This window comes from Micromonospora sp. NPDC085948, assembly GCF_040686315.1.
GTDB lineage: Bacteria > Actinomycetota > Actinomycetes > Mycobacteriales > Micromonosporaceae > Micromonospora.
On the sequence record NZ_JBFBJW010000004.1, the window covers coordinates 428,498 to 484,994 of the forward strand.

General features: G+C 71.0%; 52 protein-coding genes, 3 tRNA genes and 1 pseudogene (1 of these 56 only partly in view). 26 read left to right on the top strand and 30 right to left on the bottom strand.

Features of this window, described 5'->3' with window-relative positions; translation table 11 throughout:
- Positions 1-1,792 (bottom strand): hypothetical protein (locus tag AB0O48_RS14460; protein WP_365065712.1); only part of this gene is annotated, 1,792 nt, incomplete at its 3' end.
- A gap of 161 nt (positions 1,793-1,953) precedes the next feature.
- Between AB0O48_RS14460 and AB0O48_RS14465 the strand changes: the two genes are divergently transcribed.
- The 5 genes from AB0O48_RS14465 to amcA all read left to right on the top strand — a co-directional run bounded on the left by AB0O48_RS14465 (position 1,954) and on the right by amcA (position 6,652).
- Positions 1,954-2,307, top strand: coding sequence for a sterol carrier family protein (locus AB0O48_RS14465; RefSeq protein ID WP_357243539.1), 354 nt, complete (start codon positions 1,954-1,956; stop codon positions 2,305-2,307).
- A gap of 166 nt (positions 2,308-2,473) precedes the next feature.
- On the top strand, positions 2,474-4,012 hold the full coding sequence (gene purF, locus AB0O48_RS14470; RefSeq protein ID WP_357243542.1) for an amidophosphoribosyltransferase: 1,539 nt from the start codon (positions 2,474-2,476) through the stop codon (positions 4,010-4,012).
- 59 nt (positions 4,013-4,071) lie between these two features.
- A complete protein-coding gene (gene purM / locus AB0O48_RS14475; RefSeq protein WP_357243545.1) occupies positions 4,072-5,226 on the top strand; it encodes a phosphoribosylformylglycinamidine cyclo-ligase in 1,155 nt (384 codons plus the stop codon).
- A 126-nt stretch (positions 5,227-5,352) separates the two neighbouring features.
- Positions 5,353-6,456, top strand: a complete 1,104-nt coding sequence (gene amcB / locus AB0O48_RS14480; RefSeq protein WP_357571750.1) for a cyclophane-forming radical SAM peptide maturase AmcB — start codon at positions 5,353-5,355, stop codon at positions 6,454-6,456.
- Entirely contained in the window at positions 6,425-6,652 is a 228-nt protein-coding gene (gene amcA / locus AB0O48_RS14485; RefSeq protein WP_357243548.1) for a multiple cyclophane-containing RiPP AmcA, read from the top strand. Before amcB ends, amcA begins: the two co-directional genes overlap by 32 nt.
- A 136-nt stretch (positions 6,653-6,788) precedes the next feature.
- Here amcA and AB0O48_RS14490 read toward each other — a convergent pair whose 3' ends face one another.
- Positions 6,789-7,004 carry a DUF3073 domain-containing protein gene (locus AB0O48_RS14490; RefSeq protein ID WP_357243551.1) on the bottom strand — a complete coding sequence of 72 codons (216 nt, stop codon included), beginning with the start codon at positions 7,002-7,004 and terminating at the stop codon, positions 6,789-6,791.
- Between the two features lie 301 nt (positions 7,005-7,305).
- Positions 7,306-8,388: a Glu/Leu/Phe/Val dehydrogenase gene (locus tag AB0O48_RS14495; protein WP_357243554.1), complete on the bottom strand. Its 1,083-nt coding sequence runs from the start codon at positions 8,386-8,388 to the stop codon at positions 7,306-7,308.
- 192 nt (positions 8,389-8,580) lie between these two features.
- On the opposite strand from AB0O48_RS14495, the gene AB0O48_RS14500 reads away from it, so the two are divergent.
- Both AB0O48_RS14500 and AB0O48_RS14505 read left to right on the top strand, forming a co-directional pair.
- Positions 8,581-9,420, top strand: coding sequence for a hypothetical protein (locus AB0O48_RS14500; RefSeq protein WP_357243557.1), 840 nt, complete (start codon positions 8,581-8,583; stop codon positions 9,418-9,420).
- Between the two features lie 250 nt (positions 9,421-9,670).
- Complete coding sequence (locus AB0O48_RS14505; RefSeq protein ID WP_007073996.1) at positions 9,671-9,880, top strand: BldC family transcriptional regulator; 210 nt, start codon at positions 9,671-9,673, stop codon at positions 9,878-9,880.
- Between the two features lie 103 nt (positions 9,881-9,983).
- Here AB0O48_RS14505 and AB0O48_RS14510 read toward each other — a convergent pair whose 3' ends face one another.
- Positions 9,984-10,379, bottom strand: coding sequence for a PPOX class F420-dependent oxidoreductase (locus tag AB0O48_RS14510; RefSeq protein WP_357243560.1), 396 nt, complete (start codon positions 10,377-10,379; stop codon positions 9,984-9,986).
- Between the two features lie 54 nt (positions 10,380-10,433).
- On the opposite strand from AB0O48_RS14510, the gene AB0O48_RS14515 reads away from it, so the two are divergent.
- Positions 10,434-11,213, top strand: coding sequence for a class I SAM-dependent methyltransferase (locus AB0O48_RS14515; protein WP_357571680.1), 780 nt, complete (start codon positions 10,434-10,436; stop codon positions 11,211-11,213).
- 43 nt (positions 11,214-11,256) lie between these two features.
- Here the strand turns inward: AB0O48_RS14515 and AB0O48_RS14520 are convergent, their stop codons facing one another.
- Complete coding sequence (locus tag AB0O48_RS14520) at positions 11,257-11,544, bottom strand: hypothetical protein (protein WP_357243566.1); 288 nt, start codon at positions 11,542-11,544, stop codon at positions 11,257-11,259.
- Positions 11,545-11,720: 176 nt separating this feature from the next.
- Between AB0O48_RS14520 and AB0O48_RS14525 the strand changes: the two genes are divergently transcribed.
- Positions 11,721-12,578, top strand: coding sequence for a 3-hydroxyacyl-CoA dehydrogenase family protein (locus tag AB0O48_RS14525; protein WP_357243569.1), 858 nt, complete (start codon positions 11,721-11,723; stop codon positions 12,576-12,578).
- Positions 12,575-13,327 (top strand): enoyl-CoA hydratase/isomerase family protein, encoded by a 753-nt coding sequence (locus AB0O48_RS14530; protein ID WP_357243573.1) that lies wholly within the window; start codon positions 12,575-12,577, stop codon positions 13,325-13,327. Before AB0O48_RS14525 ends, AB0O48_RS14530 begins: the two co-directional genes overlap by 4 nt.
- A gap of 65 nt (positions 13,328-13,392) precedes the next feature.
- Here AB0O48_RS14530 and AB0O48_RS14535 read toward each other — a convergent pair whose 3' ends face one another.
- Positions 13,393-14,736: an ABC transporter substrate-binding protein gene (locus tag AB0O48_RS14535; RefSeq protein WP_357243576.1), complete on the bottom strand. Its 1,344-nt coding sequence runs from the start codon at positions 14,734-14,736 to the stop codon at positions 13,393-13,395.
- 156 nt (positions 14,737-14,892) lie between these two features.
- Here AB0O48_RS14535 and AB0O48_RS14540 point away from each other — a divergent pair, with 156 nt between their 5' ends.
- Complete coding sequence (locus AB0O48_RS14540) at positions 14,893-15,282, top strand: hypothetical protein (protein WP_357243579.1); 390 nt, start codon at positions 14,893-14,895, stop codon at positions 15,280-15,282.
- Between the two features lie 53 nt (positions 15,283-15,335).
- On the opposite strand, the gene AB0O48_RS14545 is transcribed toward AB0O48_RS14540, so the two are convergent.
- A complete protein-coding gene (locus AB0O48_RS14545; RefSeq protein WP_357571681.1) occupies positions 15,336-15,776 on the bottom strand; it encodes a hypothetical protein in 441 nt (146 codons plus the stop codon).
- Positions 15,777-15,902: 126 nt separating this feature from the next.
- Between AB0O48_RS14545 and AB0O48_RS14550 the strand changes: the two genes are divergently transcribed.
- The gene (locus AB0O48_RS14550) at positions 15,903-16,610 is read left to right on the top strand and encodes a DUF2786 domain-containing protein (RefSeq protein ID WP_365065725.1); all 708 of its coding nucleotides are present in this window, start codon (positions 15,903-15,905) and stop codon (positions 16,608-16,610) included.
- 61 nt (positions 16,611-16,671) lie between these two features.
- Here AB0O48_RS14550 and AB0O48_RS14555 read toward each other — a convergent pair whose 3' ends face one another.
- Positions 16,672-17,199 (bottom strand): SRPBCC family protein, encoded by a 528-nt coding sequence (locus AB0O48_RS14555; RefSeq protein WP_357571682.1) that lies wholly within the window; start codon positions 17,197-17,199, stop codon positions 16,672-16,674.
- 166 nt (positions 17,200-17,365) lie between these two features.
- Here AB0O48_RS14555 and AB0O48_RS14560 point away from each other — a divergent pair, with 166 nt between their 5' ends.
- Positions 17,366-18,415, top strand: a complete 1,050-nt coding sequence (locus AB0O48_RS14560; RefSeq protein ID WP_365065729.1) for a hypothetical protein — start codon at positions 17,366-17,368, stop codon at positions 18,413-18,415.
- 198 nt (positions 18,416-18,613) lie between these two features.
- Here AB0O48_RS14560 and AB0O48_RS14565 read toward each other — a convergent pair.
- The 8 genes from AB0O48_RS14565 to AB0O48_RS14600 form a co-directional block, all read right to left on the bottom strand.
- A tRNA-Phe gene (locus AB0O48_RS14565) sits at positions 18,614-18,687 on the bottom strand.
- 99 nt (positions 18,688-18,786) lie between these two features.
- Positions 18,787-18,860: transfer RNA gene (locus AB0O48_RS14570), tRNA-Asp, on the bottom strand.
- Positions 18,861-18,891: 31 nt separating this feature from the next.
- Positions 18,892-18,964, bottom strand: a tRNA-Glu gene (locus AB0O48_RS14575).
- A gap of 154 nt (positions 18,965-19,118) precedes the next feature.
- The gene (locus AB0O48_RS14580) at positions 19,119-19,898 is read right to left on the bottom strand and encodes a polysaccharide deacetylase family protein (RefSeq protein WP_357571684.1); all 780 of its coding nucleotides are present in this window, start codon (positions 19,896-19,898) and stop codon (positions 19,119-19,121) included.
- 73 nt (positions 19,899-19,971) lie between these two features.
- Positions 19,972-20,916 (bottom strand): MerR family transcriptional regulator, encoded by a 945-nt coding sequence (locus AB0O48_RS14585; RefSeq protein ID WP_357571751.1) that lies wholly within the window; start codon positions 20,914-20,916, stop codon positions 19,972-19,974.
- The gene (gene idi, locus AB0O48_RS14590) at positions 20,906-21,514 is read right to left on the bottom strand and encodes an isopentenyl-diphosphate Delta-isomerase (RefSeq protein WP_357243597.1); all 609 of its coding nucleotides are present in this window, start codon (positions 21,512-21,514) and stop codon (positions 20,906-20,908) included. The genes AB0O48_RS14585 and idi overlap by 11 nt, the downstream gene beginning before the upstream one ends.
- Entirely contained in the window at positions 21,511-22,992 is a 1,482-nt protein-coding gene (gene crtI, locus AB0O48_RS14595) for a phytoene desaturase family protein (protein ID WP_357571685.1), read from the bottom strand. Before crtI ends, idi begins: the two co-directional genes overlap by 4 nt.
- A 28-nt stretch (positions 22,993-23,020) precedes the next feature.
- Positions 23,021-24,163, bottom strand: coding sequence for a polyprenyl synthetase family protein (locus AB0O48_RS14600; protein WP_357243603.1), 1,143 nt, complete (start codon positions 24,161-24,163; stop codon positions 23,021-23,023).
- A gap of 65 nt (positions 24,164-24,228) precedes the next feature.
- Between AB0O48_RS14600 and AB0O48_RS14605 the strand changes: the two genes are divergently transcribed.
- Both AB0O48_RS14605 and AB0O48_RS14610 read left to right on the top strand, forming a co-directional pair.
- Positions 24,229-25,152, top strand: coding sequence for a phytoene/squalene synthase family protein (locus AB0O48_RS14605; RefSeq protein WP_357571686.1), 924 nt, complete (start codon positions 24,229-24,231; stop codon positions 25,150-25,152).
- Positions 25,149-26,474 (top strand): deoxyribodipyrimidine photo-lyase, encoded by a 1,326-nt coding sequence (locus AB0O48_RS14610; protein ID WP_357571687.1) that lies wholly within the window; start codon positions 25,149-25,151, stop codon positions 26,472-26,474. The genes AB0O48_RS14605 and AB0O48_RS14610 overlap by 4 nt, the downstream gene beginning before the upstream one ends.
- Here the strand turns inward: AB0O48_RS14610 and AB0O48_RS14615 are convergent, their stop codons facing one another.
- Complete coding sequence (locus tag AB0O48_RS14615) at positions 26,475-27,551, bottom strand: serine hydrolase domain-containing protein (RefSeq protein ID WP_357571688.1); 1,077 nt, start codon at positions 27,549-27,551, stop codon at positions 26,475-26,477.
- 91 nt (positions 27,552-27,642) lie between these two features.
- Between AB0O48_RS14615 and AB0O48_RS14620 the strand changes: the two genes are divergently transcribed.
- The 9 genes from AB0O48_RS14620 to AB0O48_RS14660 all read left to right on the top strand — a co-directional run bounded on the left by AB0O48_RS14620 (position 27,643) and on the right by AB0O48_RS14660 (position 43,816).
- Positions 27,643-29,118, top strand: a complete 1,476-nt coding sequence (locus AB0O48_RS14620; protein WP_357571689.1) for an FAD-dependent oxidoreductase — start codon at positions 27,643-27,645, stop codon at positions 29,116-29,118.
- Between the two features lie 496 nt (positions 29,119-29,614).
- Positions 29,615-29,980: a hypothetical protein gene (locus AB0O48_RS14625; RefSeq protein WP_357571690.1), complete on the top strand. Its 366-nt coding sequence runs from the start codon at positions 29,615-29,617 to the stop codon at positions 29,978-29,980.
- A 490-nt stretch (positions 29,981-30,470) separates the two neighbouring features.
- The gene (locus AB0O48_RS14630) at positions 30,471-31,475 is read left to right on the top strand and encodes a LacI family DNA-binding transcriptional regulator (RefSeq protein ID WP_357243619.1); all 1,005 of its coding nucleotides are present in this window, start codon (positions 30,471-30,473) and stop codon (positions 31,473-31,475) included.
- 333 nt (positions 31,476-31,808) lie between these two features.
- Positions 31,809-33,188 carry an extracellular solute-binding protein gene (locus tag AB0O48_RS14635; RefSeq protein WP_357571691.1) on the top strand — a complete coding sequence of 460 codons (1,380 nt, stop codon included), beginning with the start codon at positions 31,809-31,811 and terminating at the stop codon, positions 33,186-33,188.
- 87 nt (positions 33,189-33,275) lie between these two features.
- Entirely contained in the window at positions 33,276-34,232 is a 957-nt protein-coding gene (locus AB0O48_RS14640) for a sugar ABC transporter permease (protein WP_357243626.1), read from the top strand.
- 11 nt (positions 34,233-34,243) lie between these two features.
- Positions 34,244-35,131, top strand: a complete 888-nt coding sequence (locus tag AB0O48_RS14645) for a carbohydrate ABC transporter permease (protein ID WP_357243629.1) — start codon at positions 34,244-34,246, stop codon at positions 35,129-35,131.
- 140 nt (positions 35,132-35,271) lie between these two features.
- Positions 35,272-36,894, top strand: a complete 1,623-nt coding sequence (locus AB0O48_RS14650) for a glycoside hydrolase family 13 protein (protein ID WP_357243632.1) — start codon at positions 35,272-35,274, stop codon at positions 36,892-36,894.
- Positions 36,895-37,035: 141 nt separating this feature from the next.
- The gene (locus AB0O48_RS14655) at positions 37,036-39,939 is read left to right on the top strand and encodes a discoidin domain-containing protein (protein ID WP_365065744.1); all 2,904 of its coding nucleotides are present in this window, start codon (positions 37,036-37,038) and stop codon (positions 39,937-39,939) included.
- A 187-nt stretch (positions 39,940-40,126) separates the two neighbouring features.
- A complete protein-coding gene (locus tag AB0O48_RS14660) occupies positions 40,127-43,816 on the top strand; it encodes a discoidin domain-containing protein (protein WP_365065747.1) in 3,690 nt (1,229 codons plus the stop codon).
- Here the strand turns inward: AB0O48_RS14660 and AB0O48_RS14665 are convergent.
- A complete protein-coding gene (locus AB0O48_RS14665; protein ID WP_365065750.1) occupies positions 43,803-44,618 on the bottom strand; it encodes a crotonase/enoyl-CoA hydratase family protein in 816 nt (271 codons plus the stop codon). The two genes, AB0O48_RS14660 and AB0O48_RS14665, sit on opposite strands and share 14 nt — an antisense overlap.
- Before the next feature lie 185 nt (positions 44,619-44,803).
- Here AB0O48_RS14665 and AB0O48_RS14670 point away from each other — a divergent pair, with 185 nt between their 5' ends.
- Positions 44,804-45,658: a DUF2231 domain-containing protein gene (locus tag AB0O48_RS14670; protein WP_357243644.1), complete on the top strand. Its 855-nt coding sequence runs from the start codon at positions 44,804-44,806 to the stop codon at positions 45,656-45,658.
- A gap of 443 nt (positions 45,659-46,101) precedes the next feature.
- Here the strand turns inward: AB0O48_RS14670 and AB0O48_RS14675 are convergent.
- From AB0O48_RS14675 to AB0O48_RS14730, 12 genes and pseudogenes are all read right to left on the bottom strand, one after another.
- A pseudogene (locus AB0O48_RS14675) lies at positions 46,102-47,121 on the bottom strand (LysM domain-containing protein); the annotation flags it as partial.
- A gap of 14 nt (positions 47,122-47,135) precedes the next feature.
- The gene (locus AB0O48_RS14680; RefSeq protein ID WP_357243647.1) at positions 47,136-47,582 is read right to left on the bottom strand and encodes a pilus assembly protein TadG-related protein; all 447 of its coding nucleotides are present in this window, start codon (positions 47,580-47,582) and stop codon (positions 47,136-47,138) included.
- Positions 47,579-48,046: a TadE/TadG family type IV pilus assembly protein gene (locus AB0O48_RS14685; protein WP_365065754.1), complete on the bottom strand. Its 468-nt coding sequence runs from the start codon at positions 48,044-48,046 to the stop codon at positions 47,579-47,581. The genes AB0O48_RS14680 and AB0O48_RS14685 overlap by 4 nt, the downstream gene beginning before the upstream one ends.
- The gene (locus tag AB0O48_RS14690) at positions 48,043-48,489 is read right to left on the bottom strand and encodes a TadE/TadG family type IV pilus assembly protein (RefSeq protein ID WP_365065757.1); all 447 of its coding nucleotides are present in this window, start codon (positions 48,487-48,489) and stop codon (positions 48,043-48,045) included. Before AB0O48_RS14690 ends, AB0O48_RS14685 begins: the two co-directional genes overlap by 4 nt.
- Positions 48,490-48,494: 5 nt before the next feature.
- Positions 48,495-48,725 (bottom strand): hypothetical protein, encoded by a 231-nt coding sequence (locus tag AB0O48_RS14695; protein WP_365065760.1) that lies wholly within the window; start codon positions 48,723-48,725, stop codon positions 48,495-48,497.
- Positions 48,726-48,751: 26 nt separating this feature from the next.
- Positions 48,752-49,621, bottom strand: a complete 870-nt coding sequence (locus AB0O48_RS14700) for a type II secretion system F family protein (protein WP_357244098.1) — start codon at positions 49,619-49,621, stop codon at positions 48,752-48,754.
- Positions 49,621-50,523 (bottom strand): type II secretion system F family protein, encoded by a 903-nt coding sequence (locus AB0O48_RS14705; RefSeq protein WP_357243659.1) that lies wholly within the window; start codon positions 50,521-50,523, stop codon positions 49,621-49,623. The genes AB0O48_RS14700 and AB0O48_RS14705 overlap by 1 nt, the downstream gene beginning before the upstream one ends.
- Positions 50,524-50,527: 4 nt before the next feature.
- On the bottom strand, positions 50,528-52,069 hold the full coding sequence (locus tag AB0O48_RS14710; RefSeq protein WP_365065765.1) for an ATPase, T2SS/T4P/T4SS family: 1,542 nt from the start codon (positions 52,067-52,069) through the stop codon (positions 50,528-50,530).
- A complete protein-coding gene (locus AB0O48_RS14715; protein WP_357243665.1) occupies positions 52,059-52,859 on the bottom strand; it encodes a ParA family protein in 801 nt (266 codons plus the stop codon). Before AB0O48_RS14715 ends, AB0O48_RS14710 begins: the two co-directional genes overlap by 11 nt.
- A gap of 2 nt (positions 52,860-52,861) precedes the next feature.
- Entirely contained in the window at positions 52,862-53,521 is a 660-nt protein-coding gene (locus tag AB0O48_RS14720) for an SAF domain-containing protein (protein WP_365065768.1), read from the bottom strand.
- Positions 53,518-54,486: a hypothetical protein gene (locus AB0O48_RS14725; RefSeq protein ID WP_365065771.1), complete on the bottom strand. Its 969-nt coding sequence runs from the start codon at positions 54,484-54,486 to the stop codon at positions 53,518-53,520. Before AB0O48_RS14725 ends, AB0O48_RS14720 begins: the two co-directional genes overlap by 4 nt.
- A complete protein-coding gene (locus AB0O48_RS14730) occupies positions 54,480-55,046 on the bottom strand; it encodes a hypothetical protein (protein WP_357243674.1) in 567 nt (188 codons plus the stop codon). Before AB0O48_RS14730 ends, AB0O48_RS14725 begins: the two co-directional genes overlap by 7 nt.
- A gap of 850 nt (positions 55,047-55,896) precedes the next feature.
- Between AB0O48_RS14730 and AB0O48_RS14735 the strand changes: the two genes are divergently transcribed.
- A protein-coding gene (locus tag AB0O48_RS14735) for an A24 family peptidase (protein ID WP_357244101.1) crosses the window boundary here: on the top strand, positions 55,897-56,497 show its 5' portion. The gene runs 80 nt beyond the window's last position; the window shows 601 of its 681 coding nt (coding positions 1-601); its start codon is at positions 55,897-55,899; the stop codon falls past the right edge of the window.

Consider the following 56,497-nt stretch of genomic DNA (forward strand, 5'->3'; position numbering starts at 1 on the left):
CGCCGGCCGGTTGGCCGTAGCCGCCCGGCTCGTACCCGCCGGCCTGCTGGCCGCCGTACCTTCCGGTCGGCTCGGCGGCCCGACCGCCGCCGTACGGAGCCGGATCGGGCTGGCCGTACCCCTGCCCCTGCTCCGGCTGGTAGACGCCCGTGGCATACGGGTCGGCCGGTGCCGGGTACTGGGTGCTGTCGCCGGTGTACCGGCCGGTCGGCTCGTCGTACCGCTCGCCGTAGGCCGCTCCGCCTGCGGGAGCGGGCGGGTAGGCGGCGGTCCCCCCGGGCTGGGCCGGGTAGTCGCGACTGCCGTAGCCACCGCCGGAAGCCGGCGCGTTGCCGTAGCCGCCACCGGACGCGGGAGCATTGCCGTAGCCGCCACCGGAGGCGGGTGCGTTGCCGTAGCCGCCACCGGAGGCGGGTGCGTTGCCGTAACCAGCACCAGAACCCGGTGCCGCACCGTAGCCGTCAGCGGCACCATAGCCGCCCTCGGCACCTGCCGGGGAGCCGTAGCCGCCACCGGACGCGGGTGCGTTGCCGTAGCCGCCGGCCCCGTACCCGCCGGGCGCGGCCTCGTCGCCGTATCCGGCGCCGCCCCACCCCTGCTGCCCCGCGCCGCCGTACGCCTGCGCCGGAGCGCCGTACGGGTCCGGTGGAACGTCGTCGACCACCGGGCGGTGCATCATCGTCGGTGCCTCGCTCAGCGCCGCACCGCCGACCATGGTCGGGTCCGCGCCGCCGACGGGCCGGCCGCCGGCCATCCGGGCCTGGTCGTCGGGGCCGGGGTAACCGCCCCGTGCCGGCGGCACCACAGCGCCGCCACCAGCCGCAGCCGGGGCGTCGTCGTCGCCGCCGTTCTCCTTGCGCTTCATCCAGAGCAGGACGATCGTTCCCACGCCGGCGGCCACCAACAGACCACCGAGCAGAATGATCAGGTACGAGCCCGCGCCGTTGCCGCCTTCCTCGGTCTTCGAGGCGTTCGCCGGCGGGCCCGCGCTGGCGTCGTCGGCGGCCTGGTCGCCCGCGCCCTCATCGGCCGGCTCCTCGGAGGGAGTGACCTCGGCGGTGGTGGACGGCGTGGGGGTGGGTGTCCCCTCGACCTTGATGGCGAGGCTGATCCGTTGCCCGGTGATGGCCTGTCCGGCAGAGGCGGTCAGTGTCTTGCGGGCCTGCACGTTGTCGAAGGTGGCACCCAGGTCGATCCGACCCGGCGCGATCGGCTTCTCCGTGGTGCCGGTGAAGCGGAAGTTGCCGCTACCGTCGCTCGTGGTGTCGAAGCGCTTGCCGGTGCTGTCCAGCAGCATGACCACCGCGTTCGGCACTGCCTTGCTGTCGGCCTGGACGACCACCTTGCCGGAGACCGACTGCACGGTCGGCGTCTGCGGCGGCGGCGGCGCGGCGGCCGCCTTGACGGTGACCCGGAGCGTGCGGGAACCACCGTCTCCCGACACCGTGATCTTCGCCGAGGCGCCGTTGGCCGCAGGCGCGTCGCCCGCTGCCGTCAGGGTCAGCGTCACTGGTTTCGGGTCGGCCGAGTCGAAGTTGATCGGCCCGCAGCCCCCGCAGGTGACGCCATCGGGCAGGTCGGTGATGTCGATGTCCGCGGACTTCTCGTCCGGGTCCGGTCGGACGAGCACGTTGACGGTGCTGCTCTTGCCCGCGTCGATCGTGGCCGAGTTGTCAGCTGTGCTGATCTTGGCGGCCATTGCTGGTGTGGCGGGGACGGCGAGCAGAGCGCCGGCAACCAGCGCTACGACCACACCGGCCCGCTGCTTCCAGGCACGTCGGTGTGTTGACACGTCCACCGCCTTCCGGGCTGACTTCCCTCTGACCGGCGGGGCGCCGGGCCGGGGATCATCACGGTTCGAATACGCCGTCGGCAACTATGCCTTGTCCAACTGGATTGGCGCGACCCAGGGCCAACGTCAGGTGGCTGGCCTTCGGGTCGTATCGTCCCTTCGTGTCCTCTCCGCACAGTAAGTCCGCTGCCGTTGCGGCCGCGTTGTCGGCGCTCGATGAGGGGCGTACACCCGAACGGCCGGTGTTCCGGGAGGCGGTCCGGTCGTTGTTGGCCATCCTCGCGGAGCGCGCCCCCGGCCGATCGGTGGAGGTGCGCGTACCACCATACGGTGCGATCCAGTGCGTACCCGGCCCTCGACACACCAGGGGAAACCCGTCAAACGTGGTCGAGATGGCTGCGGACACGTGGTTGGAGTTGGCCACCGGGCGGATCGGATGGGCGGAGGCGGTCACCGAGGGTCGCGTCCAGATGAGCGGCGTCCGGGCGGACCTCTCGGCCTATCTTCCCCTCTGATCGTCTGATGTCCTACTCACCGTGACGCTCAGCATGGGAAACGTGACTATCTGTGCCGATGGCGATTCGCGTACACTGTCAGGCGATGAGAGTGGTCCCGGCAGACGAGTGTGGATCCGCCCGTGATCCCGCCCAGCCGGTCCAGACCAGCATGAGGGAGCGGTAGGTGCCCCGAGGCGACGGCCGGCTGAGCCACGACCTTGACCCCCAACGACCTGGCCCCCAAGACGCCTGTGGTGTCTTCGGCGTCTGGGCGCCCGGCGAAGAGGTCGCCAACCTGACCTATTTCGGCCTCTACGCCCTGCAACACCGCGGCCAGGAGGCGGCGGGCATCGCGGTGAGCGATGGCTCCGGCGTGGTGGTCTACAAGGACCTCGGCCTGGTGGCCCAGGTCTTCGACGAGCCCACCCTGGCGAGCCTGCGCGGCCACCTGGCCATCGGGCACGCCCGATACTCCACGACCGGCGCGTCCAACTGGGAGAACGCCCAGCCGACGATCCGGTCCACCACCTCCGGTACGACCATCGCGCTGGCCCACAACGGCAACCTGGTCAACACCGCCGAGTTGGAGAAGGAGGTCGCCGAGCGCGGCCTCGTCGCGGACGGTTCGACGAACGACACCTCCCTGGTGACGATGCTGCTCGCCGGCCGACCGGATCTGTCGGTCGAGGCGGCCGCCCTGGAGGTGCTGCCGCAGCTGCGCGGCGCGTTCAGCTTCGTCTTCATGGACGAGTCGACCCTCTACGCGGCCCGCGATCCGCACGGCGTCCGCCCGCTGGTGCTCGGCCGCCTGGAGCGCGGGTGGGTGGTGGCCAGCGAGACGGCCGCCCTGGACATCGTCGGTGCGAGTGTGGTCCGTGAGGTCGAGCCGGGCGAGCTGATCGCGATCGACGAGAACGGGCTGCGCTCCACCCGGTTCGCCGCGCCCGAGCCGAAGGGCTGCCTCTTCGAGTACGTCTACATCGCCCGTCCGGACGCCACGATCGCCGGGCGCAACGTCCACGCGGCCCGCGTGCAGATCGGTCGACAGTTGGCCAAGGAGCACCCGGTCGAGGCCGACCTGGTGATCCCGGTGCCGGAGTCCGGCACCCCGGCCGCGATCGGCTACGCGGAGGCGTCCGGCATCACCTACGGCGCCGGCCTCATGAAGAACCCGTACGTGGGTCGCACCTTCATCCAGCCGTCGCAGACCCTGCGTCAGCTCGGCATCCGCCTCAAGCTCAACCCGCTGCGGGAGAACGTCCGGGGCAAGCGCTTGGTGGTCGTGGACGACTCGATCGTCCGGGGTAACACCCAGCGCGCCATCGTCCGGATGCTGCGTGAGGCGGGGGCGCTGGAGGTGCACGTCCGGATCTCCTCCCCGCCCGTCAGTTGGCCGTGCTTCTACGGCATCGACTTCGCCACCCGGGCGGAGCTGCTGGCCAACGGGTTGGACAACGACGGCATCCGGCGCTCCATCGGCGCCGACACGCTGGGTTACGTTTCCCTTCCCGGCCTGATCGCCGCAACCGAGCAGCCGAAGACCCGGCTGTGTCGGGCATGTTTCGATGGGGAGTACCCGATCGAGTTGCCGGCCGGCAACCTGATCGGCAAGCACGTGCTCGAAGGGGTGGGTCGACGGGTCACGAACTCGGCGCCGGAAGCCCCGCACACAAACGGCTCGTCCGTCGCCACTCCGGGTGGCGTTACCGCAAACCGCCCGTAGCACCAACCGGCGCGGCCCGGCCACCGTCGGCGCGGCACCGAGAACCAAAGGGGAGAACCGTGACGCACGTGTCCGAGCGCAACGGCGCAGGAAGCAGCCCGACCGGCGCCGGCGGCGACCGACAGCCCTGGACTGCCGGCACCAGCCGGCAGGCCCGCAAACGCTCGGTTTCGTACGCCGACGCCGGAGTTTCCATCGACGCGGGCGACCGCGCGGTGGAACTGCTCAAGTCGAAGGTGCGCCAGACCCGCCGCCCTGAGGTGATGGGTGACCTCGGTGGGTTCGCCGGCCTGTTCCGGCTGGACACGAAGAAGTACAAGAGCCCGATCCTGGCGTCCTCCACCGACGGGGTGGGCACCAAGCTGGTTATCGCCCAGCAGATGGACATCCACGACACCGTCGGCATCGACCTGGTCGCGATGGTCGTCGACGACCTGGTGGCCTGTGGTGCCGAGCCGCTGTTCCTGCTCGACTACATCGCCACCGGCGAGGTCGTGCCGGACAAGGTCGCCGAGATCGGCGCGGGCATCGCCGACGGTTGCCGCTACGCCGGCTGCGCGCTGCTGGGCGGGGAGACCGCCGAGCACCCCGGCGTGCTCCGCCCGGACGAGTACGACATCTCCGCGACCGGTGTCGGCGTGGTCGAGGAAGCCGACATCCTCAGCCCGGAGCGGGTCGAGGTGGGCGACGCGGTGATCGCCATGCGCTCCTCCGGCCTGCACTCCAACGGCTACTCGCTGGTCCGGCACGTGCTGCTCGGTGCGGCCCGGATGCGACTCGACATCGTGATCGACGACTTCGGTCGGCAGCGGACCCTCGGCGAGGAGCTGCTCACCCCGACCAAGATCTACGCCAAGGACTGCCTCAAGCTGATCGCCGAGGCGGAGGTGCGGGCGCTGTCCCACATCACCGGCGGCGGCATCCCCGGCAACCTGGTCCGGGTGCTGCCGGAGCACGTCGACGCGGTGGTCAACCGGTCCACGTGGAAGCCGCAGCCGATCTTCGACCTGATCCAGTCGAAGGGTCGCATCGACGACCACGACATGGAGTCGACCTTCAACATGGGTGTCGGCATGTTCGCGATCGTGTCGGCGGAGGATGCTGACCGCGCGTTGGCCACGCTCACCGGCCGTGGGGTCGAGGCGTGGCAGGCCGGCGAGATCATCGAGGGCACCGGCAACGTGCAGATGGTCGGTCAGCACACCCGCGGCTGATCACGCGCTGGTGATCGTACGGGCACCTGATCAGGGCTTCACCCGAGTGGCCAATGCCGCCTAGCCTGAAGGGCTCAGGCTTGGCGGAGGAGGGCGATGGCTGCTCGGGGACAGTCGTTCAGCGGGATGCGCGGTCTGGCGGCCGTCCCGTCGTACGTCGTCATGCAGCCGACCACCCTCTGCAACCTCGACTGCACGTACTGCTACCTGCCGTTTCGGGCCGCCGACCGGCGGATGCCGGTGACGGTGGCCGCAGCGGTCGCGGCGGCGGTCAACCCCTGGGCGGCGGCGGGCCGGTTCTCGGTGGTCTGGCACGGCGGTGAGCCGCTGGCGGCCGGCCGGGAGCACCTGGCCGACCTGATGGCACCGTTCGGGCCCGACGTCGAACATCACGTGCAGACCAACGCCACCCTGATCGACGACGACTGGTGTGACTTCTTCACCAGGCACGAGATGCGGGTGAGCGTGAGCGTCGACGGTCCCCGGTCGCGCAACGGTGACCGGGTCAACCGGGGCGGCCAGCCGGCGTACGACCGGATCCTGCGGGGCGTCGACGCGCTGCGTCGGCACGGCCTGCCGTTCTCCGCGCTGGCGGTGGTGTCCCGGCCGGAGCCGGGGCTCGCCACCGAGCTGTACGACTACTTCCTCGACCTGGGTTGCGACGTGTTGGGCGTCAACATCGAGGAGACCGAGGGGGTCAACACCCGCGACAACAGCCACGACCCGGCTGCGGTGACCGGCTTCTGGGCCGAGTTGGTCGCGGCCTGGCGTCGGGATCCCCGGATCCACCTGCGCGAGATCGAGTGGTCGCTGCGCTACGCCGCGGCCGTGCTCGACAACTCGGCGGACGGGGTGCTGCCCCGCCACCTGGACCCGATCCCGACGATCGGTCACGACGGCTCGGTGATCGTGCTGTCCCCGGAGTTGGCCGGCTTCAGCGACCCTCGCTACGGCGACTTCAGCAGCGGCAACGTGCTGCGGACCCCGCTGGCGGAGATCATCGCCGGTGCCGCGGCGACGCCGTGGGTCGGCGAGTTCCTGGCCGGGGTGGAGGCCTGCCGGGTGTCCTGCCCGTACTTCGGTTTCTGCGGGGGTGGCCACGCCGCCAACCGTTACTTCGAGCTGGGGCGTTTTGACGGTACGGAGACCGAGCACTGCCGCAACAGCAAGATCCGCCTATTGGAGGGAGTGTTGGAGCATGCCCGAGACCACCAGTCACCGGCGCCCTGAGCGCGAAGCGGACGACGGCGTCACCGAACGGGTGCGGGAGGCGGGTCCCGCGCTCGTCGCGCTGTTGCAGGAGGCCGAAGACGCGCGGAGGCTGCGCTCGGAGGTTTCGGGAAGCGACGGCGCCAGCGCGGTCTGCGCCTGGAACCACTTCGAGAACATCCCGACGTTCTACAACTGGAACAATCGCCCACGCTGAGGTGAGCCACGATCGGGGGCCTGTCGGGCGACCGGAGTCACTCCGGTCGGGTCAGGCCCCTGATCGTCGGCTACTACACCTGCACGGAACGTGCGTGAGCACGCGGACTTACCGCGTGCTCAGTTGCGTCGAGAGGTCAGCGGGTCGGACGGACCCAGGGATCCGGGTCGTCGTCCGCGTGATCCTCATCATCGTCGTCGACGGACTCTTTCGAGTTGTCGTCGAAGTGGTGCTCAGACTTACCAGCACCCGCCAGTTCGCGCTGCAAGGCGGTGAGGTCGGTGTTCGGGGAGTGGTACTTCAACTCCCGGGCCACCTTCGTCTGCTTGGCCTTAGCACGGCCGCGCCCCATGGCTCGACCCCCTCGCACAGAATGCGGGGCAGCCCGAAGGCGGGCCCCGATGACGTCAGGCATCTCTCGTGGCTCTTACGGTACATGGGGATGCCACCGTTCGGCACCTCGGGTTACCGTCAGCCGGCTCTGCGCGTCGCGTCGATCCGGCCGTCACCCAGTGTACCGGGTAAGGAGCGGATCGGTTAGCACCCGTGACACCGGACAAACCGCATCAAAGTTGACCCGACGTCAGCTTACCCAGGCGAGCCGGCCCGGGAGGCCCGGAGGCGGATCCCGTCGATCCGGCCTCCGGGAACGCTCAGCGCAGGTGGATCCCGCGCAGCCGGCCGATGTCCGCCATCCGCCGCTCCGCCAGCCGGTCCGCGGCCACCGCCGGCGGCACGCCCTCGGCGTCAGCCAGGCGCAGGATCTCGCGCGTGGTGTCGTAGATCCGGGTCGCCCGCAGCTTCGCCCGCTCGAAGTTGAAGCCCTCGATCTCGTCGGCCACCTGGATGACGCCGCCCGCGTTGACGACGTAGTCCGGGGTGTAGAGGATGCCCCGGTCGGCGAGCAGCTTCTCGATGCCCGGGTGGGCGAGCTGGTTGTTCGCCGCGCCGGCCACCACCTTGGCGCGCAGCGCCGGCACGCTCTCGTCGTTCAGGGCGCCGCCCAGCGCACAGGGCGCGTACACGTCGATGTCCGCGGCGGCCAGCGCGCTGACGTCGTCCAGAAGGGTGACCTGCGGGTGGTTGGTACGCACCCACGCCAGCGCCTTCGGGTTGACGTCGGTGGCGACCACCTCGGCGCCGTCTTCGAGCAGGTGCCCGGTGAGGTACTTGCCGACCTTGCCCAACCCGGCCACCCCGACCCGCCGGCCCCGCAGGCTCGGAGTGCCCCAGACGTGCTCGGCGGCCGCCCGCATGCCCTGGAAGACACCCCAGGCAGTGAGGATCGACGAGTCGCCGGCACCACCGTGCTCCACGCTGCGCCCGGTCACGTAGCGGGTCTCCCGGGCCACGACGTCCATGTCCGCCACGTACGTGCCGACGTCACAGGCGGTGTAGTAGCGACCGCCCAGCGACTCCACGAAGCGTCCGTACGCGCGCAGCAGCGCCTCGCTCTTGATCTGCTCCGGGTCACCCCAGATGACGGCCTTGCCGCCGCCCAGGTCCAGCCCGGCGAGCGCGTTCTTGTACGCCATCCCGCGCGACAGGTCGAGCACGTCGGCGAGGGCGTCGTCCTCGCTGTCGTACGGGTAGAAGCGGGTGCCGCCGAGCGCCGGCCCCAGCGCGGTGGAGTAGATCCCGATGATCGCCTTCAGGCCGCTCTGCTTGTCCTGGCAGAACACGACCTGTTCGTGACCTGTCGATACCGGGTCGTCGGTGCTCGCGAATACACCCATTGTTGGCTCCTGGAGTGGTGTGCGCCCTTGTGGGACGCGGACCGGGTGGACGCCGGCGGGATGCTGCCGGTGTGATCGAGCCTAGTATCGGCCGCCCTGCGAGCGCTCGACGCGCCGCCGCCGTCCCACGTTGCGGCGCGCGTGGTCCGGCTGCTGACCGCGTACGGGTGCGGTTCGTGGGAGGATCGCGCCGTGCCGTCGCTCTTCGCTTCTTACCTGCGCGTGTACGAACCGCTGACCGCCTTCGACCGAGACCGGCAGAGCTACTGGCGTCGCTATGTCTCCGAGGGGCGGGCGGTGGCTCCGGTCGAGGGTCCCGGCCGGCAGCGGACGGCGGTGATCGAGGCGCTGGGCGCTGGCTGGACCCGACTGCCGGACCTGCCGGAGGAGGCGTACGTCCTGGAGACGGACGACAGTCTGCTGGTCTGCCCCTGGAACCTGCGGATCCGGGTCGCTGAGGCGGCGCTCAGCGCCCGGGACGGGGTGCCCCCGGTGCTCGCCGACGCCTTCGTGCCGCCGGTGCTGGCCGGGCAGGCCAGGGCGGTGATCGACGACTGGCGCAGTGGTGCCCGGGTGCTGGAGCACGGGGTGCCCCGGGTGCACGAGCAGATCGCCACGTGGGGCGTGCCGCTGCGCTGGTTCGTGCTCTTCGAGCCGGCCGAGCGGGACCTGGTCACCCAGCCCGGTCGCCGGGCGCTGCGCTACCGCACGGAGATCTCCAAGGCCCGCCGTCGGTCGTCCCGGGCGCTGTCCGTCCTGCGCAAGTCGGTGGGCGAGGCGCCGATCACCGAGGCGGTGGAGGAGGCGGCTCGTTGGCTGGAGGAGTTCCATCCTCGGTCGGTGGTCGAACTGGACTACGGCGGCCTGGTCGACCTGCTTCCCGACGAGACTCTCGCGGCGGACGACTCGCCCGAGCTGGTCGCCGAGGGCCTGGCGGGGCTGTCGCGGGGTGAGGCGGAGGAGGCGTCCGCCGCGTACGACAAACTGGTGGCCCGGTGGCGTGCGGTGCAGCTGCTGGAGCGGTGCAACTAGGGCAAATGCCCGTAGGAGCGCTCCCAAGGTGAAGTGTGCTCGTAGTCGACGCATCACGAACCGTGATCATGAGTCCCATTAAGATAGATTCTGCCGTGTAAAAGTCGTAAAAATCGGGCATGGTTCATCCGTCCGTCTAGGGACCTTCATCCGTTCGGCCCATGTCGGACATCGGGGACTAGCCGGACCATGGGAGACGCGTCGGCCGGCGGGACCCCGGCCGATGTCTATACATGTGGAGGAGTGACCGATGGCATCGCGAACGCACGAACCAGAGCCGCTACTCACGCCGGCCGAGGTGGCGTCGATGTTCCGTGTCGACCCGAAGACGGTGACCCGGTGGGCCAAGGCGGGCAAGCTCAGCGCCATCCGCACTCTGGGTGGCCACCGTCGATACCGCGAGTCGGAGGTCAGGGCGTTGCTGCAGGGTCAGATCCCGCAGCAACGGCAGGGCGACTGAGCGGCTCCAGTTTTTCCGGTCAGGGGCGGTGGATCTCGATCCACCGCCCCTTTCCATGGCCGGGGCCAGGTATGACCGACCTCAGCGCCGCCCGAGGCCGGCGTCACCCTCGGCGCGGGTCCTCGGTCAGCGTCAGGCGGATGCCGACCGTGCCGCCCTCGCCGCGGCGCAAGCGGCTGCCCAGCAGGCTCAGCCGGCCGATCAGCCGGTACTTGTGCTTGAGCAGATCACGAACCCGACCGGTGTCACCGCCGCCGTAGATCGTGGCGTGAGCTGACACCTCCGCCCCGTGTGGACGCCCCCGCACGTCACAGGGCGCCACGGTCACCTTGCCGTTGTTGCGGATCCGTTTGACCTTGCCCGAGTCGGCCCCGGTCCAGACCGCCAGCGCCTCACCGTCGCGGACCGCCCAGACCGGGGTCGGCACCGCCCGACCATCCTTGCGGAAGGTCGTGAGCAGCAGATACTTCTCGGCGGACAGCCGGTCCAGCGTCGTCACGCCGCCAGGATACGGCCGCCACCGGCCGCCGAGTGGACAGATAGCGTGAACGCCGTGACGGGCGAGCCTCAAATCGGTGACGTGATCGGCGAACTGCTGCGGGACACGCTTGCCGTGGCCACCGGGGTGGGTCCGCGACCGCTTGTCGGCGGCCGACTACCCCGGCCGGTCATCGAGATCATCGAGCGGGACGACGGTCTGATCAACGGCGCCCCGGCCGCGCACTACCTGGACGGGCCGCAGGAGTGGCAGCCGTACGACCACCGGGCCGTGGACCGGGTACGCGGCGAGACGCTCGACATCGGCACCGGCGCCGGCCGGATCGCGCTACTGCTCCAGGAGCGCGGGGTACCGGTCACCGGGCTGGACACCTCCGCGGGTGCGCTGGCGGTCAGCCGGCGTCGTGGCGTCCGACGGCTGGTGCACGGCACCGTCGACACCCACGTCGCCGACGGACGGCGGTACGACACGTTCCTGCTGCTCGGCAACAACCTCGGGCTGTTCGAGGGGCGGGAGCACGCTCCCAAGTTCCTGGCCGCGCTCGCCGCGCTGGCCCGACCGGGTGCGCAGATCATCGCGCACGGCACCGACCCGTACGGCACCCGCGACCCGCTGCACACCAGCTACCACGAGCGCAACCGCCGGCGGGGCCGGCTCGGCGGTCAACTCCGGCTCCGGCTGCGCTACCGCGAGCTGAGCACCGAATGGTTCGACTACCTGGTTTGTTCGGCCGACGAGTTCGCCGCGCTGGTGCACGGCACCGGCTGGCGGCTGACCGACGTGGATGATCGGGACGCCCCCTACTACCTGGCCACCCTGCGCCTCGCCGAATGAGCGACGGCCCCTGCGCCGGCGGGCGCAGGGGCCGTCGTACCGCTCAGACCTGGACGGTCGGGGGGAGCTGCTCGGGCGGGAGGCCGCCGTCGCCGTCGACCACCTCGTCCGGTTGGCCGTCCTCGTCGATGTCGACCATGGTGATGTCCACCTTGCCGTCACCGTCGGTGTCGAACTGGAACAGGTCGGCCTTGCCGTCGCCGTCGGTGTCCACCACCCACACATCGGTCTTGCCGTCGTTGTTGGTGTCCGCGCGCAGCAGCTCGACCCGCTCGTCGCCCCGGGTCTCCACGATCGCGGAGTCGGTGACGCTCTCCGGTGCCTGGCTCATGTCGACTGGTCCTTCCCTCGATTGACGGGCCGTCATTACCCGATCCCGCGCTCCCCCAAGCATGGGCCGGATCGTCGAGCTGTCTAGGGTCGCAACATGAGCGAGCGGAGCAGGCGAAACACCCAGCTCGGTGTGGCGGGGACCCCGCGCGCCGGCCGGCGGGACAGGGAGGCGTGATGAGCGGACGTTTCGTGGTCGTCGGTGCCGGCACGATGGGGCTCGGCATCGCGTACGTGGCGGCCGGGGCCGGGCACACGGTCGAACTGGTCGAGGTGGACCCGGAGCGGGGCAGGGCCGCGCAGAACCGGCTCGCCGAGCTGTGGGAACGGGCCGTGCAACGCGGAAAGCTGAGCGCCGACGAGGCCGCCACGCACCGGCAGCGGGTCACGCTGCGGCCGGCGCTCGCCGAGGTCGCCCCGGCCCCCGAGGTGATCGTGGAGGCGGTGCCGGAGCGGCTGGACCTGAAGCGGGCGGTGCTGCGCGACGCCGCGGCGCTGCGCCCGGCGCTGCTGGCCAGCAACACCTCAAGCATCGCCATCGGTGACCTGGCCGCCGGGTTGGACGCGCCCGAGCGCTTCCTCGGCCTGCACTTCTTCAACCCGGTCTGGGCCATGGCCCTCCTGGAGATCGTGGTCGGCCCGGCCACCGCCGAGGAGACCACCGCCGCGGCCGTCGCGCTCGCCGGCCGGTTGGGCAAGGACCCCGTCGTCGTACGCGACCTGCCCGGCTTCGCCACCTCCCGACTCGGGGTCACCCTCGGGCTGGAGGCGATCCGGATGGTCGCCGACGGGGTGGCCAGCCCCGCCGACATCGACAAGGCGATGGTGCTCGGCTACCGGCACCCGATCGGCCCGTTGGAGCTCACCGACCTGGTCGGCCTCGACGTACGGCTGGACATCGCCCGCACCCTCCAGGCCGCGTACGGGGACCGCTTCGCGCCGCCGCCACTGCTCGTGGAGATGGTGGACGAGGGGCGGCTGGGCAAGAAGTCGGGGCACGGCTTCTACGAGTGGAACGGCGGGGTCAAGCAGTGAGCGCGACGAGCGGGCTGCGAATCGAGGAGCGGCCGGACCGGCTGGTGGTGACCCTGGATCGGCCGGAGAAGCGCAACGCCATCGACGCTGACCTGATCGCCGAGCTGCACCAGGTCTGCGCCGAGTTGGAAGCGCGGCCCCGGCTGCTGCTGCTCACCGGTGGGACGGCGGGCATCTTCGCCGGTGGCGCCGACATCGCCCAGCTCCGGGAGCGGGGTCGCACGGACGCCCTGGCCGCGATCAATTCCGCCGCCTTCGCGCGGATCCGGGCGTTGCCGATGCCCACGGTGGCCGCCGTCGACGGCCCGGCGCTGGGCGGTGGCGCCGAACTGGCGTACGCCTGCGATCTGCGGGTGTGCACGGCGCGCGCGGTCTTCGGTCAGCCGGAGGTGCGGTTGGGGATCCTGGCCGGCGCGGGCGCGACTCACCGGCTGCCGGCGTTGATCGGTGAGGGCCGGGCCAAGGAGCTGCTCTTCACCGGCCGGCGGGTGGACGCCGCGGAGGCGCTGCGCATCGGCCTGGTGAACCAGGTGGTGGACGAGCCCGACGAGCTGCTCACGGTGGCGCACGCGGTGCTGGACGAGATCGCCCTGGGCTCCCCGCTGGCGCTGCGGCTGACCAAGCTGGCGGTGGACGCGCCGGCCGCCGCGCACCCTCACCTCGACCTGGTCAGTCAGGCGGTGCTCTTCGAGGACGAGGAGAAGCACCGGCGGATGACCGAGTTCCTGGAGCGCCGTCGGCCGCGGTGATTCCCGCAAACGAAACGGCCGCACCGACGCTCGCATCGGTGCGGCCGTTCTCGCCTGTGGTGGTGTTACTGCCGGATCTGCACTCCGCTGTCGGCCAGCGAACGGATCACCGAGGCCGACTCACCGAAGCCGATGATCAGTACGGCGTCCGCGCCGAAGTCCTTGATCTCCTTGGCGCCGCCGGAGAAGTCCACCGGGGGAGCCTTGGCGTCGGCGGGCGGCTCGTAGGTGAGCAGCTTGAGGCGGTCGCTGGTGATGCCGGCCTTGTCCAGCTCGTCACGCACGGTGCCCTGCAGGCCCTCACCGTAGGAGTCCTTGCGGGCGACGATGACGATCTTCTGCGATCCGTCGCGGAGGATGACGTCGGCCAGCGCCCGACCCTGGAGGCTGTCCGGCGGCGCCGTGCGGAAGTAGAGGCCCCCGTCGTCCACGTCGGTCAGGCTGCTGTCGGTGTTGGAGGGGGAGAAGAGGATCTTCCCGGCCTGCACCACGTCCGGCAGCACCGCCCGGGAGATGCCCGAACCGCCCGCGCCGATGATCACGCTGACGCCCTCGGTCACGTGCCTGGCCACAGTCGCCTTGGCCACCGCCGGGTTGGTGCCGTCGTCGCCGTCCACCCACGTCACCGGCTTGCCCAGTGCGCCACCTGCGGCGTTGATCTCGCGGATCGCCAGCGCGGCGCCGGCCGCCATCGGCGGGTAGGCGATCGACAGGTCACCGGTCTTCGGCAGCAGGCCGCCCAGGATCAGCGGCTGCTGGTCGGGGTCCACGGTCGGCCGCTGCTTCTTCGGCTTCGGCGGCGTCTTGGTGCTCGCCGCCGATTCGATACCCGCGCCGACGAACTCGGTCTTGCCGTCGTTGATCTGCTGCCCGTCGAAGGTCAGGGTCGCGTAGCTCGCGGTGGCCGGCTCACCCTTGTCGGTGAAGCCCGCCCGCGTCAGCGAGACACCGCGGTACTCGACGTCCTGCCCGTTACGGGCCATGGCGAGGCACGTCGCCGGGTCCTCGCAGCGCTGCCCGTCGTTGGTCACGGCGACGATCTGCTTCGCGATGGCAGCCGGGTCGGTGCTTCCGGCCAGCTGAGCGGCGAGTACGGCGACGACCACCGCGTCGTACGTCTCGGCGGAGTACACATAGTCCGTCAGCGCCGGATTGACGGTCTTCAGCCGACTCTTGAAGTCCTCGGGCAGCGGTACGAGTGGCGTGGTGCCCTTCATTCCGTCGACCAGACTCGCTCGTTCCTTCAACTCCGCTGGGTAGGAGTTGAGCATGTTGCCGTCCGTGCCGTAGAGGCGCACCTGTTGGGCGCTTGACTCCTTGGCCTTGTCATCCCCGCAAGCGCTTGTGGCGAGCAGGATCGTCGCGCAGGCAGCCAGTGAGGCTACCCGCGAGCGGCGTGATACGAACATGGTCGTCCTTCCTCCGGCGAAGGTCCGCTGCGCACATTAGCGTGCCGAGGCCATCGGCGGGACCGTGGAGGTGGCGTAAAGCGCAGGTAGCTCGCGTTGAACACGGACAGTGACGGTCGTCGGGATCACTTGACCGCCAGTCCTACTGTGCGCTGCGTGACGGACCTACCACAGCAGACGTTCGACGACGCGACCGCCGTGCTCCGCTCGGCGCTGACCGGAGATGGAGACGCGGTGGTGGGAGCATTCGACGCGGTCGTCGACCGGGCCGGCCTGAGCGGCGCGTACGGGGTGGCCTGGTGCCTGGCCGCGACGATGGTCGGCGACGCGCCAGCCGCCAGCGGGGCGGCGCTCGACTTCCCGGGAATCGATCAGGCTGACTACGACACCCGCTGGGTGGCCCGCTTCGTCAGCGCGTACGCCAATCGGGACGAACCGACCGGAGAGGCGCTGTTCGGTGCGGCGGCGGCCGACGGGCTGCTCCCGGACTGCCTGCTCACCCTGGCCGGCTCGACGATCGCCACCCTGCGCAGCCGCGCCGGGTGACCGCCGTGGGGTCGCGACGTCCGGCGGAACGGACGCCGCGCCCGCACGGTCGCTCAGAACGCGTGGTAGGCGATCAGCGGCTCGTACTCGTACCGCAGGTTCTCGAAGCGGACCTGGAAGTTGACCCCGTCCCGGACGTTCGTCGCCACCGTGGTCCAGTCCGAGTTGGCCGGGAGGTAGGTCCAGTAGTTGCAGCCACTGGTCTTGTCGACGAAGATCACGCACGCCTCGGTGGCGTACACGCTCGCGTTGCGGACGTTGATGTCGCGACAGCGGGTCGTGGTGCGGAACTGGCCGGCCTGGCCGCCGTAGCGGCCGGTCTGGAAGAAGGACCGGACCGCCCCGCCGTAACAGGTGGCGAGCGGGGCGAAGGCGTTCGGCCCGGCGGTGACAGGTGCGACCGATCCGGTCGGTTCGGCCTGTGCGGGCGCGCTGGCGAAGAGCAGTGCGGTGGCCGTGGCGACGGCGAACAGTCGAGCGGTTGGGGATGGCATGCGTTCCTCCGGAAACGGTTGACTGACCGTCCGTATTGGACTGATCATCGATCAGTGACGATGATAACGATCGATTGATCGTGGCGCGGCCCCGGTGGCATCCGACTCGTGTGATAGCTCTTAGTCATGTCCGAGGCCATACTGAGCAAGGTGCGTAAGCTGCTCGCCCAGGCCGAGGACCCGGCCTGCACACCCGCCGAGGCGGAGGCGTTCACCGCCAAGGCGACCGAGCTGATCGCCCGCTACGGCGTGGACCGAGCGCTGCTCGCCGCCCGTGACCCGACCACCGACCCGGTCGGCGACCGGGTCCTGGACATCGTCGCCCCCTACGCCCGCGACAAGGTCGGCCTGCTCGCCGCGGTCGCCGAACCACTGCGCTGCCGCTGCGTACGACGCCGGCAGGGCAACGGCTTCGCGCTGCACCTGTTCGGCTTCGCCAGTGATCTGGAACGGGTGGACCTGCTCTTCACCTCACTGCTCGTGCAGGCGGCGCACGGCCTGGCCGCCACCGCGGTGCCGGCCGACGATCATCCCGCCGCCTTCCGCCGATCCTGGCTGGCCGGTTTCGCGGAGGTGATCGGAGGCCGGCTCTGGGCGGCGGAAACGGCGGCGGCCAGCGAGTCGGGGGTCCCGTCGGTGGCGCTGGTGCTGGCCGACCGCTCCGACCGGGTGCAGCGGCGGCTCGCCGAGCAGTACCCGCGACTGCGCACCGCACCGCCACGCAGGTTGGGCGGCACCGGCTTCGGGTCGGGGGCGGAGGCCGGTCGCCACGCGGACCTGGGTGGTCGGGACCTCGGCGGCGCCACCACGCCGGCCCGGCAACTCGGCCACTGAAGGCCGTGTGAAGGCTCGGTCCCCGATGGCCGTGGGGGTGGTGGGCTGGTGGCGCGGACGGTCAGGCGGGGGTGGTGGGCTGGTGGCGTGACACCGTCGCGACGTAGCGGGTGAGCAACTCGTGCCAGCCGGCCGTGAGCGCCTCGCGATATCCCTCGGCAGCCTCGCCATGCCGGTCGAAGTGTCGGTGCTCCAGCTCGACCCGGGTGCGCTCCGGCCCCTCGCTGTGGAACAGCACCTCGACCTCGCTCGCGCGGGCCGGGTCCGGCACCGGCGCCCGGTCGGGGCCGATCTGCCAGACGAAGACCAACCGGCGCGGCGGGTCCCAGGTGAGCACCCGACCCCAGTCGGAGCGGAAGCCGTACGGGCCGATCTCGTAGAGCATGCCGCCAGCCCGCGGCTCCATGCCCAGCTCGGCCAGCGCGTCCGGGCCGGACCAGGTGTATTCGGTGACCCACCAGTCGGTCAGCTCGTCGGCGAAGACCGCGAACGCGCGCTCGGCGGAACTCGGGACATGCAGGCGGCACCGTAAGGAGAACTGGTCGACGTCATGCCGGATGTCGGCCGGATCAGTCATTTCCTGTCCCATAGGCCCGGACCATACCGGCTGATGCCCGCGTGTGCAGCTTCGTGCGATGCCCGGTTCCGGACATGTCGTCGGTCGATGCCCCACGGACGGGATGCCCGGCCGGAAAGCGGGTAACCGCGCCGAACGGCCCGGACGACCGGGCCGGTGTGCAGGCGGGCGGGAGAGCATGGGCGAGAGCGCGCAGCAGCGGGAGCCGGACCGGGTCGACCCGGACGTCCTGCTCGACATTCCGAAGGTCTCCGTCGACTCGATCCGGGTGGCGGTCGACGGCTTGGACGCTGACCTGTCGCTGCGAGCCCGGGTGGCCAACCTGATCCAGGTCGACGCCGGCGTACGTGTGCGCCTGAACAGCGGTGAACTGGACATCAACGGGGTACACGCCGAGGCGCAGTTGCGGGTGCGGTTGGAGCAGTTGACCACGATTCTCGGACGAGCACTCGACACCCTCGATCACAACCCGCAGATCATCGAGGCGCTCGCTCGGACGGCTGGCACCACCCTCGACGGCGTGGACCGTGCCGCACAGCAGGCAGCACACGGGGCCGGGGCGGTCGAGACGTCGGTGCGCCGCTCCGACGGCGTACTCGGCGGGCCGGGCCAGCAGGGGGGCACTGCCGGCACCGTCGTCGGCCCGGTCCGGGAGGGCGCCGGTCGGGTGGACGCCGACCAGTCGGGCGGCGACCGAGTGCGCGGCAACCGCCCGGGAATGGGTCGGCCGGGAGCGGGTCGGCCGGGCTCGGGGCCACCTGCCGGAAGCTCTGAGCCGCACGCTGGTGGACCGGGACCCCGCGCTGGGGGACCCGGGTCCCCAACCGGTGGCCCTCGGCCGGGGGATCACGTACGACCGGAGTCCGGCGGAATGCCGGGCCACTACCCGATCGGCCGGCGACACGGGGAGCGGCACCACCCGGAAGGGCAACGGCCGGCAGGTTCGGATGACGGGAAGCGACCGTCCGGGGCGGGTCGGGGCACCGAGGCGGAGTCGTCGACCGGGCAGGGGCGCAACCGACCCGGTACATCGCCCGCCGCCGGCCCGAGCACGTCCGGAGCCGGTGACGGCGGCGGTGGTCCTCTGGGTGGGGCGCAGGCCGCGGCGCAGAGCGCTGCGCAGCTCGCCGAGCAGGCGGGGGAGACGCTGCGGCAGGCCGGGCGCAGCGTGTGGGAGGCGATCCAGACCGGTGTGGCGCAGCACCGCCAGCAGGGCCGCGACGACTGATGGTCGTGCGCTCGGCCCCGCCACCGGCCCATGATCCCATCGATTTTGGCGCGCGGTGTTCCGCCGACTCGGACGCCCCGATTCCGGGAAGTCGAGCCGATCACATTTCGGCGGGCCGCCGAGAAAGGCGCCGGAACAGCAAGATCCCCACCTGCGTTTCCGCTGGTGGGGACCTCTGTAGCCCGGCGAAAGGCTATGTGGCCAGGGGCGGGGTCGAACCGCCGACCTTCCGATTTTCAGTCGGACGCTCGTACCAACTGAGCTACCTGGCCGTGTCGCTCGGACCATGTTACCCAACAACCGGACGAACCGGCGGTAGGGAGACATGCTCCGATACGCAGAACGCCGCGCGAGGCGCGGCGTCAGCGCTGCGGTCCTGACGGGACTTGAACCCGCGACCTCCGCCTTGACAGGGCGGCGAGCACTCCAACTGCTCCACAGGACCTAGCTTGTGTTGCTCCGGCTTGCGCCGGTCGTGCCCCCAACGGGATTCGAACCCGTGCTACCGCCTTGAAAGGGCGGCGTCCTGGGCCGCTAGACGATGAGGGCGGCCCCGCCATCATTGCACATTTGCAACTTCAAGCGGACTTGCTCCCATCCGGCCCCGCCGGAGGCTTGGAAAGCATACGTGATGCCTGGTCGGTGAACAAAATCGGTATCGGCAGGGGTTCGGATCGGGCCATAACAGCAGGTCAAAGGTGGTCTAGCGGAGTCGGGCGATGCCGAAGCGCTGCTTCAGGTCCGCGATCAGGTGGGGGCAGGCGGCGAGCGTCGCAGCCCGATTGCCGCCCCCGTCGTGCAGCAGCACGATGGCGCCGGGGCGGGCGGCGGCGTGGACGCGCTTGCCGATCGTGGCGGCGTTCGGCTTGTCCCAGTCCTGGGGGTCGACCGACCAGTGCAGGGGGCGCATGCCGAGATCCTTCGCCGCCCCGAGCACCTCCGCCGTCCACCTGCCGCCCGGTTGCCGGTAGAAGGGCACCTTCGCCCCGGGAACCGCGGCACGGATGGCGTTGTTCGTGCGTTCCAGGTCGGCCTTCATCTCGGCGACCGGTCGCCGAGCCAGGTCGAGGTCGTGCCGCCAACTGTGGTTGCAGAGTTGGTGTCCCTCGCGGACGATCCGACGGACCAACTCCGGGTGACGCTGCACCTCACGACCGACGACGCAGAAGGTGGCCGTCACGCCGGAGGCCTTCAGTTGGTCGAGCACCTTGGGTGTCCAGGCCGGGCTGGGTCCGTCATCGAAGGTCAGGACCACCGGGCGCGCGCCGGTGTTGCGCCGCAGGCCGGCGGGGAGCTTGGCCGGCAACGGTCGCAACGGGGGCTTGGGCGGCTTGGCGACGGTCGGGTGCGGCGACGCCGGGGGCGTGGGCGATGTCACCGGCTGCGGTGCGCCGGCGGCTGCGATGGTGCGGTCCGGCTGGGCGCATCCGGACAAGACCAGCGCCATGGCGAGGACGGACGCCAGAACGGCGCGGGCTTGCATCTGCTCGCTCCCGGGGGTCGGGGTGGGCGGACCCCCGACGGTAGTTCACGCCGCGATATGGGCGACAGTGCGGTCAGTCACGCCTTGACTGGTCCAGCGAGTCCCGAACCGCGACGGCGAGCGAGACGGCCTCGGCCAGGTCGATGGGCCGCACCACCCCCGCCGGCACCGTGTCGGCTCGCCAACCGGGCCCGGCGGCGAGCACCAGCAACGGGCGGCGCGGTGCCGCCAGCAGCGCGCTGAGCTGACCCGGGTCGGCGGTGGCCCGGGTGTGCGACCAGAGCACCACAGCGGCCGGCCCGGTCCGGTTGACCGCCTCCAGGAGGGCGGCGACCGGCACCCGGGCGCCCAGCGTCCGGTAGCTGGCCCCGGCCTCGGCGAGAGCGGCGGCCAACGCCTCCAGCGGCAGGGTGTGCTGCTCCTCGTCCGCGCAGGAGAGCAGGATGCGGGCCGGTCCGGTGGGAACCTTGGCCCGACTGGCCGCCGCGAACGACTCCGAGATGCAGCGGGACAGCAGGTGTTCCACCTCGATGAGGCCGGCGTTGGCGGCGTGGCGTTCGCCGATGCCGGCGAGGACCGGGCGCAGCAGGCCGTCCCAGGTGGCGACGACACCGCCAGCCGCCAGGGCGTGCGCGATCGTCTCGCTGATCGCCGCCGCGTCCAGCCGCATGGCGGCGCGGGCCAACCCACGGGCTGCCGGGCCGGCGCGGCCCACCGGGATGGTTCCGCCGCCGTCCCGGCCCGCTCGATGGATCCGGCTTGGGGCGACGGTGTCGGTGGGCACCGGTTCCGGTGCCTGGCGAGCCCAGCGGGCCGCCTCGGCGGGGCTCACCCCCTCGGCGGTGAGCCGTCGCATGATCTCGAGGCGGGCCAGGTCGGTGGGCGTGTACCGGCGGTGGTGGCCGGGGATGTGCTCGCTGGGCCCGAGCCCGTAGCGCTGATGCCAGGTGCGCAGGGTGGTCACCGCCACCCCCAGCCGGCGTGCGACCGCGCCCGCGCTCAGCGCCTCATCGACCACCCGACCGCTCCGCCGTGTCATCCGCCGACGATCCGGGCGGGGGCACGACCGGAGCGGGTGCGCCCGAGGGGCGCAGTAGCCGGCTCACCACCCCGCCCAGCCAGGGCGCGTACGACCGGGGGTCGCGATCCAGGTCGGCTTCGAGGGCGGCGGGGTCGGCCCACCGCAGCTCGGCAACCTCGTCCGGGTCCGGCAGTAGGGGGGCCGCGGGCAGGAAATCGCCCCGCAGCACGTGGTCGTACTCGAATTCGACCCGACCGGTGGCGGGGTCCTCGGCGTAGTAGACGTAGACGCCGACCTCGGTCAACTCGACCGGGCCCGCGCCCAACTCCTCGCGCAGGCGCCGATTGGCCGCCTCGGCGAGTGACTCGCCCGGCTGGGGGTGGCCGCAGCAGGAGTTGGCCCAGCGCAGCGGGAAACGGGTCTTGACGGCAGCCCGGCGTTGGAGCAGCACCTGACCGTCCGGGTCCACCAACAGCACCGAGAAGGCCCGGTGTAGTTGCCCCGGGGGCTGGTGTGCGGCTGCGACGGTCAACTCGCCGTGGGCCTTGCCGGTCTCGTCGACGAGCTCGACCAGGTGTTCCTCTCGACTCTTCATCGAATCTCCCCACTGATTCGGCCGGCGGCGAGCTTGCCGGAGATGAGCACCATCGGTACGCCCACCCCGGGCTGGGTGCCGGAGCCGACGAAGACCACGTTCGGCAGGTCGCGGTGCAGGTTCGACGGGCGGAACGGGCCGGTCTGGAAGAGGGTGTGCGCGGCGGCGAACGGGGTGCCCGCGGCCATCCCCTGCTCCTCCCACTCGGCGGGGGTGATGGCCCGCAGCACCTCGACGCCGGCACCGAAACCGACGTAACCGCGTTCCTCCAGGGTGCCGATCAGTTGGTCGCTGTAGCGCTGGGTCAGGTCGCCGCGCCAGTCGAACGGGGCCCGGTGCAGGTTGGGCACCGGGGCGAGCACGTAGTAGGTGTGCCGGTCCGGTGGGGCCACCGACGGGTCGGTCCGACTCGGGTTGGTCACCAACAGCGACGGGTCGGTCATCAGCTCGCCCCGCCGGATGACCTCATCGAAGGTGCCCTTCCACGCGCGTCCAAAATGGATGTTGTGATGGGCGATCTTCGCATAGCCCTGCCGGGAGCCGACGTGCAGAACCACGCAGGACGGCGAGTAGGTGAGCCGGCGCCGTGGCGCGGCGGGGAGCAGGTCCCGGTAGGCGACCGGCAGGTCGGGGTTGAGCACCACCACGTCCGCCCGCACCAGCTCGCCGTCGGCGGTGAGCACACCCGTGGCACGGCCGTTCGCGGTCTCCACCCGGGTCACCGTGGTGTCGTACCGGATCTGCACGCCGTGCTTCTCGGCGGCGCCCGCCATGGCTTTGGAGACCGCGTGGATGCCGCCGCGTGGGAAGTAGACCCCCGCCACCGAGTCGAGGTACGCGATGACCGCGTAGATGGCGAGCGCGTCGTGCGGTGCGAGGCCGGCGTACATGGCCTGGAAGGAGAAGATCCGCTGGGTACGCGGGTCCCGGAAGAACTGGTTGATCTTCGTCTGAAGTCGCCGGAAGGCCCCGCCGCCGAGCAGTTTGAGCAGGTTGCCGGTGATCAGGTCGGTCGGCGCGTCCAGGTTGCGCTCGATGAAGTCGGTCCGCTCCAGCCGCCACAGCTCGCGGGCGTACTCGACGAAGCGCAGATAACCGTCGGCCTCGCGCGGCCCGCAGACCCGGGAGATCTCGGCGGCCATCCGGGTGGTGTCGGTGAGTACGTCCAGGGTCGAGCCGTCCGGGTAGTACGCCCGGTAGGCAGGGTCGAGCGGGGTCAGGTCGAGCCAGTCGTGCAACTCCTCGCCGACCGCGCCGAGCGCCTCGGCGATCAGGTCGGGCATGGTGAGCACGGTCGGGCCGGTGTCGAACTCGTAGCCGTCCACGCCGAGGCGTCCGGCCCGCCCGCCGGGCACCGGCTCACGCTCCAGCACGGTCACCTGTCGACCGCTGCCGGCCAGGTGCAGCGCGCAGGCGAGCCCGCCCAGCCCGGCGCCGACGACCACCACCCGGTCCGTCCGTCCTGTCACCGTCCGCACGTGACCACCTCCTTGCTCAAGTCGCTCATCAGGCCCGCCGGTTGGCGGCGGCGGTGGCCAGACCGGTCAGCGCGGTCCGCGCCGTCCGGTCCACGGGTGCGGCGTCGAGCGTGGCCAGCGCGTCGCTCACCCGCTCGGCGATCATCCGCTCCACCCGCGCCACCGCGCCGGTCTCGGCCACCAGTTCGGCGAGCCGGTCGACCGGTTCGTCGCCAGCCCGCTCCAACGCGCTCAGCTGGGCCGGCGTGGCCAACTCCCGAGCCAGCATGAGCAGCGCGGTCGGCTTACCGGTGCGCAGGTCGTCACCGGCCGGCTTACCGGTGGCGGCCGGATCGCCGTAGACGCCGAGCAGGTCGTCGCGGAGCTGGAACGCCTCGCCGACGGCGAGGCCGTAGCGGGTGTACGCGGAGACCAGTGGGTCGTTCGCGGGCACCCCGGCCAGGCAGGCACCGAAGAGCAGTGGGCGCTGGACGGTGTAGCTGGCGGTCTTGTAACGAGCCACCCGCAGCGCCCGATCGACCGACCAGCTGGCCGGATCGTTCTCGCCGAGCACGTCGAGGTATTGCCCGGCGACCGTCTCCACCCGCATCTGGTCGTAGCAGCGGCGCACCTCGAACAGTCGGGCCGGTGGCACGGTGGCGTGGGCCAGCAACTGGTCGGCCCAGACCATGCAGAGGTCGCCGATGAGCACGGCGACGGCCTCGCCGAACCGCCCGGGATCACCGCGGTGGCCGGCCTGGACGTGCTGGTCGGCGAGGGCGACGTGTGCGGTGGGCCGGCCGCGACGGGTGGTGGAGGCGTCCATCACGTCGTCGTGCACCAGGGCGAAGGTGTGCAGCAACTCCAGCGCGGCCAGCGCGGGCAGCACGGGTGACAGGGCCTCGTCGCCGCCGACCGCCCCGCGCCAGCCCCAGTAGGCGAACGTGGGCCGGATCCGCTTGCCGCCCACCAGGACGGCCTCTCGCGCGGAGGCGGCGAAGGCGCCCATCGAGGCGTCGATCTCGCTCAGGGAGTCGACCTCGGTGGCGAGGAAGGCCGTCAGGGTCTCCTCGACGGCCGTGACCAGCTCATGGGTGTACGCGGCCAGAACGGCCTGGACCGGGTCGTCCCGGTCGACCGGCTCTGCCGCCGCCACACGAGTCGCATTGCCCGCAACTGCGTCGTTGGCCATGCGGCTGAGCGTACCCTAGGCTACGAGTTGCGTCGATTGGTGCGTCGATAAATGAGGGAGGGCCGGTGGAAACAGATCTCACCGCTGCCTATGACCGGTGTCGTGAGCTGCACAGACGTCACGGCCGCACCTACTATCTCGCCACCCGACTGCTGCCCGCATGGAAACGGCGACATGTGCACGCCCTCTACGGGTTCACCCGCTACGCCGACGAGATCGTCGATCGCACCGAGGACCTGCCGCCGGCCGAGCGGGCCGCCCGCCTGGACGACTGGGCCAGCCAGTTCATGGCTGGCCTGCGTGGCGCCGCCGTCGACGACCCGCTGTTGCCGGCCGTGCTGCACACGATCGCCGTCTTCGATCTCGACCGGGACGACTTTGCGTCGTTTCTGAAGAGCATGGCGATGGATCTGACCGTCACCGCGTACCCGACCTACGACCACCTGCTCGACTACATGGAGGGCTCGGCGGCGGTGATCGGCACCATGATGCTGCCGATCCTGGGCACCTCCGACCCGGTGGCGGCACGGGAGCCGGCGCGACAGCTCGGCTTCGCCTTCCAACTCACCAACTTCATCCGGGACGTCGCGGAGGACCTCGACCGGGGGCGCACCTACCTGCCGGACGAGGACCTGGCGAAGTTCGGCGTCACCCGCGACGAGCTGGCCGAGGCCCGGGCCCGGGGCCGCGGCACGCCCCGGACCCGTGAGCTGATCGAGTACGAGGTGACCCGCGCCCAGGCGCACTACGCGGCCGCCGCGCCGGGCATCACCATGCTGGAGCCGGCCTCGCAGGCCTGCATGCGCACCGCGTACGCCCTGTACGGCGGCATCCTCGACGAGGTCGCCGCGCTGGACTACGACGTCTTCGCCGGGCGCGCCCTGGTGCCGCAACGGCGACGGATGGCGGTGGCCGCGCGCGCACTGCTCACCGCGACCGGTACGCCGGTCACCATCCCCGGGCCGACGGTCCACCCGGAGGCCCGGTGACCGTCGGCACCGCGATCGTGCTCCTCACCCGCGACCTGCGGGTGCACGACCACCCGGCGCTGGCCACCACCTGCGCGGCCTTCGACCGGGTGGTGCCGCTGTACGTGCTCGACCCGGAGTTGGCCGACCTGTCGGCCAACCGCACCCGGTTCCTGCACCAGGCCCTCGCCGACCTGCGCGCCGAGCTGCGCGAGCGCGGCGGCGACCTGGTGGTACGCCACGGTGACCCGGTCGCCGAGACGATCCGGCTGGCCCGTGAGGTCGATGCCTCGGCCGTCGCGCTCTCCGCCGACGTCAGCCACCACGCCCGACGCCGGGAGCGGCGACTGCGCGCGGAGTGCGAGCGGCACCGGCTGCACCTCCGACTGTTTCCCGGACTGACCGTGGTCGAGCCGGGCGCCCTACGGCCCGGTGGTGGCGGCGACCACTACCGGGTGTTCAGCCCCTACCACCGCGCCTGGGCGGCCAGCCGGTGGCGCGAGGAGTTGGCCGCGCCGCGCCGGATCGCCCTGCCCGACCGAGTGAGCGTGGGCCGACTGCCGGCGCTGCCGGCCGGTGACTCGCCGGACGCGGCGGTCGGCGGCGAGCGGGTCGCCCAGGCACGGCTCACCGACTGGCTGCCGGACCTGGACCGGTACGGCGACCAGCACGACGACATGGCCGGCGACGACACCTCCCGACTCAGCCCGTACCTGCGCTTCGGCTGCGTGTCCCCGCTGGCGGTGGCTAACCGCGCCGGGGACCGGTCCGGGCCGTTCGTTCGGCAGATCTGCTGGCGGGACTTCTACTACCAGGTCACCGCCGCCTTTCCGGAGATCTCGACCGCGGCGTACCGGCGGGGTGCCACCGAGCAGTGGCGCTACGACGACGACGCGTTGGCGGCCTGGACCGAGGGACGGACCGGGATGCCGATCGTCGACGCCGGAATGCGGCAGATGCGCGCGCAGGGCTGGATGCACAACCGGGCCCGGTTGATCACCGCCGGCTACCTGACCAAGCACCTCGGGCAGGACTGGCGTGCGGGGGTGAGGGTGTTCTTCCGCTGGCTGCTGGACGGGGACGTGGCAAACAACTCCGGCAACTGGCAGTGGGTCGCCGGCACCGGCAACGACACCAAGCCCTACCGGGGGTTCAACCCCGTCCGGCAGGCCGAGCGGTACGACCCGGACGGCGACTACGTGCGCCGGTGGGTGCCGGAGCTGGCGACGGTGCAGGGCAAGGCCATCCACCAACCGTGGCGCCTGCCCGAGGCGCTGCGCCAGACGCTCGACTATCCGCCGCCGCTCTCGGTGCCGGGCACCGACCCGGTCTGGCTGCGCTGATCAGAGGCAGGAGTGCAACACCTCGGCCAGTTCGTCGACCCGGTCGTGCTCGGCGAGGTGCGCCGTGGCGTACGCGAGGACGTAACCGCGCTGCGGGTCGGCCCACGCGCTGCTGCCGCCGATGCCGCCCATGCCCCAACTGCCGTCCGGCTCCCACTGCATGCCGAGGGTCCAGTGGGCCTGGCGGTCCAGCACCAGGTCCGGCCCGTCGTACTGCACCCCGGTCGCCTCCGCCACCAGTTCCGGGCTGAACAGGCGGACGCCGTCCAGGACGCCGCCGGCCAGCAGGCCGGCGTAGAGCCGGGCCAGGCCGGCCGCGGTGGCGTGCAGGTTGACCGCGGGCATCTCGGCGCTACGCCACAGCGGGCTGTTCAGCACGGCCACGTCCAGTCCACCGGCCGGGTTGCCCAGCGCCCGCGCCCGTAGCGAGCCCGGCTCGCCGAGCTTCCGACCCGGCCACCCCGGGTCGCCGTAGCGCATCTCGGCGCAGCGCCGCTGGTCCGTCTCGGCCAGCCCGAAACCAAGGTCGAGCCGCCACGCGCCAGCGATCTCCTCGGCCAGGAACCGGCCCACCGACCGCCCGTCGACGCGGCGAACCAGCTCGCCCACCAGGTGCCCGTACGTCCAGGCGTGCTCGCCGGCCACCGAGCCCGGCGGCCACTCGGGGTCGGCGGCGGCCAGGTCGCCGGCGAGCAGCGCCCAGTCGGCGATCGCGGCAGCGGGCCGGGGCACCGGAAAGGTCGGCAGCCCGGCGGTGTGCGACAGCACCTGACGCACGGTGGCGGGGGTACGGAACTCCGGCCAGTACCGCTCGACGGGCGAGTCGAGGTCGACCCGCTCCCGGTCGACGAGCATCAGCAGACAGAGCGCGGCCACCGGCTTGCCAACGGAGTAGACGTTGGCCAGCGTGTCCGTCCGCCACTGTTCACCGTCGGGTCCGGCGCCGGTGCGGAAACCGCCGACCAGGTCGACGACCGGCTGTCCGTCGTACCAGATGGTCAGGCCGGCACCGGTCTCCCGACCGGTGGTGAACAGGTCGTGGAAACAGTCCCGGACCGGAGCGAAGCGTGCGTGCATCCCGACACCGTAGGCGCCCCGGACCGGTGAGTGTGCCGACTTTTCGCCTACCCCGGTGGTCGCGGTGGTGTCGCTGGGGGATGCTGTTCCGGTGGCGGAGCCGGAGCTGGTGGATGTGGTCGTGGTGGGGCTCGGGGTCGGTGGCGAGGAGGTCGCCGGGCGACTCGCCGAGGCCGGCCTGAGTGTCGTCGGCATCGAGCGGGACCTGGTCGGTGGGGAGTGCCCGTACTGGGGCTGCATCCCGAGCAAGATGATGATCAGGGCAGCCAACGCGCTCGCCGAGGCGCGCCGGGTCGACGGGCTCGCCGGAACGGCGCAGGTCCAGCCGGACTGGGCGCCGGTGGCGAAGCGCATCCGGGAGGAGGCCACCGACACCTGGGACGACACGGTCGCGGCCGAGCGGTTCGTCGGCAAGGGCGGCCGGCTCGTACGCGGCAGCGGCCGGTTCGACGGTCCCGGTCGGGTCCGCGTCGGTGACCAGGTGTTCCAGGCCCGGCACGGGATCGTGTTGGGCACCGGCACCCGGCCCTCGGTGCCGCCGATCGACGGCCTCGCCGACACCCCGTACTGGACCAACCACCAGGCGATCGAGGCCGACCAACTGCCGGAGTCGCTGCTGGTGCTCGGCGGCGGCGCGATCGGCTTGGAGCTGGCGCAGGTCTTCGCCCGCTTCGGGGTGCGGGTCACCGTGGTGGAGGCACTCGACCGGGTGCTGGCCGTCGAGGAGCCGGAGGCGTCCGACGTCGCCGCCGCGGCGCTGCGCGCCGACGGCGTGGAGATCCACACCGGGGTACGCGCCGAGCGGGTCGAGCACGACGGCACCCGGTTCACCCTGCGCGGTGGCGGCGGCACGGAGTTCACCGCCGACCGGCTGCTGGTGGTCACCGGGCGCAAGGCGCACCTGGAAGAACTCGGGTTGGACGCGATCGGTGTGGACGCCAGCCAGCGGTACCTGCCGGTCGACGACCGTCTGCACGTCACCGATGAGGTCTGGGCGGTCGGCGACCTGACCGGCGAGGGCGCCTTCACCCACATCGCCATGTACCAGGCGGGGATCGTGATCGCCGACATCCTCGCCCGCGCTCGACAGACAGCGGCGGGGGCGGACGCCAGCGGCACCTCAAGCGTGGTCGGCGGCGCGATGGGGGCGTCCAGCGCGCTGGCCGCCAGCGGGTCGAGCGGGTCGGCCGGCACCGTTCCGCGAGCCGACTACCGTGCGCTGCCCCGGGTGACCTTCACCGATCCCGAGGTGGGCGCGGTCGGGCTCACCGAGCGGCAGGCCCGCGAGCGGGGCATCAACGTGCAGGTCGGTTTCACGAAGCTCGGCAGCTCGACCCGGGGGTGGATCCACCGGGTCGGCGACGACGGTTTCATCAAGCTCGTCGCGGACGCCGACCAGGGGGTGCTGATCGGGGCGACGTCGGTCGGTCCGGCCGGCGGCGAGGTGCTCTCCGCGCTGGTCGTGGCGGTGCACGCGGCGGTGCCGCTGAGTCAGCTCCGCCACATGATCTACGCATACCCGACCTTCCACCGGGCCATCGAGTCCGCGCTACACGACCTGTCCTGACGCCCGCCGTGCGCCGTGCGCCGTGCGCCTCGCGCCGTTCGCCCAAGATCCGAGCAACTTCCCGGATGTTGCTGCCTCCGGCCTGCGTGAGGCAGCAACATCCCTGATGTTGCTGCGAATCTTGGGCGCCGGCCTTGGCAGCCAGATGGGTCAGCCCGGAGTGGCGCAGTTGATGCGGGGGTGTACCCGGGCGCGTGCGGGTCGTGGAGTTGGGAGCCTTACCTGGACGCCGGGGTCGCACATCGACTCTCGGGCTTCCGCTGCGGCGGGGTGGATCTGTTGCTGGCGCCGGATCCGGCCCCGGTGCCAAAGTCGGTGAGTGGGTGGAAGGTCTAGGCCTGTCACGTCCTTGTTGCCTGCCGGGGTCATGCGTCGAACTTTGGCCCATCTTTAGATCTGCATCTGACGATGTGACTGATCACTGGCTGTTAGTAGTCTGCTGCGGACCGTCCGGTCGAATGTCTCTCTTGTTCAGCAATCGATGGGAGAACCAGGCGTGCAGAAGAAGAAGTTGTTCATCAGCAGCGCAGCGGCAATATCGATCAGTGGTCTTCTGCTGGTCGTTCCTCTGAGCGGGGCGAACGCGGCTGACACCAGTCCCGCCTCGAGTAAGAAGCCGTCCGGGATGACTGCACTGTCTCAAACGACAGGGACTTCCGTAACAGTGCTGGCCGGCGCGAACAACATCTCCTTCGCTACCTGCCCCGCTGGCACGATCATCACCGGAGGAGGCGGACAGACATCCGGGTTCGACATCTTCCTCACTGACTCGTTCGCGTCAGGCAACGGCTGGGCGGTACGAGGCTCCAACCGGGGAACGACGGCTCAAAACCTTACGGCCGTCGCCATCTGTCTCGGGTAGACCAGCTCGCAGATGAGCCCGTTACCCCCGGTGCCGGGGGTAACGGGCCCGCGGTCATCCCGGGCGTTGACAAAGCCCTGGGCTGGGATGGCGCAGGCACCCCGACTCACACAGTGGAGCACCATCAGTCGCCTGCCCCGACCCTGCAAAGCCGGTGGAGCGACCACGCCGACTACCTCGACCGATGCCCGGTGAGCGGTCCCCTACCGGGACACCAGCTCAACCCCCGCCGGCCGCCCACGAAGATCAACTAATTGGCCCCTGGTGTCTCGGTTCTTACCAACACCCCAGTAGGGGAGGGCGGCGTCGGGTCTTCACTTGTGGGGCCGCTGCTCGTGGCGCGCTCGGTGGCATCTGGCGTACGACCAGCTTGCGGGCCTCGTCGGCCGATGCCCCCCGTACGACGAACGGAAGATTGCGGCAGCCGGACAGCAAACGTCGGGCATTTTGCTGTTCATTTCTTTCATCGCGGTGACGTACGATTGCGACCGTGACCAAGCGGTTGACTGAAGTTGCCAAGAAGGCGGGCGTCAGCGAGGCCACCGTCAGTCGGGTGCTCAACGGCCGTGACGGGGTTTCCGAGGCGACCCGGACCGCCGTGCTGACAGCGCTCGACGTACTCGGTTACGAGCGGCCGACCAAGCTGCGTGGCGAACGCGCCCGGCTGGTCGGGCTGGTGCTGCCCGAATTGCAGAACCCGATCTTCCCGGCGTTGGCCGAGGTCGTCACCGGGACCCTCGCCCAGCGGGGCTACACCCCGGCTCTCTGCGCCCGGACCATCGGCGGGGTGTCCGAGATGGACTACGTGGAGATGCTCCTCGACCACCAGGTGTCCGGGGTGATCTTCGCCGGTGGCTCGTACGCGCTCGCCGACGCTCGACACGACCACTACCGTCGACTGACCGACCGGGGCCTTCCCGTCGTGCTCGTCAACGCGGGCGTGGACGAGCTGGGGTTCCCCCGGGTCTCCACCGACGACGCGGTCGCGGTCGAGCAGGCGTACGGGCACCTGCGTTCGCTCGGGCACGAACGGATCGGGATGGTCCTCGGCCCGGAGGGGCACGTGCCGTCCCGCCGCAAGCTGGACGCGATGATCCAGGCCGCGGGCTGGGACGAGGCCGACGCCGAGTGTGTCGAGCGGTCCAGCTTCTCGATGGAGGGTGCGCGGGTCGCCGCGACGAAACTGGTCGAGCGCGGCGTGACCGGCATCATCTGCGCCAGCGACGTACTGGCGTTGGGCACGATCCGTGCGGCCCGGCGGTTGGGGCGTTCGGTGCCGGCCGACGTGTCGGTGGTGGGCTTCGACGACTCCGCGTTCATGACGTGCACCGACCCGCCGCTGACCACGGTGCGGCAGCCGATCGAGACGATGGGGCAGGCTGCCGTGGACCTGCTGGTCACCCAGATCGAGGGTGCCGGCGTGCTGCACGACGAGTTGCTGTTCGAGCCCGAGCTGGTGGTCCGCGGCTCGACCGCTCCCGCGCCCGGTCGCTAGCGACCACTCCACCCGACGCTTCGGCCGTCGACCGCTCCCGGCGGTCGGCGGCCGTTTTCGTCGCTGCGAACGTCGCGCAGCATCGACCTGTCCGAATGGCCCTTCATAACGGGTCAAAGGCCGCCATATCCGGCTGCTTTCACGAGTTTGCCAACATCTGCCGTAATCACGTCGTGTCCTTTCGGAACAGGGTCGATACCTTGCCGAAATGAGTCCCCCTCGCTACAGTGACTCCACTCACACCTGGCTCCGACGCAGCTACTGGGCGTCAGGTCGTATCACCGCAGATCAGCGAAGGTCATTGGAGTCACCCGTTCCCGAAGGGATGGACAGATGTCCGTACCGCAATACCGAAAGGCTGCGGCGGTTGCGCTCGTGGCCGGCCTGGGGCTCAGCCTCACGGCGTGCTCCACGAAGAGCGACGACAAGGACACGACCGCCGGCGGCAAGGTCACCATCACGGTCGACTGCCAGCCGGTCGGCGCCCAGAAAGAGCTGTTGAAGAACTGGAACGACGACGTCGCCGAGTTCCAGCGGCAGAACCCGGACATCGTCGTCAAGAGCGTCAGCGTCGGGGAGCAGTGCAACAACCCGCCGGACTTCACCGCCCGCCTCGCCGGCGGCACCGTGACCGACGTGTTCTACGGCTACATGACCGACCTCCAGCAGGTGCTGGACTCGGGTCAGGCGATGGACATCACCCAGTACGCCAACAAGGACAACATCTCCACCTGGGACAGCGTCGACCCGGCGCTCAAGGAGGTCTTCACCGACGGCGGCAAGCTCTACGCCGTGCCGGTCAAGAACTACTCGATGGGTCTGGTCTACAACAAGGCCCTGTTCCAGCAGGCCGGGCTCGACGCCAACAACCCGCCGAAGACCTGGGCCGACGTCCGGGCCGCCGCCAAGAAGATCTCGGCACTCGGCAACGGCATCGCGGGCTACTCGGAGTACAGCGCCGGCAACACCGGCGGCTGGCACTTCACCTCCCTGCTCTACTCGCAGGGCGGCCGCATGCTGACCGAGGACGGCAAGAAGGCCGACTTCAACAACGCCCAGGGCAAGCAGGTCCTGCAGAACATCAAGGACATGCGCTACGGCGACAACAGCATGGGCGCCCGCCAGTTGCTGCAGTGGGGTGACCTGCTGACGAACGCCGGCGCGGGCAAGGTCGGCATGTTCATCGGCGCACCGGACGCCACCCAGGCGATCGTCAGCCAGTTCCAGGGCAAGTTCCAGGACTGGGCGATGAGCCCGCTGCCCGGCCAGGACGGCCCGGCGAAGGGGACGCTCGGTGGCGGCGAGGGCTACTTCTTCAAGAAGGACCTGACCCCCGAGCAGGTCAAGGCCGGCATGAAGTGGATCGCGTACCAGAAGCTCACGCCGGGCAAGGGTCAGTTCGACTACGTCCGGGCCAAGCCGCAGAACTACCCGGTGGGCCTGCCCCAGCCGCTGCTCTTCGCCAACGGCAGTGAGGCGCAGAAGCAGGAGCTGGAACTGCGCAAGGCGAACGCGAACGTCGACACGGCGAACTTCGCGCTCTTCGAGGCCACCCCGGTGCCGATCAAGGGTGAGCCGCGTAACGCACAGGCGGTCTACGCGGTGCTCGACGCTGCGATGTCCGGCGTGCTGACCAACCCGAACGCGAACATCGACGCGCTGCTCAAGACCGCCGAGCAGAAGGTCAACCAGCTCCTCGCCGCAGAGAGCTGACCGATCGTGTGGGGGCCGGGACGCCGACCCGGCCCCCACACCATCCGCCGCACCTCGTCGACGTCACCGACTCAACCAGGAGTTGCCTTGGCGATCACCACCGTCCCGGAGACCCCGAGGAAACCGGGCCGCCCGCCGTCGCCGTACTCGGCGAGGCCGCAGCGCACCAGCCTCGGCCGAAAGGTACGGGACAACCTCACCGGTCACGCGTTCCTGATCGGCGCGGTGCTCTGTTTCGTCGTCTTCTCCTGGTACCCGATGGTCCGCGGCGTCGTGATGAGCTTCCAGCGCACCCGGCGTGGCGAGACGACCTGGGTGGGCTGGGACAACTACACCCGCATCATCGCCGACCCCAGCTTCTGGACGGCCTGGCAGAACACCTTCTACTTCACGGTGCTCGCGCTCGTCGTCGGGTACGCGGTGCCGTTCTTCGTGGCGATCCTGCTCAACGAGTTCCGGCACGCCAAGGGTTACCTGCGGATCCTGGTCTACCTGCCGGTGATGCTGCCGCCCGCCTCGGCGCTGTTCCTGTTCAAGTTCTACGCGTACGACCCCAGCGAGGCCGGGCTCTTCAACGCGATCCTCAAGGCGCTGCACCTGCCCACCTCGCAGTGGATGCAGTCGCCGGAGATGACGATGCCGGCCATGGTGGTCGCGTCGACCTGGATGAACATGGGCGGCGCGGTGCTCATCTACCTGGCGTCGTTGCAGAACATCCCCGGGGAGCTGTACGAGGCAGCCGAACTCGACGGCGCCGGGATCTGGAAGCGCATCGTCCACGTGACGATCCCGCAGACCCGGCTGATCCTCGCGCTCCTGGCGATGTTGCAGATCGTCGCCACGATGCAGCTCTTCATCGAGCCACTGATCCTCGCCAACGGCGCGGGCGCGGAGGACTCCGCGACCTCGGTGGCGTACCTCATCTACCAGCACGGGTTCTTCCAGAACGACCTCAACGGCGCCGCTGCCCTGGGCGTGATCATGCTCGTGGTGCTGGCCGGCTTCTCCGCCGTGTACGTGCGGCTGACTGCGAAACAGGACTAGGACGGCGAGGAATGGCACAGGATTCCGGAACCCGGACCCTCATCTCCCACTCCCAGCTCAGCCGGGGGCGCGGCAAGGTCATCTACTGGACGCTGCTGGTCGTCGTGGTGGCGGGGTTCACGCTCGTCTTCCTCGGACCGCTCTACTGGATGGTCACCGGCGCGCTCAAGTCCGGCCAGGAGATCGCCCAGACCCCACCGACGCTGTTTCCGAAGGATCCGCAGCCGCAGAACTACATCGACGCGTGGAACAACCTGGCCCTCGCCAAGCTGCTGTTCAACACGTTCTACTACGCGATCGGCGCGGTGCTGTTCCAACTCGTCTTCGACGCGGCTGCCGCGTACTCGTTGTCCAAGCTGAGGCCGATCTTCGGCAACGTGATCCTCGCGCTGATGCTGGGGACGCTGATGATCCCGGCGATGGTCCTCATCGTCCCGCAGTACGTGACGGTGCTGGACCTGCCGATCCTGCACATCAACCTGCTCGACTCGCCGTTCGCCATCTGGCTGCCGATGGTCGCGAACGCGTTCAACATCTTCCTGTTGAAGCGCTTCTTCGACTCGATTCCCGAGGAGTTGATGGCGGCGGCCCTGATGGACGGGGCGTCGTCACTGCGCACCCTCTGGTCGATCATCCTGCCGCTGTCGCGTCCCATCCTCGGCGTCGTCTCGATCTTCGCCGTGACGGCGGTGTGGAAGGACTTCCTCTGGCCGAAACTGGTCATGCCGTCGCCGGAGACCCGGACGGTCAGCGTGGGCATCTACACCTTCGCCGGTGGCACGCCGATGAACGTGGTGATCGCCGCGTCGGTCATCGCCGCGATCCCGACTGTCATCATCTTCCTGATCTTCCAACGGAACATCATGTCCGGTCTGACCACGGGCAGCATCAAGGGATAGCCACCACCGCATCCTCCCGCGCGGCGAACAACGACCGTTCGCCCGCCACATATCCAGGTCCGGCTGACCCGCCGACGTACTGACGCAGAAAGCAGGTGCTCGTGTCCACAGCTGACAGAAGTCCGTGGTGGCGTGGAGCCGTGATCTACCAGGTGTATCCCCGGAGCTTCGCCGACGGTAACGGCGACGGCATCGGTGACATCGCCGGCATCCGGTCCCGGCTGAACCACCTGTCCGCGCTCGGCGTCGACGCGATCTGGTTCAGCCCCTGGTATCCCTCCCCGATGGCCGACGCCGGCTACGACGTGTCCGACTACCGCGACATCGACCCGGTCTTCGGCAGCCTGGCCGAGGCGGAGGCGTTGATCGCCGAGGCACACGAGCTGGGCATCCGGACCATCGTCGACGTGGTGCCGAACCACTGCTCCGACGCGCACCCCTGGTTCCAGGCGGCCCTCGCCGGTGGACCCGGCGCGCCGGAGCGCGACCTGTTCTGGTTCCGGCCCGGCCGGGGTCCCAACGGTGACCAGCGGCCCACCGACTGGATCGGCGAGTTCGGCGGCGAGACCTGGACCCGCACCACCAACCCGGACGGCACCCCCGGCGACTGGTACCTGCACCTGTTCGCCCCGCAGCAGCCGGACTTCAACTGGGACCACCCCCGGGTACGGGCGGAGTTCGAGGACATCCTGCGGTTCTGGTTCGACCGGGGCGTGGACGGCATCCGGATCGACTCGGCCGGGCTCCTGGTCAAGGACGGGGAGCTGCCCGAGGTCCGACCCGACCACCCGCACCCGTTCCACGATCTCGACGGGGTGCACGACATCTACCGGGGCTGGCGGCGGGTCGCCGACTCCTACCCGGGTGAGCGGGCGCTGATCGGTGAGGTGTGGCTGCCGGACCGGCAGCGGTTCGCCAACTACCTGCGCCCGGACGAGCTGCACGCCGCGTTCAACTTCGACTTCCTCGGCTGCGCGTGGGACGCCTCGGCGCTTCGCGAGAGCATCGACGGGACGCTGAGCGCACACGCGCCGGTCGGCGCACCGGCCACCTGGGTGCTCTCCAACCACGACGTCACCCGACACGTCACCCGCTACGGTCGGGCCGACACCCGGTTCAGTTTCGCCGCCAAGCGCGAGGGGACCCCCACCGACCTGGAGCTGGGCACCCGTCGGGCGCGCGCCGCCGCACTGCTCTCGCTGTCGCTGCCCGGTGCCGCCTACGTCTACCAGGGCGAGGAACTGGGCCTCTACGAGGTCGAGGACATCCCGTACGCGCTGCGGCAGGACCCGATGTGGGAACGGTCCGGCCGGATCGACCCGGGCCGGGACGGCTGCCGCGTACCGCTGCCGTGGGCCGGTGACCAGCCGCCGTTCGAGTTCAGCCCCGCCGGTGCCGCGACGCCCTGGCTGCCCCAGCCGGCCGACTGGAAGGACCGGACGGCCAGCGCCCAGACCGGCGACTCGACCTCGATGCTGGAGCTGTACCGGGCGGCGATCCAGGCCCGCAGGGCCGAACCGGCGCTCGGTGACGGCGAGCTGACCTGGCTGCCCGCCCCGGACGGGGTGCTCGCCTTCAGCCGCGGCCGTGGCTTCAGCTGTGTGGTCAACCTGTCCGCCGAGGCGGTGTCGATGCCAGTGCAGGGGGAGTTGCTGCTGGCCAGCGGACCGCTCGACGACGGGTTGCTGCCGTCCGACACCGCGGTCTGGCTGCGTACCGCCGAATCCACCGACGGGCCGCGCGGGGCGGACGGCCCGGCCTGACCTGACTCCGCTCGCCGTGGTGCCGGCGGCCCGTCCCGGCCGCCGGCACCACGCCACCAGGAAGGAGGTACGAGGGAGACGCGCGACACCGCACCGACACGGGGGGATCTGGCCTGCCTGACGAAAGGGAGAGCGCAGCTCATGGCCAACCACACCACCGGCACCCCGCACCACCTTCGACACCCGGCCCGGGCAGGGTTGGCCGCCATCGCCGCCACCCTGCTCGCCGCCACAACGGTGACCGCCCTCGCGGTCACCGGCACCGCGACTCCGGCCTCGGCGGCCGGGTTGTCCCCCTTCGACATCTCCGGCCGGGGCGCCACCGTCCCGTTTCTCGAGCAGGAGGCGGAGGAGGCCGCCCACAACGGCTCGAAGATCGGCCCGGACCGGCGCTACGGCACGCTGCCGTCCGAGGCGTCCGGCCGGGAGGCGGTCACCCTCGACGCCGTCGGTGAGTACGTCGAGTTCACCCTCACCGCGCCGGCCAACGCGGTCACCTTCCGGTACAGCCTGCCGGACAGCCCGTCCGGCACCGGCCGGGACGCCGCCATCGATCTGCGGGCCAACGGGTCGCTGCTGAAGTCGGTCCCGGTGACGTCCAGGTACGGCTGGTACTACGGCGGATACCCGTTCAACAACAACCCGGGTGACACCAACCCGCACCACTTCTACGACGAGACCCGGGCGATGTTCGGCAGCACCCAGCCGGCCGGCACGAAGATCCGGTTCCAGGTCTCCTCGACCGCCCAGTCGCCCTCGTTCACCATCGACCTGGCCGACTTCGAGCTGGTCGCCCCGGCGATCACCAAACCCTCCGGTGTGCTCGACGTGGTCACCGACTTCGGCGCGGACCCGAGCGGCGCGACCGACTCGACCGCGAAGTTCCAGGCGGCTGTCGACGCCGGTAAGGCCCAGGGCCGGGCGGTCTGGATTCCGACCGGCACCTTCACCCTCTGGGACCACGTGGTGGTCGACGGGGTGACCCTGCGCGGCGCCGGCCCCTGGTACTCGGTGCTCGGCGGCCGGCATCCCACGGACCGGAACCGGTCCGTCGGCATCTACGGCAAGTACGTCCCCGGTGGCGGCTACACCGGCCCGGTCCGCTCGCACGAGGCGAACGGGCCGAGCCGCAACGTGACGCTGCGGGACTTCGCCATCATCGGCGACATCCGCGAGCGGATCGACGACGACCAGGTCAACGCCCTGGGTGGGGCGATGACCAACTCGGTGGTCGACAACCTGTGGCTGGAGAACACCAAGGTCGGGGCGTGGATGGACGGCCCGATGGACAACTTCACGATCCGCAACAGTCGCATCCTGGACCAGACCGCGGACGGGGTGAACTTCCACACCGGCGTGACCAACTCGACGGTGACCAACACCTTCGTCCGGAACACCGGGGACGACGCGTTGGCGATGTGGGCGCAGAGCGTGCCGAACGTCAACAACTCCTTCACGCACAACACCATCGGCGTGACCCTGCTGGCGAACCACCTGGTCAGCTACGGCGGTCGGGACATCAAGATCACCGACAACGTGACTGCCGACTCGCTCACCAACGGCGGCGGCATCCACGTCGCGAACCGCTATCCGGGTGTGCAGGGCGACACCGCGGTCCGGGGCACCTGGACGGTCGCCCGGAACACGTTGATCCGCAACGGCAACTCGGACTACAACTGGAACTTCGGCGTCGGGGCGATCTGGTTCTCCGCACTGAACGAGTCGTTCCAGCAGGCCACCATCAACATCACCGACACCGACATCCTGGACAGCTCGTACGCGGCGCTGCACTGGATCGAGGGCCAGACCAGCGGCATCAACCTGAGCAACGTGCGGATCGACGGCGCCGGCACGTACGCGCTCCAGGTGCAGGCACCCAGCCAGGTGTCCTTCACGAACGTGCGGGCCACCAACATCGCGCAGAGCAACCCGATGCACAACTGCGTGGGCGGTGGCTTCCAGATCACCCAGGGCAGCGGCAACTCCGGCTGGTACACGTCGACTCCGTACTGCGGCCCGTGGCCGAACCCGCAGTGGGGCGGCGGACCCACCACGCCGCCGCCGACCACCCCGGGGCCCACCACCCCGGCACCCACCACCCCGGCGCCGACCACGCCGCCGCCGACCACCACGCCGCCGCCCACCAGCGGGGGGAACCTGGCGCTGAACCGGTCGGCGACCGCGACCAGCACCAACCAGAGCTACACGGCGACCAACGTGGTGGACGGCAACGCGGCCAGCTACTGGGAGAGCGCCAACAACGCCTTCCCGCAGTCGGTCACCGTCGACCTGGGCTCGGCCCGATCGGTCGACCGGGTGGTGCTCAAGCTACCCAGCGGTTGGGAGCAACGCACCGAGACGCTGTCGGTGCTCGGCTCCACCGACGGCTCGTCGTACGCCACCCTGGCGTCGTCCGCCGGTCGGGTGTTCGCCCCCGGCTCGGGTAACGCCGTGTCGATCGGTCTGCCCTCCGGTGACCGCCGCTACCTCCGGGTGACGGTCACCGGCAACACCGGCTGGCCGGCCGCGCAACTCTCCGAGGTCGAGGTGTACGGCGGCACCCAGACCACCCCGCCGCCCACCACGGCCCCGCCCACCACGGCCCCACCGACCACCCCGCCGCCCAGCGGCAACCTGGCGGCCGGGAGGTCGGTCACCGAGACCAGCCACTCCGACGTGTACGCCGCCGCCAACACCGTGGACGGCAACCCGAACACCTACTGGGAGAGCGCCAACAACGCCTTCCCGCAGTCGCTGACGGTGGACCTGGGCACCAACCGGACGGTGTCCCGGGTCGTGCTGAAACTCCCACCGTCGTCGGCCTGGCAGACGCGTACGCAGACGCTGTCGGTGCTCGGCTCCACGAACGGCTCGTCCTTCAGCACCCTGAAGGCGTCCGCCGGCTACACCTTCAACCCGGCCAGCGGCAACACGGTCACCGTGACCTTCACGGCGACCAGCCAGCGGTACCTGCGGCTGACCGTCACCGGCAACACCGGCTGGCCAGCGGGTCAGCTCAGTGAGTTCGAGGTCTATTCCAGCTAGCCCGGGTGCCCCCGTCCGATCCGGGCGGGGGCCACCCGATCCGGCGCTCCGGGGCGACGCGGCCCCGGCCCGCCGACCCCGTCCCACCCGCACCGTCCCCCACCTGTCGCGGAACGACGGGCGTACCCCTGCACCCGTCGCCGGGCAACGCACCCGCACCCACCCCCGAAAGAGGTGTAGCGACCCCATGTCCAGTAACGGCACCAGACGAGGCACGCCGCCGAGCGGCGCGCCCAATCCCGTCCCCCGCACCGCCCGCAGCCGGCGGCTCCTCGCCGGCGCACTCGCCGGGATGCTCCTCGCCACCGCCCCGGTCGTCACCCCCGCAGCGACCGCGGCACCGGCGGCCGACCCGTCCGCGGCCGCCGCGCGCATGGCGATGCTCGCCGGGCTCTCGGCCACCATGACCGCCAGCAGCTACAACCAGAACTACGTGGCGGGCAACGCCAACGACGGCAACGCCTCGACCTACTGGGAGAGCAACAACAATGCGTTCCCGCAGTGGATCCAGGCGGACCTGGGCGCCACGGTCAGCGTCGACCGGGTGGTGCTCAAGCTGCCGCCCGCGTCGGACTGGCAGACCCGCACCCAGACGCTGTCGGTGCTCGGCTCCACGAACGGCTCGTCCTTCACCACCCTGAAGGCGTCCGCCGGCTACACCTTCAACCCGAGCAGCGGCAACACCGCGACCGTCAGCTTCACCGCCGCCAGCACCCGCTACGTACGGGTGCAGGTCACCGGCAACACCGGCTGGCCGGCCGCGCAGCTCTCCGAGGTCGAGGTGTACGGCGCCACCGGCAGCACCGACACCCAGGCTCCCAGCGCCCCCGGCAACCTGGCGTACACCCAGCCCGCCAGCGGGCAGATCCGGCTCACCTGGTCGGCGTCCTCCGACAACGTCGGGGTGACCGGCTACGACGTGTACGCGGGCGGCGCGCTGCGCGGCAGCGTCAACGGCTCGACGCTCACCTACACCGACAGCCAGTCCGACAGCGCCACCGTCTCGTACTACGTGCGGGCCAAGGACGCCGCCGGCAACCAGTCGTCGAACAGCAACACGGTGACCCGGACCGGCACCGGCAACCCGCCGACCGGGAGCAACCTGGCGATCGGCAAGCCGATCACCGCCTCCGGGTACGTGCACACGTTCGTGGCCGCCAACGCCAACGACAACAACGTGGCGACCTACTGGGAGGGCAACGGCAACCCGAGCACGTTGACCGTGCAGCTCGGCGCGAACGCCAGCCTCAGCCAGGTCGTGGTGAAACTGAACCCGGACTCGGCCTGGGGTGCCCGTACGCAGAACATCGCGGTGCTCGGTCGGGACCAGGGCTCGTCGTCCTTCACCACTCTGGCCGGTGCGGCGAACTACAGCTTCAACCCGGGCAGCGGCAACACGGTGACCATCCCGGTCTCCGGTGCGGCGGCCGACGTCCGGCTCTCGATCGCCTCGAACACCGGCGCCCCGGCCGGACAGGTCGCCGAGTTCCAGGTCTTCGGCACCCCCGCGCCGAACCCCGACCTGACCGTGACCGGCATGTCGTTCAGCCCGTCGGCACCCGTGGAGACCAGCACCATCACGCTCTCCGCGACCGTGCGCAACGCGGGCTCGGCGGCCTCCGGCGCGACAGGAGTCAACTTCTACCTGGGCTCCACCCGGGTCGGCACCGCGTCGGTCGGCGGCCTCGCGGCCGGCGCCTCGACCACGGTCAGCGCCAGCATCGGCACCCGGGACGCGGGCAGCTACCCGCTCAGCGCGAAGGTCGACGAGTCCCACACCGTCGTCGAGTCCGACGACACCAACAACAGTTACTCAAACCCCAGCCCGCTGGTGGTCAGCGCGGTCGCCACGTCGGACCTGGTCGCCTCGTCGGTGGCCTGGTCGCCGGGCAACCCGTCGGCCGGCAACACGGTCACCTTCTCGGTGTCGGTGCGCAACGCCGGCACTGTGGCGTCCGCGTCCGGCTCGCACGGCATCACGCTCACCGTGCTCAACGAGTCCGGCACCGTGGTCCGTACCCTGACCGGCTCGTACTCCGGTGTGATCAACGCCGGCGCCACGGTCGGCCCGGTCAACCTGGGCACCTGGACCGCTGCGAACGGCAAGTACACCGTCCGGGTGGTGCTCGCGGCCGACGGCAACGAGCTGCCGGTCAAGCAGGCCAACAACACCAGCGACCGTCCGCTCTTCGTCGGTCGCGGCGCCAACATGCCGTACGACATGTACGAGGCCGAGGACGGTGCGGTCGGCGGCGGCGCCAGCGTCGTCGGGCCGAACCGGGAGGTCGGCGACCTGGCCGGCGAGGCGTCCGGTCGGCGTGCGGTGACCCTCAACTCGACCGGCAGCTACGTCGAGTTCACCACCCGGGCCAGCACCAACACGCTTGTCACCCGCTTCTCCATCCCGGACGCCCCGGGCGGCGGTGGGATCAACTCCACGCTGAACGTCTACGTCAACGGCACGTTCCACAAGGCCATCGACCTGACGTCCCGGTACGCCTGGCTCTACGGCAACGAGACCAGCCCGGGCAACTCGCCGAGCGCGGGCGGGCCGCGGCACATCTACGACGAAGCCAACGTCATGCTCAACTCGACGGTTCCGGCCGGCAGCAAGATCCGCCTCCAGAAGGACTCGGCCAACACCACCAACTACGCGATCGACTTCATCAACACCGAGCAGGTGTCGCCGATCGCCAACCCGGACCCGACCCGCTACACCACGCCGGGCGGCTTCACCCACCAGGACGTGCAGAACGCCCTGGACCGGGTGCGGATGGACACCACCGGCAACCTGATCGGGGTGTACCTGCCGGCCGGTAACTACTCCACCTCGTCGAAGTTCCAGGTGTACGGCAAGGCGGTCCAGGTGACCGGTGCCGGCCCCTGGTACACCCGGTTCAACGCCCCGTCGGGCCAGGACAACACCGACATCGGCTTCCGGGCCGAGAACTCGGCGGCGAACTCGTCCTTCAAGAACTTCGCCTACTTCGGCAACTACACCTCGCGGATCGACGGTCCGGGCAAGGTGTTCGACTTCTCCAACGTGTCGAACATCGTGATCGACAACATCTGGAACGAGCACATGGTGTGCCTCTACTGGGGCGCGAACACCGACTACATGACGATCAAGAACTCCCGGATCCGCAACATGTTCGCCGACGGCATCAACATGACCAACGGGAGCACCAACAACCTGGTCAGCAACAACGACGCCCGGGCCACCGGTGACGACAGCTTCGCGCTGTTCTCGGCGATCGACGCGGGCGGCGCCGACATGAGGGACAACGTCTACGAGAACCTGACCTCGACCCTCACCTGGCGGGCCGCCGGTGTGGCCGTCTACGGCGGCTACGGCAACACGTTCCGCAACATCTACATCGCGGACACGTTGGTCTACTCCGGCATCACCATCAGCTCGCTCGACTTCGGCTACCCGATGAACGGCTTCGGTGCCAGCCCGCCGACCCGGTTCGAGAACATCTCGATCGTGCGGGCCGGCGGGCACTTCTGGGGCTCGCAGACCTTCCCGGCCATCTGGGTCTTCTCCGCCTCGAAGGTGTTCCAGGGCATCCGGGTCAGCGATGTCGACATCGTCGATCCGACCTACAGCGGCATCATGTTCCAGACCAACTACGTCGGCGGGCAGCCGCAGAACCCGATCACCGACACGGTCTTCACGAACATCTCGATCAGCGGGGCGCGCAAGAGTGGTGACGCCTACGACGCCAAGTCCGGCTTCGCCATCTGGGCCAACCCGATGCCGGAGGCCGGGCAGGGGCCGGCCGTCGGGTCGGTCACCTTCAACAACCTGCGGCTGAGCAACAACGCGGTGGACATCCAGAACCCCACGACAACCTTCACCATCAACCGCAACTGATCCAGCCGGCACCGGATGCCGCCGGGAGGTTCACCCCTCCCGGCGGCATCGTGCCGTGCCGGCCCTCGCCGGCCGCGAACCGGGCCGCGCCGCTGGCCGCGTCGGTGGCCAGCGAATCCATCCCGTACGCCAGCTCGGTCGCCAGCGCCTCCGGCTCGGGCCGTCCGGCACCGGCCAGGACCGCCGCCCGGTCGTTGCGCAGGCAGGTCTGCGGGTGCCGGGCGATCGCCGCCGCCAGTTCCTCGGCCGCGGCCCGCGCCTGGCCGGGTGGCACCAACCGGTTGACCAACCCCATCGAGTACGCCTCATCCGCCGGCACCGGGCGGCCGGTGAGGATCAGATCCATGGCCCGGCTCTCGCCGATCAACCGGGGCAACCGCACGGTGCCACCGTCGATCAACGGCACCCCCCAGCGGCGGCAGAACACCCCGAGCGTCGCGTCGGACTCGGCGACCCGCAGGTCGCACCAGAGCGCCAACTCGAGCCCACCCGCCACCGCGTACCCGGAGATCGCCGCGATCACCGGTTTGCTGAGCGTCATCCGCGTCGGACCCATCGGGCCGTCCCCCTCCGGCTCGACCCGGTTGCCGCTCGGCGTTGCGAGGGCCTTCAGGTCGGCGCCGGCGCAGAACGTGCCACCGGCCCCCCAGAGCACAGCCACCGACGCGTCCGGATCGGCGTCGAAGGCCCGGAACGCGTCGGCGAGCGCCCGAGCCGTAGGACCGTCGACGGCGTTCCGAACGTCCGGACGATCCAGCACCACAGTGCAAACCGCCCCAACCCGCGTCACCCGCACACCCATCCCGCCAGCATGCCCGCCCCACCCCCACCCCACAATCCCCGTCGATCTTGCACTTTCGGTCGCCGGTTCGCGGCCTGTGTCCCGAGTTGTCGGGGCAGGAGGTGCAAGATCGGCGGCGTGGGCGGGGCGGCAGGTTTGTCGTCGCCGACCGGTTTGCGACGGCGATCGCCGGGAAGTCGGTACTCGTGCGAGCACTTTTGACGAAAGTTGAGCAGGAATCCCGGCTGGACCGCGCGGGTGACCGGTTGCAGAAGGTCGTCCTGGGAACGCTGCGTCCGCGGCGGCTGCGGGACCTGCTGCACGGGGTGACGCTCGGGCATCCACTGCACCCGGCGATGGTGCAGGTGCCGGTCGGCGCGTGGATCAGCGCCGCCGTGCTGGACCTCATGCCCGGACAACGTCGACCCGCCACCGTGCTCGTCGGCCTGGGCACGGTCAGCGCGGTGCCGGCGGCGGTCGCCGGACTGAACGACTGGGCGGCACTCGCCCGGGACCAGCGCCGGGTCGGCCTCGTGCACGCCGCCGCCAACACCGTCGGCCTGACGCTGTACGCCGGCTCGCTGGCCGCGCGGCTGTCCGGTCGGCACGGCATCGGCCGCGCGCTCGGGTTCCTCGGGCTCTCGACCGTGAGCCTCGGGGCGTACATCGGGGGTCACCTCGCGTACAAGCAGGGGGCGCAGGTCAACCAGAGCGTCTCCGAGCTGCATCGGATGACCGACGGCTGGCACTCGCTCGCCGACATGGCGACGTTGCCGCAGCGCACCCTGATCACCCGAGAGGTGGACGACGACATCTCGGTGATCCTCTACCGGCACGGTGACGAGGTGACCGTGATGTTGGAGCGTTGCCCGCACCAGAGCGGGCCGCTCGGCGAGGGCGAGGTGCAGGAGATCGACGGCCACGCCTGCGTGGTCTGCCCGTGGCACGGCAGCGCGTTCCGGCTCAACGGTGGCGAGGTCATGCAGGGTCCCTCCGGCAACGACCAGCAGATCCTGCCCACCCGGATCCAGAACGGCGTGCTCCAGACCCGCCTGCCCTGACCGCGTCTCCAAACCCGCCCGCCGGGACGTCAGCTGCGTCGGTGTCGACCGACCGACGGCCCCTCCGGCATCGAGTCCAGGCCGTGCCCACCATCGAACAACCCGCCGTCAGCCCCGTCGCCAGCCCAACCGTCGTCGCCACCCCAGGCGGACGCACCGGTGTGCGCCGTTCCGCTGCCCGGAGGTGCGATCCCGCTGCCGTACGACGCGGTACCGCCGCCGCGAGACGCCATGCCACCACCACCGGTCGGCGCCGTGCCGCCGTCGCGTGTTGCTGGCGCTTCGAGGGCCGCCGCCGCCCGGCTGGCGGCCCAGGCGGCACCACTTCCCGCCGCCCCACCACCGGTCCGCCCCGCGCTGCTGCTCGTGCTCCCGCCGATGCTCCGGGCCGTACCGCCCCGGGGCGTGCGGGCCGCGGCCAGACGGGGAGCCGCTCCGGCGGCGGCCGGACGGCGGCGCAGCCCCAGGACCGCGCCGATCTGTGCGCCGACAATGCTGGCCACCGCCAGTACGGCCGAGACGGCGAGAGGTCGGTTCACCCGGTCCTCGGTGCCGGCCCGGGCTGCCCCGACAGTCATCGCGGGTGGCTGGCCCGCCGACTCCGTACCGCTGGATGGTGGCGGGGCCGGCTGCTCCGGTGCGGCCCGTTCGGGCGCCGGCCGGGGCGCGGGCGGCTTCGGTGCCGCCGGCCGGTCGACGAGCCGTCCGGTGGCGTGCTTCCGGTTGCCCTGGTCGGCGGCCTCCGCGGGCAGCCGGAGCAGCTGACCAGGGCGGATGCGGTCCGGGTCGTCGAGCTTGTTCAGCTTGGCGAGCTGTCGGTAGTCGCCGAACTCGTCCAGGTAACGGTCAGCCACCTCGCCGAGGTAGTCGCCCCGCGCGACCCGGTACACGGGCGCGGCCTCGTGGTTGACGCTCGTGCCACCGGGAGCGGCGGCCCGGCCCGCCAGCCCGCCCTGCGCCAGCGGGGCCGCCGTGTCGGGCGTCGCGCCCACCCGGGTCGGCGCGGCCAGGGTGGCGGCGGCCGGTGCGTTGGTGCTCGCGTACGCCGGAGCGCCGTAGACCGCGGCGGCGCTGGCGGCGGCCGGACTGGCCGCGAGGATCAGCGCGACCGAGCCGACAAGCGCGGCGGCGGCCTTCTGCTGGCGACTCATCCCGGGCAGCTTCGGCGCCGGGCGGCGCAGGGTCTGCGCCCCCAACTCCACGAGGACGGAGAAGGCGAACGTGGCCCAGCCGAACCAGCCGGCCACCGCCAGTGCCCGCAGGAAGAGTTGGCCGTCGTCCCTGCTGGTCAGCGCGGTGCCGATCTCGGCGACGGTGGGAAGGTGATCAGGCAGGGGATTGCCGGCGAAGGCCAGCAGTGCGATCGGCGCGCCAACCAGCAGCGCACACAGCACGGCCAGTGCGCCGAGGCCGGTGAGGACGCGTCCGGTCCGCCGTGCGACGGACCCAGCCGATACGGGCATGGCTGCCTTCCTTCCTACGGTGCTGCTGCGGTGATGGCGCGCGCGGTCGCATCGCCGGTGACGGTGACCGTCTTGTCCTGGACGAAGGGCCCGATCATCGTGCGGTCGTAGGTGATCGTGACGGTGACCCGGATCAGGGTCTCCCCGGCGACCTCGGGGAAGCTCACGGTGTGGCCGCTGGTGCCCTCGGCGGCCTCCAGATAGTTGGTGACCGCCACGAGCGCCGCGTCCCTGTCGATCCGCGTCGGCCGGCCGTCGATCGCGGCCCCCCGGTCGATGGCCTGACCGCCGGCGCGGGCGGCCTCGGCGGCCAGGTTCTCGGCACGTTGCAGGCTGCGTAGCTGGCCGGCGCCGTCGAAGGAGAGACCCACGATGGCCAGTACGCCGATCATCGCCACCGCCAGGAAGATGCTCACCCGGCCGTGGTCGCCGGCGAGGGGGCGGCGGACGTCCGCGGTCATTCCCGACTCCGGTAGCGGTCAAGTGGCGAGGTGAACGTCGCGCTGACCTGCTTCTCGCCCGGCATTCCGGGCAGGACATCGAGTGAGATGTCCTGGAGCGACACCAGGCAGACCACCGTCACCGTCACCGTCGCGTCCGTACCGGCCGTGCTGCTGAAGGCATCGTCGAAGTTTCTCGATTGGCCAGCCACCGTGGCGGTGAGTTCCGGATTCAGTTCGTTGGCGCAGGCCAACCCGCGCCAGTCCAGCTGATCCTGGACGGCCTTCAGCGCCGCTGCTCGGGCCGTGGTCGAGTCCCGGGAGATCGAGGCGGCCCGGGCGGCATCGTGGGCCGCGGCCTCGATCGCCTCCGCCGCCACCGCGGTACGCCCGGCGACGCCGGCCAGCACCATCAGCGCGATGAACGCGGGGGCGAGCACCGCCACCTCGATGGAGACCGAGCCCTGCTCGGCGGTGCGGCTCATGGCTCGGTCAACCTCTCCACCGTCCCGTGGGCGCTCTGCTGCACCGCGAAGTCCACACCCGGCACCACCGACAGGGACCGGCCGCTCACCGTGCAGGTGACCTCGGCCTCGTCGATGATCACGCAGGTCAGGTCGGTGCTGTCCCAGCCCACCAGCCAGCCGCCGGCGGCCTCGAGGAAGCTGGTCGCGCTGTCCACACCGGCACCGTTGGGCGCCTGGTACGGCCGTTGCGCGTTGACACCGCTCTGTGCGGCGTGCAAGGCGGTCGAGCGGGCGAGGAAGACGGCCGCGATCTGGACCGAGGCGAAGAGCAGCACCAGGATCAGCGGCATCATCACGGCCAGCTCCACCGGATTCGCGCCCCGATCCCGCTCGCTGCCCGTGAGGCGGCGCCGGGTGGCGCTGACCGCCCGGCGCCACCTGGGGAACGGGGTTCGGCGCATCCCGGCTACTCGCCGTCGCCTTCGCCGGCGCCCGTGCCTGGTTCCGTGTAGTCCGGGATGTTGTCCATCCAGTTTTCGGCCTTGGTCAGGGCCAACGCGGTGACGGCGATGGCGACGGCGACCAGGCCGGCGATGATCACCGCGGTGGGCACCGGGCTGTCACCGCGCTCACCGTGGCGGCGCAGCTCGGCCAGGCGCGTCGTCAGCACGACGTGCAGGTAGCTGAGGATGGACATGGCGTAACTCCTTCAGGGGGAGGGCTTCAGAGACGGGCGACGAACGGGTAGAGGACGAAGCCGAGCAACACGAAGACGAGCAGCGCGCCCGGGATGTCGAGTCGGCTGGTCACCCCCTCGGCGTGCGCGAGGTTGTCGGTGCGGATCTGGTCGCGGAGCGAGTCGGCCCGGCTGCGCAGGGTCTCGTGCACCTGTGCGCCCTCGCTGCCGGAGGAGCGCATGATCGCGCCGACGTCACCCAGCTCCGGAATGCCGATCTTGTCGGCGAGGTCGCGCAGCTCGTCCCAGGGCGCGTGCATCTGCATCTGGGCGATCCGCAGCGACTCCTGGAGCCGGTCGAACACCCAGCCGTCGCAGACCGCCGCGGCGCGCTCCAGCGACTGCACGGGCCCGTGCGCGGCGGAGAGCTGCAACGCCACCAGGTCGAGGTAGGTGCAGACGGCGGCGCGGAACTCGGCCCGGGCGGCCTCGGCCTTGGTCAGTACGGCCCGGTGCGCCAGCAGCCCGCCGATCAGTGCCAGGCCGAGGCTGCCGAGCACCGGTACGACGAGCGGAAACGAGACGCCGAGCACCAGCAACGCCACCCCGAGCAGGGTCGGCGTGGCCAGCCCGACAAGTGCGGAGAGCAGCACCGACAGCGCGTACTGCTCGGGGGTCTGGCCGATCAGGGCGAGCTGCCGGTGCGGCGGTCGCAGCCAGCGGGCCAAGCCGGTCAACGAGTCCAGTCGCCGGGAGGCGGGTGTGGCGAGCCGGCCGGTGCCCGGTGGCTGGTGCAGCCGACGCAGCGCCGGCCCCAGCGCCGGGGTCGCCGGCACCAACTCCCGGACCACCAGGAACACGCCCAACCCGACGCCGGCACCACCGCAGACGGCCATGGTGAGCTGCCAGTTCAGCATCATGCGATCACCTCGGCGGGGTCGGGCGCCGGCAGGAACCGGGACGGCCGCTGTGGCTGGCTCATCGACCGCACCCACGCCAACAGGCCGACGAAGGCGGCGCCCAGGGCGGCCATCACCACCTGACCCACCGGTGTGCCGTACGGCTTGATGTACTCGGCGTTGAGCAGCCCGTACGCCAGGGTGGCCAGGGTCATGGCGGTGAGGAAGCGGACCGCGAACCGGGGTTGGGTCCGCTTGGCCTCGATCTCCCGGCGGGTGGCCACCTCCGCGGATGCCGCGCCGGCGATGGAGCCCAGCACGTCACCCAGCCGTTCGCCCCGGTCCGACAGGTGCAGGATCAGCGCCGCGACCACCTGGTCACCGACCGGGTCGGCGATCTCGTCGGCGAACGCCAGCAACGCCGATCGGGCCAGCCAGCCGGCCTGTAGGCGGGCGGCGAGCAGCCGTACCTCTTCCTCGATGCCGGGTGGCACGCTGCCGATCGTGCCGATGATCGACTGTTGGAGGCCCTGCCCGGTGCCGGAGACGTCCTTGAGTCGACGGGTCCACTCGCCCACCGCCTCGATCCGGGCGATCGCCCTCTGCTCGGCCCTGCCCACCCCGAACAGCCACGGGGTGCCGGGCACCGCCACCGCCACCAGCAGGCCCACCACCGGCAGCCCGGTCAGCAGGAACGCCAGTGCGCCGGCACCCAGCGCGGCGACCAGCAGCGCCTGGTAGGCCCGCTGCTCGGTCGGCGTGGCGCCCGGTCCGCGCCACAGTCGAGACAGACCCGGCCCGGCTCCCGGACGAGGTCCGGGTGGCCGGCGGGTGCCGACGAGCGCGACCACGGCCAACAGCAGCCCGGCCACACAGGCCGCCCCGGAGACCACGGCGATCAACTCGACGCTGGCCAGCATCAGGTCACCGCCGGGCCAGTCGGGTCTGCCGGGGCCGTCGCCAGGCACCGGCGCCGGCCTCGACCCACCGGGTCAGCAACCGCGCGTCGTAACCCACCCGCAGCAACTGGTCGCGGACCCGTTCCGGCAGGTGCCGGGGGACCGCCCGACCGTCCGGGCCGGGACCGAACACCGTGGTGGTGGTGATCCGACCGGCTTCGCCGGCCCCGATCACCTCCTCCACATGGGAGACGAACCGGTGTTTCCGTCCGCCGATGGCGGTCTCGTCCTCGATGGTGACGTAGACGATCAGGTCGAGGGCGTTGCCGGCCATCCGGCGGGCCTGGTCGACTGTCATCTCGCGGCCGTGTGCCAACGCCAGCTCGACGATCCGTTCGCCCACCCCGGCGGCCGTACGGGCGTGGATGGTGCACATCGAGCCCCGGCTGGTGGTCATCGCCTGGAGCATCGGCACGATCTCCCGGGACCGCACCTCACCGACGATGATCCGCAGCACGCCCATCCGCAGCGACAGGGGGATCAGGTCGGCGATCGTCACCTCACCGGCCGGACGGCCGTCGAAGCCGCGCTCGCCGTGCCCCTCCCGGGCCTCGAAGCTCATCACCGCCCGGTGCCGCTCCCGGCGGCGGGCCGGCAGCAGCTCGCGGCTCTCCTCCAGCAGCACGTACGGCTCGTCCGGCGGGATCTCGTTCATCAACGCTCGGATGATCGTGGTCTTACCGGCACCGGCCAACCCGGCGACCATGATGTTCAACCCGGCGCGCATCGCCGCGCGCAGGAAGTCGCGCAGCAGCGGGTCGATCATCTCGTCGAGGTCGCCACGGGTGCCCGCGATGTCGTCGAGGCTCACGTCCAGTGTGTTGTGCTTGCGGATCACCGCGTACGGGCGGTGGCTGACCAGGAACACCGCCGCCAGCCGGCTGCCGTCGGGCAGTTGCAGGTCGAGGGTGGGCTTCACGGTGGACAGCGACCGCTCGGTCGCGCCCGCCCGGCGGGCCGCCGCCTGGAGGATCTCCACGAGTTCGGCGTCGCTGTCGGCGATCGGCTCGGCCCAGTCCACCCCACCGCCGTGCCTGGTGATGCGCACCTGGTCGCAGCCGAGGATGTGCACCTCCTCGATGGTGTCGTCGACCAGCAGCGTCTGTAGCCGACCGAGCCCCACCAGTTCGGCGGTCACCTGGTCGAGCAGCAGGCGCTCCTCGCCGGCAGCCATCGGGGTGCCGGCCCGGCGGACGAAGTCCGCGTACTGGGCGACCACCGTGACGGCCAGCCGGGCCCGTTCGGTGTCCTCCTCGTCGGCGGTGAACTCCCGGCCGCGCTGCCACAGGGTGAGCCGTTCGGTGAGTTCCCGGCGCAACTCCCGGACCACCTGGAAGTCCATCCGGGGTCGCGGCGTCGATGCCGTCGGCGCTGCGGCCGTGGGCGTCGGCTGCGGCGTCGGCGCGGACTGTTGGTGCCGGCCGTTCGGCCCGGCCAGCGGCGGCTCGGTGGAGGTCACGCCCGGCGGCTGTTGACGAGGATCCGCGGAGACCGGCTCAAACCGCATCTGGAACCCCCTGCTGCACGGGCCACGCCAGCCGGGCCTGCCGCCGCTCCAGGAGTGCGCCGATCGGCACCTCCAACGCGGCGGCCGCGCGCATCAGCGGCCGTCCGGTCCGCACGGTCCCGCCCAGGGTGAGCACCCCGGCGGTACGCGGATCGTGGGGCAGCCGCGCGACGACCGGCAGTTTCAGGGCTCGGCTGATCTCGGCTCGCCCGTGTCCGCCACCGACCAGCAGCAGCCGCAGGGTGCCGGGTGGAACCCGGTGCTCGGCGAAGTCCCGTTCGATCGCGGTGACCACCGCCCGGGTGCCGGAGAGGTCCGGCAGGTGCGCCCGGGTCACCAGCAGCACCACCGAGGCCGCCCGCAGCACCGGCCACGGGGGTGCGGCCACGTGCAGCCGGCCGCAGTCGACAAGCACGTCGTAGCCGGGGATGCCGCGATCGAGGGCGTTGAAGTAGTCGGCGAACCGCTGCCAGAGCGGGGTGACGCTGCCGCCCTGGGCCGGGTCGACAAGGCCGGGCAGCAGCAGTCGCTCCCGGTGGGGTGCGTCCAGGTCGACCAGTTGCGACCAGAACGCGGTCTCCAGGTTGCCGTCGCGCAGTTCCCCGACGGCCAGTTCGCCGATGCCGCGAGGGCCGTCCAACTGGCCGCCGAGATAGCCGGCGAGGATCGACCCGCCAGCCGGGTCGCACTCGGCGAGGACCAGCCGTCGGTGCCACGCCAGTGTGCAGGCCAGCGCGGACGTCGTGACGCCGGGCGAACCCTTCGCGGACACCAGCGCGATGATCGCCATGCTCAGGCCGCTTCGGTCAGCACGACGGCGACGCGCGACTGCGCGGTGAGAGCCACCACCGCGGGCACGTCCCGGGTGGGCAGCGCCAGGTACAGCACCTTGTCGTTGTTGGCCGGACTGACCATGTCGATCACGATGGCCGGGAACCTGGTGCTGGCGGCGGCCGGGTCCCCGTTGGCGCCGCGGTCCGGGGTGCTGATCAGCAGCACCTTGTCCCCGGGGTGCAGTTGCCGGGCCGGCACCTGGGCGGTCTTCAGGCCGAGCGCGATCTGCTGCTGGTCGGGACCGAGCAGCGGATCGTCGGTGACGTGCCCCAGGGTGAGCAGGGTGCCCGGGACCAGCTTCACCGCGGCCCGTTTGCCGACCACCTCGTCGAGCCGGCCGGCGGGCACCGGACGCAACCCCTGACCGCCAGCTACCTGCACGGTGATCAGATCGGCGGCGCTGACCTCCCGACCCACCTCCACCGGCCGGGCGACCGCGAGATAGCTGCCGGTGGCCCGGACCGAGGTGACCGCGAACGCCGCGCCCAGCCCACCCAGGGCGATCAGGAGTACGGCGAGACCGAGCAACCCCGGGCGGACCCGACGCTGCCGGACCACCTTGGGCGGGCTGACCGGTGCGTCGACCGACCCCGTTCCGTTGTGCGTCGCGAGACTCATCGGGTCACCACCTGGAGTTCGTTGATCTGGATCTGCACGACGCCGCTGTTCCGGGTCACCAGGATCTCTCCGCTCTGCCCACCGCCGTTCCAGGTCACCTTCCAGTGCGTGGTGGCGGTGACGTCGTATTTGCCGGCCTTCTGGTAGCCCTTGTCGTAGCCGCAGGTCGGGGAGGTGCGGCCGGCGAGGTTCTGGTCCGTTGCGACGTACGGGGTGGCGGCGTCGGGGCAGGACACGCGATCGCCGTTGCCCATGTCCCAGACGATCTCGCTAACCTCCGCCGTGATCTCGACGGTCACGTCCCGATCGGTCTCGTCGGCGTGGAGCGGGCCGAAGTGGCCGCGGTCCTTGTTGTCGGACCACATCCAGACCGGCAGGCCGACCAGGCCGGGGCCGTTGTCCTTGCGGGGTGCGACAGCCAGCGGCGCCCGCTTCAGCGTGATCTTCGCCAGGGCGCGTCGGGCCAACTCCGCCGGGTTCGGGGGCGCGCCGAAGCCGGGCGGCGCCTCCCGCAACACCACGGTGACGTTGCCGACGTCCGTGCCGTCGTTGCAGGTCTGCACGTACCAGTGCTGGCCCTCGGGTGCCTCGTTCTGCGGCTCGGCCAGCTCGTAGTAGCAGCCGTCGCCGCTGTTGAACCAGCCTTTGAGATCGTCGTAGCAGGGCACGGTCCGCCCGTCCCACTTGCAGACGCCGTCACCGTCACCGCCACCGTCGTCTTCGTCATCGCCGCCGCCGCCGTTGTTGCCGCCGCCGCCCGGCTTGCCGGGTTCGTCGTCCCAGACGCTGCAGTCGGGCTGGTCGGGCGGGCAACTGGCCCCCGGACCGGCGCGCCGAGCTGCGGCTGCCGGCAGGGTCGTGCCGGCCACCAGGAGGAGCGCGAGCCCGATCCCGGCGAGGGTCCGCCGAGGCGCCGAGACCCCGGGAGTACGCGTCGGAGCGTCCGCTCCGGCCCGGGTCAGCATGGCTGGTCCCGGTGCAGCGTGCCGGAGTTGATCAGCCAACGGCCGTCGGGATACCGCGTCGCGGTGGCGGTGGAGAGGTGCCGGCCGCCCCCGCTGCCCGGGACGACGCGCTTGTCCTTGGCGTAGACCAGCCGGTAGCCGGTCAGGTCCAGGCAGTCCTGGATCTCGACGGTGGCCGGGTTCGCGTCCAGGCTGACGGCGGTCACGGTCGGGTCCGACTTCAACGTCCCGGTACGCACAGCACCGTGCTCCTTAGCGTCGCGAATGGACAATTGCACCCGGGTCAGAAGTGGATCAGCGAGAAAACGGGACAGTTCCGGCGCACGCGGATCACTGCGTCCACTCGCCGTCCGCGAGGCCGCCAAATAACCGGAGTACGCGTCAAGCGCCGCCTTTTCCGCAGCGCGTCGGTCGACGTCGGGAGCCACCGGTTGCCCGTCGTCCTGGGCTGCCGCCGGCCATTCGGCGGCCTCCCGCCCACTGGCGCAGGCGGTGACCGGCACCGCCGCCACGACCGCCAGCAGGCAGATCGCCGCTCGTCTGAGCTGCCGTCCGCGCACCGTCGAGCCTCCTCGTGGTCGCCCGGCGGGGTGAAGGATCACCGCCGCAGGGCATGCGGAAGCGCGCCCGGATCAGCACATCCCGGAACGATCATTGCGCCTCTGCATTCACCGTTACGGATCTTCTACAAATGCAGGTCCCATGCCGTCGGGTGGTTAAGGTGAGGCTTGCGTCACACCCAAGGGGCGAGCATAGGCTGACGTTCGCCGATGCAACAGAGGCAATTCAAGCGAATACTCTGAGTGATGAAGGGTGGTGGTGGCGGGTGTCCGTGCCGCGTCCCGCGCAATGGCCCGGCGGAAGGTCGTCCATGACCCGGCGTCGGCGGACCGCCTGGGGCCAGCGGCGTCTCGTCGGCGGTCCCGGGAGTGGGACATCGCGGCCTCATCCCGGCATCCGGGCGGAGTTGTCGACCGGTCGACGATCCGCCGCGTCCGGCGGAGCGCCCGGCCCCGATCTCGCCGGAGGCACCCGCCGATGGTCGGCGGGGGAGGTCGCTTTCTGCGCCATCCGCCACACCGTAGCGATCGTCCAGTCACTATCCGTGTGCGCCGTCCCGGCGGTGCATCGGGGCTCCTTGGCGGTGACATGGCACTGACCGGCCCCCCTGCCGCCCTCCCTGGTCGGGGAAACCCACCCGATCGGAGCCCGGCGCCCCGGTCGTCCGGTGGCCCGACCGCACCCGCCCGCCCGCCGGCAGCCGCACCCGGGAAAAGCACGACGACATCCGGCGGCTCGGCGCACACGACCTCCTCGTCCCCGGGGCGTCGGACCCCTTCGACGGCACGCGCAGCCGTGGCTCACGTCCGGGTCCCGACCGTGCTCGCGTTCCTCACGGTCGGCCCGCTGATGCGGATGGCCGCGCTGCGCTACGCCGTACCCCCGGGTCTGCCGAACCGGACCGGCTGCGACGCCTGCGGCGCGGCGGTCGGCCTGACCCGGCCCTGGCCCGCGCTGGGTCCGGCGGCCCGGTGCGGTCGCTGCCGCGCACGTGTCGGCCCACCGCCGGGAACGGTCGAGCTGGCCGGGCTCGCCGCGGTGCTGCTGCTGGCCCTGGTCGGCCCATCGGGCGGGGCGCTGCCGGCGCTGGCCTGGTGGTTCGGCTGGACGATCCCGGCGGTCTTCGTCGACCTGGCCGTGCACCGCCTGCCGGATCGGCTCACCCTGCCGGCGGCGGCCGGGACGTGGTTGCTGCTCGGCGTCGCCGCCGCCCTTGCCGGCGAGCCGGGGCCGTGGCTGCGGGCTGCCGTCGGCGGCACGGGGCTGGCGCTGTTCTTCGCCACCACCACGTTGCTGCTGGGCAACCGCGGCTTCGGGCTGGGAGACGCCAAGCTGGCGCTCGGTGTGGGAGCGCTGCTCGGCTGGTACGGCTGGCCGGTGCTGCTGCTCGGGCTGCTGCTCGCCTTCGGGTTGTCCGCGCTGGTGAGTGTGGGCCTGCTGGCCGCGCGCC

What these genes read in the sequence shown, in the direction of transcription:
- AB0O48_RS14505 (WP_007073996.1), top strand. Translation starts at nt 9,671, where the DNA reads ATGGCATCGCGAACGCACGAACCAGAGCCGCTACTCACGCCGGCCGAG.
- AB0O48_RS14660 (WP_365065747.1), top strand. Translation starts at nt 40,127, where the DNA reads ATGTCCAGTAACGGCACCAGACGAGGCACGCCGCCGAGCGGCGCGCCC.
- AB0O48_RS14665 (WP_365065750.1), bottom strand. Translation starts at nt 44,618, where the DNA reads ATGGGTGTGCGGGTGACGCGGGTTGGGGCGGTTTGCACTGTGGTGCTG.
- AB0O48_RS14680 (WP_357243647.1), bottom strand. Translation starts at nt 47,582, where the DNA reads ATGACCGCGGACGTCCGCCGCCCCCTCGCCGGCGACCACGGCCGGGTG.
- AB0O48_RS14695 (WP_365065760.1), bottom strand. Translation starts at nt 48,725, where the DNA reads ATGTCCATCCTCAGCTACCTGCACGTCGTGCTGACGACGCGCCTGGCC.
- AB0O48_RS14725 (WP_365065771.1), bottom strand. Translation starts at nt 54,486, where the DNA reads ATGCTGACCCGGGCCGGAGCGGACGCTCCGACGCGTACTCCCGGGGTC.
- AB0O48_RS14655 (WP_365065744.1), top strand. Translation starts at nt 37,036, where the DNA reads ATGGCCAACCACACCACCGGCACCCCGCACCACCTTCGACACCCGGCC.
- AB0O48_RS14545 (WP_357571681.1), bottom strand. Translation starts at nt 15,776, where the DNA reads ATGCCATCCCCAACCGCTCGACTGTTCGCCGTCGCCACGGCCACCGCA.
- idi (WP_357243597.1), bottom strand. Translation starts at nt 21,514, where the DNA reads ATGAAGAGTCGAGAGGAACACCTGGTCGAGCTCGTCGACGAGACCGGC.
- AB0O48_RS14710 (WP_365065765.1), bottom strand. Translation starts at nt 52,069, where the DNA reads ATGCGGTTTGAGCCGGTCTCCGCGGATCCTCGTCAACAGCCGCCGGGC.
- AB0O48_RS14490 (WP_357243551.1), bottom strand. Translation starts at nt 7,004, where the DNA reads ATGGGGCGCGGCCGTGCTAAGGCCAAGCAGACGAAGGTGGCCCGGGAG.
- AB0O48_RS14495 (WP_357243554.1), bottom strand. Translation starts at nt 8,388, where the DNA reads ATGGGTGTATTCGCGAGCACCGACGACCCGGTATCGACAGGTCACGAA.
- AB0O48_RS14550 (WP_365065725.1), top strand. Translation starts at nt 15,903, where the DNA reads ATGTCCGAGGCCATACTGAGCAAGGTGCGTAAGCTGCTCGCCCAGGCC.
- AB0O48_RS14615 (WP_357571688.1), bottom strand. Translation starts at nt 27,551, where the DNA reads ATGCACGCACGCTTCGCTCCGGTCCGGGACTGTTTCCACGACCTGTTC.
- AB0O48_RS14520 (WP_357243566.1), bottom strand. Translation starts at nt 11,544, where the DNA reads ATGAGCCAGGCACCGGAGAGCGTCACCGACTCCGCGATCGTGGAGACC.
- AB0O48_RS14525 (WP_357243569.1), top strand. Translation starts at nt 11,721, where the DNA reads ATGAGCGGACGTTTCGTGGTCGTCGGTGCCGGCACGATGGGGCTCGGC.
- AB0O48_RS14685 (WP_365065754.1), bottom strand. Translation starts at nt 48,046, where the DNA reads ATGAGCCGCACCGCCGAGCAGGGCTCGGTCTCCATCGAGGTGGCGGTG.
- AB0O48_RS14645 (WP_357243629.1), top strand. Translation starts at nt 34,244, where the DNA reads ATGGCACAGGATTCCGGAACCCGGACCCTCATCTCCCACTCCCAGCTC.
- amcB (WP_357571750.1), top strand. Translation starts at nt 5,353, where the DNA reads ATGCGCGGTCTGGCGGCCGTCCCGTCGTACGTCGTCATGCAGCCGACC.
- amcA (WP_357243548.1), top strand. Translation starts at nt 6,425, where the DNA reads ATGCCCGAGACCACCAGTCACCGGCGCCCTGAGCGCGAAGCGGACGAC.
- AB0O48_RS14700 (WP_357244098.1), bottom strand. Translation starts at nt 49,621, where the DNA reads ATGCTGAACTGGCAGCTCACCATGGCCGTCTGCGGTGGTGCCGGCGTC.
- AB0O48_RS14705 (WP_357243659.1), bottom strand. Translation starts at nt 50,523, where the DNA reads ATGCTGGCCAGCGTCGAGTTGATCGCCGTGGTCTCCGGGGCGGCCTGT.
- AB0O48_RS14555 (WP_357571682.1), bottom strand. Translation starts at nt 17,199, where the DNA reads ATGGGACAGGAAATGACTGATCCGGCCGACATCCGGCATGACGTCGAC.
- AB0O48_RS14690 (WP_365065757.1), bottom strand. Translation starts at nt 48,489, where the DNA reads ATGCGCCGAACCCCGTTCCCCAGGTGGCGCCGGGCGGTCAGCGCCACC.
- AB0O48_RS14560 (WP_365065729.1), top strand. Translation starts at nt 17,366, where the DNA reads ATGGGCGAGAGCGCGCAGCAGCGGGAGCCGGACCGGGTCGACCCGGAC.
- AB0O48_RS14635 (WP_357571691.1), top strand. Translation starts at nt 31,809, where the DNA reads ATGTCCGTACCGCAATACCGAAAGGCTGCGGCGGTTGCGCTCGTGGCC.
- AB0O48_RS14535 (WP_357243576.1), bottom strand. Translation starts at nt 14,736, where the DNA reads ATGTTCGTATCACGCCGCTCGCGGGTAGCCTCACTGGCTGCCTGCGCG.
- AB0O48_RS14720 (WP_365065768.1), bottom strand. Translation starts at nt 53,521, where the DNA reads ATGAGTCTCGCGACGCACAACGGAACGGGGTCGGTCGACGCACCGGTC.
- AB0O48_RS14580 (WP_357571684.1), bottom strand. Translation starts at nt 19,898, where the DNA reads ATGCAAGCCCGCGCCGTTCTGGCGTCCGTCCTCGCCATGGCGCTGGTC.
- AB0O48_RS14715 (WP_357243665.1), bottom strand. Translation starts at nt 52,859, where the DNA reads ATGGCGATCATCGCGCTGGTGTCCGCGAAGGGTTCGCCCGGCGTCACG.
- AB0O48_RS14600 (WP_357243603.1), bottom strand. Translation starts at nt 24,163, where the DNA reads ATGGCCAACGACGCAGTTGCGGGCAATGCGACTCGTGTGGCGGCGGCA.